This is a genomic window from Vibrio clamense (assembly GCF_050337905.1).
Lineage (GTDB): Bacteria > Pseudomonadota > Gammaproteobacteria > Enterobacterales > Vibrionaceae > Vibrio > Vibrio cortegadensis.
Genome location: NZ_JAKJTJ010000023.1, coordinates 115,343 through 172,085, shown reverse-complemented (window position 1 = coordinate 172,085; position 56,743 = coordinate 115,343). Strand labels below are relative to the sequence as shown.

Genomic DNA, 56,743 nt, shown 5'->3' with positions numbered 1-56,743 from the left:
TACCAAACTCACCTCGTAGTCCATGAACAGGGATGCTGAAGCCTTTTTTGAGCCCGTTGCAGCGAGCTTCTTCAAATATCTCGTCGCCGCTATTGGTCAGTTCTTTGATTCTATCCCACTGGATTGGCAAGAAGTTATGAATGCTGTATTTCACAATAGGATCAACGTGCATAAAACCAGATTGATCGTATTGTTCGCGCCAGGCAGGAGGATAGTTGTCAGTGAGTAAGGTTTCAGAGGTAGTCAGCGTTGGTTTTAAGGATAACCCAAATAAAAAATACTCATGATCAATGATGTTATTTAGATCAAATAACACACTTTCCAGTTTCTCATGACTTGAGATCTCTCGATTCTCTTCTATTAATCGAAGTATTTTCTTCATCAATAAATAAGACCTTGTGCCAAATATCAGAACTGATTAAATATAAATATATCAGTAATATACAGTATATGCACCTGTTCTGATAAAAAATCATTCCATATTGACACTCACTGGCTCTTACTTGGTGACATCGATGAAGCATTAAGTGGTGTACTAGACGACTTCAATAGTAACGGAGTTCTCTTTTGCAAAGGCATCAATCTCTTCAGGGGGAGGTGTGTCCGTAATGATGATATCGACATCAGCGATCGTACCCAGTTTTACCATCGCATTTCGGCCAAATTTAGTATGGTCAACCCCTAGTAATACACAGCGGCTATTTTCGATAATAGCTCGTTTGACTCTAACTTCATGATAATCAAAATCAAGCAACGAACCATCGTGGTCGATGCCACTTATTCCTAAAATACCGAAATCTAAGCGGAATTGAGAGATAAAATCCAGTGTCGCCTCACCAGTCACACCACCATCAATATTTCTGACTTCACCACCGGCGAGAATGACTTTAAAGTCGGGCTTGGTCATAAGAATTGTCGCCACATTAATATTATTGGTGACGATCCTTAACTGTTCATGGTTCACCAAAAGTGCTCTAGCGATAGCTTCCGGCGTTGTACCAATATCAATAAATAGAGTGGCGCAGTTGGGGATATGTTTAACCAAAGCGGCAGCGACTTTCTCTTTTTCTGGCTGTAAGGAGACTTGCCTAGATTGATAAGATGAGTTTTCAGAGCTTGATGCTAGTGTTGCACCACCGTGATTACGTCGTAGCTTATTGTCATCTGCGAGCTCATTAAGGTCTCTACGGATTGTCTGAGGACTTACGTTGAATCGTTCGACTAAATCATCGGTACTAACAAAACCATGAGTCTGAACGAGTTCAATAATTTCTTGATGGCGTTTAACTGCTTTCACTAACCAACTTCCTTATTGCGAATATTCATTTTAGTGTACGCTGTGAAGGCGCAATTTCAATAACTTCGAACAAATTCACAGGCTATTGTGCTCGTCTTTGACGTGGATTCACATAAACGAAAGCAAAAAAGAAAATTTACATTGATGTTAAGCTGCACTCTTGGCAATAACGGCAACTTGCTTAGATGTTTTAATTTGTGAAAGAATAACGCCAGATATCACCAAAATACCGCCCATCAGATGATAGCTCTGGATTGTCTCTCCAAGCAGCGTCGAGGCTAACGTGACCGCTATGACAGGTAAAAGATTCATGAACATCGCAGTAGAATCAGCCCCGATGATTGCAATCGATTTTACCCACATCCAAGGTGCAATGACCGATGCCAGAATGGCGGCATAAGCGATCAAACTATAAGACGCTTGTGTGGGTAGTAACTGGTCACTGGTCAGCCAGAGTGGTGTCAGCATAATCACAGCACATAGCCCCTGCATGTAGATGAAAAGCCAGTTAGAGAAAGGCATTTTCCAACGCTTTAGAAGAACGCAATACACCGCATAAATGCATGCCGCGATCACCATTAAGCCGTCACCCTGAGTGATTTCTTGGCGGGTGAAAAATAGCATATCACCCTTCCCGAGCATGAAAGTTAGCCCTAAAAGCGACAAAACCCCACCTACAATGCTTAAGCCTGATACTTTTTTACCTAATAACGGGACGCTAATGAAGACACTAAGCAGTGGAACCAAAGAGATAATAAGAGACATATTTGATGCAGTTGTGGTGAGTCCTGCGTAGTAGCCAAGTGACTGATTCAATACCATGCCGAGTAGAGCAAGAAATGCGATCTTACGGATATAAGGTTTTATGGTTTTCCATTGGCGAATGAGCGATGGTAAGCAGAAAGGCGTTAAAAGAACCATGGCAAAAAACCAGCGGAAAAAGCTCATGGCACTAGGCTCTATTGCTGATGCCGCCAGTTTATTTACGATGGAATTGCCGCCCCAGATCACTACGGTAAAGAAAGGTAAGAGATAATTCATGTGATATCCATCGAGTAATTAATCGTTGGAGCTAGTGTATTTGGTCGCTATAATTATAAATATCTCCAGAAAGACATTCAGCGTGATAGGAAGACAATTTTGAAAAAAACGCCGAGAAAGCTGCACCGATCCTTATCAACGGAAAACGCACCATCAGATGTGTTTATGAATTTTGAAGCGTTTTTGTCGAATACTGAAACAAGAACTCACAGCCACGAATGGGGGCAAGTTCAGTTGATCAGTGGCGGGATTTTGGAAATGGAAGCTGAAGGAACCCGTTTCCTTGCTCCTCCCCATTTAGCGATTTGGGTTCCCGCAAATGTGATGCATTGCAGTTATAATCGTAAGCCCCTCGACTACTGTTCATTGAATATCGCTCATCAGCTAACCGCGTCGTTTCCAAACCAGACTAGTTTGATAAAAGTCACCCCAATTGTGTCTGCCATTATTGATGACTTACGACGTCGAGATGTCAACATTGCACAATCGGAATCTGACAAGCGATTGGTTCAAGTTTTGCTTGATCAACTGGCAACGGAAGAGGTTGAACACCACTTTCTACCGTCTAGCAATCATAAATACTTAGCGCCTATTCTTGCGGCGATAGAGGAGAACCCAACCGATGATATGTCACTCGCAGATTGGGCAAGCAGAGTTCACACCACGGAAAGAACGCTTGCTCGTTATTGCCAAAGCGAATTAGGGATGAGTTATACCGAGTGGCGATTAAGGGTGCGATATCTACATTCGATGGAGCTACTGCGCAGCGGTCAGTCGGTTAAAGAGGTGGCCTTAACTCTAGGTTACAACCAAGCAAGCCCTTTTATCACAATGTTTAAGCGATATTCGGGGTTCACGCCGGAGCAATACAAAAACCGTTTGCTGTAAGGGATTACACCAACGGTCAGGTTATTAAGAGATCTGTTTAGAGAAAAAGCAATGGGTATTCTTGAGGCGTTGGCGGAGAAGAGCGTTCTTTTAGTCGTCCATGGAATTAGCGGCCTATGGGGGATCATGGCCGCTAATTTTTATTTTTCAGGCGTTTCTAGTGCTCTGATGGCGACGTTTAATGCATTGTCGAAATCTGCCCTTTTCTCTAGTTTTCCAGAGCTTGCTGGTCCGAGTGCGTTTGAATATAACGTTCTTTGCTTATCTAAAGGTAGATCTAATTGATTATATAAATTTTGTCGAATTTCGGCGTGTTGTTCTGGTTCATTATTCGAAAGGTCTATCAGGGTATCGTAAATTAGAGTGGAAATGGTGTTCATCGTAATCCCTTAATTACTGAATGGGTTGCATATTCGTTATATCTGTAAATTCTCCGGACGTCTGCGATGTCAGTCACATAACAATGGGTCTCAGATTGATGTGTGACTTATAACATTCTTAGCCCCATATTCGTCCAACGATCAAAGCAATTAAGGGTAAGATGTAAGCACATGAGAGTGGTGCTTACTGTGTTGGCTTTAAACATTACCTTCTTGTACGGATTGAACTGGAACAAATAGGCTCGCTTATCTATAATGCCACTCCAAAATTTTATACCTCAGGAAATTGTCCTTGGTTGATGTCGTTATTTTAGCCATTGCTCTCAGTATGGATGCGTTCGCTGTATCTATTGGTCTTGGAGCAAAACATATTAAAAATTCTAGAGCTTTAGCGCTTATGTCGGGAGTCTATTTTGGTGCCTTTCAAGGCGCGATGCCGCTCTTGGGTTATCTAGGTGGAAAGGGTGTTCTAGGATTTGCTGAGTCATATGCACCTTGGGTTGCTTTTCTCCTTCTTGTCGTGATTGGTGGTAAAATGATTCACGAATCGATGTCGGACGGAGCAGAGAAAAATATCCGTGATATAACCCATAAAGTGCTGTTTTTTCTCGCGATAGCAACCAGTATTGATGCCATTGCAGCAGGCTTCACTCTTTCGGTTCTTGATGTTAATCCGATGATAGCGTGTGCGATTATCGGGTTAATAACCTTCGGATTTAGTTGGGGGGGAATTTTTATCGGTTCTAAATGTGGAACTTGGCTGGAAAGTAAAATGGAATTACTTGGAGGCGTGACACTTATACTGATAGGTATAAAAATTGTTTGTACATAACCGCAGACCGCTCTTTGCCTAATATCGATTCAGTATCTAGAAACACGATTGGATCGCTTCGGCTTCGCTTACTGATAAGTGATAATAAATTATGCTTTTAGCGACGATGCAGCTAAAAGCATAATTAGTTAAATTGAATTACCCTACACTGAGTGCTCAATCAGGTAATTTAACCCACCCACAATGGCTGCGACTTGAGCTTTATTACACTCTTCATCTGTCACCTTCGGGCTATCAGGATAAACTTCTGTTGTTGAACCAAATTTGCAATTCGTCATTCCACCGCAAAGAGAAAGCTCAGTCATTGGGTAGTTGATGACTCCTTCTTGAGTGACTGGAGAGCCAATAATATTGCCGTCAGAATCTGGCGGAGCGATATGAGTCACTTTTCTTACTGAGTCTATGATTGCTTTTTGGAAGGCTTCAACAGGCTGTTCCGAATCTCCCACGGTATAAAACCCATCAGGCACCTCTTCTTCGATATACTTCACACCGTCGCGAGCAGCAAGTGCAGGCATAAATTCAGATTCATCCGTGTCTGTTGTTTCATGCAGGTCTATGTGCATGAGAAAATCAATGTTGAGAGCGTTAACAAACTGCATCACTGATGCGGATTCTTCTGCTGGGCTATTGGCATAAAACGAACGGTTAGGATCGATAGCAAGTGGGTTCCAACGGTTAATCGTTTCGTAACCCCAAGGGCTAATACATGGCGTTACGATAAAATTGAAGCGGTCTAAATAGTGGTGAACCTGAGTTTGTAGAAAGGTCAAAGCCCCCTGAACACCACTGGTTTCATATCCGTGAACGCCGCCAGTGATTAAAATGGTCGGTTTTGAGGGATCCCAATTTTTAGTTTTAATCGCAAAAAGAGGGTAGCGGTCAGGGTCGTAGCTCAGTGCTCCGTATTGTTCGATGTCAAAATCAGCGTTTAGTGCTGTGATTTTTGAAACCACTTCTTCTTGGTAAGAGCGTTTGATTGTGACTTGTTCACGCCATGCGTCTTTCTCTTTCTGCGTCCATTTGACGCCAGCGGTTCCGATTGGATAAAAGTATGAGCTTTGCATTGCCGAGCCTTGTTTTTGAGATGCTTGTTTTATGAGAGTAACAGCGGAAATGAATCGAGCAAAAGATTTTTTAAAGTGAATAGATTTCAGGGGCGAATCGGTGCGTAGAGGTGATGAATCTTGATAGATGATAGATGATAGATGATAGATGATAGATGATAGCTATTGATTGTTCCGCTCAGCTGAATGCTAAGTCAATAAAAACAGCAATGAACATTATCGCTCATTGCCGTTATGTCTGAGTTGAACTCTAGATTAATTTAGCACAACGAATATTTACTTAACCGTCCAAGCAATGGTCTCATCAGCTCGGATTGGCACAACAATATCTTGTCCAAAAGGCATGGTTGATGCAACGGTCCACTCTGCTTTAACGAGTGTGACTGTATCGGTATTACGCGCTTGCCCATAAAAATCAGGGCCATTGTGACTTGCAAATGCTTCTAAGTTTTCAAGCTTGCCTTCTTGTTCAAAAACTTCAGCATACAGTTCTAGTGCGGCATGAGCGGTATATGAACCAGCACAGCCACAAGCGGCTTCTTTTTTACCCTTACCATGAGGGGCAGAGTCGGTTCCTAGAAAGAACTTTTTGCTACCACTGGTTGCGGCTGCAATTAAAGCTTGCTGGTGGGTGTTGCGTTTTAAAATTGGCAAGCAGTAAAAGTGAGGTTTAATTCCGCCAACTAACATGTGGTTGCGGTTATACAATAAGTGGTGAGCAGTAATAGTTGCAGCAACGTTGTCGTTTGCACGGTTAACAAAATCGGCGGCATCGGCTGTTGTGATATGCTCTAACACGATTTTTAGGTTCGGAAAGTCATTCACAATTGGAGCGAGAACGGTATCTAAGAATGCCTTCTCGCGGTCAAAGATATCGACATCATGAGCCGTGACTTCGCCGTGAATGAGGAGCAGCATACCAACTTCTTGCATCGCTTCTAAAACCGGATAAATATTTTTAGCACAAGTGACGCCAGAATCTGAATTGGTTGTCGCGCCAGCAGGGTAGAGCTTTGCAGCAACAACAGCACCTGATGCTTTTGCAGCACGAATTTCATCGGTAGTGGTATTGTCTGTTAGGTAAAGCGCCATCAAAGGCTTAAATTGAGCACTTGGCTTTTCTGCCATGATACGCTCGCGGTACGCTAACGCCATTTCAGTATCAGTGACGGGTGGGATGGTATTTGGCATGATCAAAGCACGGCCATTGTAACGGCTAATGTCTCGAACGGTGTCCGCAAGAACGTCACCATCACGAAGGTGAACATGCCAGTCGTCTGGACGAGTGATCGTAAGTGTTGTCATTTATAAGCTCCCACCAATGAAAATAGTTATGTGATTGGAGCCTAAATAGAGCGAAAAGTGTGAATGCAATCGCTTCCGTTTAGGCGACAGGATGATAGAGGAAATACTATTTGATTTCATCTTCTTTCTGACTTTTCCTTCGTATTTCTGGGATGACGGTGAATTCTTTTGTAAGCAGAAGTTTGTTAGCATGGCAAAATAGAAATGTTAGATACTGAACACAAAGGATAGGGTTAGTAATGTCATCTCAAAATACAACACCTCGCAGCAAAGTCACTCAACACACAGACTCCACCCCAACACTTACTCAAATTAATGTTTACCCTGCTAAATCTGTTGGAGGGATCTCGCTTTCAAATTCATGGGTAGAGAAGCAAGGTTTAAGCTTCGATCGTCGATTTATGATTGCGCTGTCTGATGGAAGCATGGTGACCGCTAGAAAATACCCAAAGATGGTGAAAGTGAAATCTTGCTTAGTCGCGGATGGCGTTATGTTTACGTACCCCGGAATGCCTGCCCTAAAACTGGTGTATTCGGAATTCAAAATGCAAGAGTCACCAGCACAAGTATGGAAAGATACCTTTACTGCATATACCACGACGGATTGTGCTGATGATTGGTTTAGCCAAGTTCTCGGATTGCGAGTAGAGTTTCTATTTTGTGGGGAGCAGTCTAATCGAGTGCGCGAAAAACTTGGCCATAATGTCAGTTTTGCTGATGGATACCCTGTGCTTATTATTAGCCAACAATCATTAGATGAGCTGAACAGACGTAGCCCTGAATTTCACTCAATGGATCAATTTAGAACCAATTTAGTGGTGTCTGGTTCTGAGCCATTCATTGAAGATAGTTGGAAGCGTATTCGTATCGGTGAAGTAGAGTTTGAAGCAGTAAAGCCGTGTGAACGCTGCATTCTGACTACAGTCGATGTGGAAAAAGGCGAATTCAGAACAACGAAAGAGCCGCTGAATACACTATCTCGTTTTCGCGCTAATGAGCGTGGCGGTGTTTTCTTTGGGCAAAACCTAGTGGCAAAAAATGAAGGATTGATCCAAGCCGGAGATGTAATCGAAGTTTTAGAAACCAAAGAGAAAGAGTTCTATCAAGATACTTCAAGCGGGAATGTTGGTGAAAATGAAGGCGTTGACGATCTTCAATTAGTCGCGGCAGAAGAAAAAGCGCTGCAATTGAGTGTGAATGGCTATCTGTTTGAAGGGAATAACCAAGATACATTACTGAAACAAGCCGAAAACGCTGGGTTGTCGATTATGAATAGTTGCCGTGCTGGCATCTGTGGTGCGTGTATGATGACGTTAGAGTCCGGCAAGGTCGATCATTTTGATGCTCCTGCTATACAAGATGAAGAGAGGAGCATGGGGAAAATTTTAGCCTGTTGCTGCGTCCCTAAAACGGATATCGAAGTGATTGATTAAGCTTCGTGTTCATCTCTTGTGATTTAAAAAAGGCTAACAACGAGTGTTGTTAGCCTTTATGCTTTTTAGAGCTTAGAGCTTAGAGCTTAGAGCTTAGAGCTTAGAGCTTAGAGCTTAGAGCTTAGAGCTTAGAGCTTAGAGCTTAGAACTTAGAGCTAGTCATAGATCGTAGGAATTGGCTGACGCTTGTGTTGAGTCGCTTTATAAATATTCACTAGACGGTCGGTAACATCTTGTGAAACAGGCTTGCCTTCCAAAAAGTCGTCAATCTGTTCATAAGACAAATCCAGAGCATCTTCATCCGCTTTTTGTGGATCAAGTTCTTCTAAATCTGCGGTAGGCACTTTTTTAACTAACTGTTCAGGAGCACCTAAAGTTGCGGCTAACTCTCGGACTTGGCGCTTGTTTAATCCAAACAGTGGAGCCATATCGCAAGCGCCATCACCAAACTTGGTATAGAAGCCAGTAATGTTTTCAGCTGAATGGTCAGTACCAATTACTAAGCCGCCAACATAGCCAGCGATTTCATATTGCGCTGCCATCCGTGCTCGTGCTTTAACATTGCCTTTAACAAAGTCGATTTTTGCTGAGTCAGTTGGAAGAAGGTTCGTGCCTTCTAAAGCAACATGAGAAGCCGAATGTAACCCATCAACGCCTGCTTTAATGTTGACAGAAACAGAGTGACTCGGTTGAATAAAAGAGAGCGCTAGTTGTGCTTCATCTTCATCTTTTTGTTCACCGTACGGAAGGCGAACGGCAATAAATTGATAAGCCTGCGAGTTTGATTCTGTATTTAGGGCATCAATTGCCAATTGCGCAAGTCGGCCACAGGTTGTGGAGTCGACCCCACCGCTGATGCCAAGTACTAACGATTTACAACCCGATTGTTGTAGCTTGTTCTTGATGAATGCGACGCGGCGATCAATTTCAAAATGAGCATCAATTGATGGGAGAACACGCATTTCATCTCGGATGAGTTGTTCCATTAGAGTTCCTTTTCTGCAAGCAATATAAAAAATAGTGAAATTAGTAGTATCATACCGAATTCATTTGATTAAAAAACTCAATTTAATAGGCGAAAGTCAGGCATGAAGAAAATAGCAGTGTTTGGGAGTGCGTTTAATCCGCCAAGTTTAGGCCATAAGAGCGTTATTGATTCATTAACCCACTTTGATTGCACTTTATTGGTTCCTAGTATTGCCCATGCATGGGGCAAAACCATGCTGGACTATGATATACGTTGTGAACTTTTGGATGATTTTATCTCTGATCTCGCACTTCCAAATGTACTGCGTTCAACCGTTGAGCAAGAATTGTACCTACCGGGGAAAAGTGTCACCACTTTTGCGGTCTTAAATAGAATTCAAGAATTGTACCCACATGCCGATATAACCTTTGTTATAGGACCAGATAACTTTTTCAAGTTTTCAAAATTCTATAAAGCGGAACAAATAATGCATCGATGGTGTGTGATGGCGTGCCCTGAAACAGTCAATGTGCGCAGCACGGATATCCGTAATCGATTAATGGCAGGTGAGGCAATTGATGATCTAACCACGGTTTCGGTTAGTAAAAAGTTGCAACACAGCAATCTGTATTAGATAATCAACCACTAATCTAATAAGGTCCGATGACTATGCTAAAAAAGATGTTCATAGCTTCTATGCTAACTGTGGCTTATGCGCCATCGATTTATGCTGGGTGTGACTTTTTTAGTAATGAATCCGTCATGTTGGAGTCAAAATCCAGTTGGTGTGACTCAATAGCCAATGGCGTTGATATGATTAGCTCACAAGTCTCTACATTAGGAGGCTTGCTTGAAGAAGAAAAAATGCCGAATACTTACTGGGCAGAGTGGGCATTAAGGCCAGAAGATGAGCCTATCTTAACGCAAAATATATCTAGTAATTACATTGGTCTAGGCATTTGGATGCCAGATGAGTTGGCTGAAAATGAAAACCAAATGACCACAGAAGAGTGGCTGACTAATCACGGTTTACAGATCAGTATTGGTCTGGGTGAGAAAAAAAGCGGTGAGCCTAGAATGCGTTTTGATTACCGTTGGCATGAAGTTTATCAAGGCGATGTCATGATGCAGATCGAACTGCCATTTTAGACTTTCAATGATCTAATAAAGCCGCTAAGAGGAGAGCCTCTCAGCGGCTTTTTGCTATCTAAAGGAATGCTTAAACTAAAGGAATGTTTAAAGCTCACTTCCAAATACAAGCAGACATAACTGCTCAAACTCTTCTTCTTTACCGGAGAAAAGTTGCTCAATAATAAGTGCTTTCTTTTGACCAGATTGAAGACGCTTTTTGCTCTCGCGCATTGTCATGACTAAGATATTTATCTGCTCTAGATCAGAACTCTTTCCAGGCTCCCATTGATTAAACTCACGACTTAGCTGAGTTTCAATTAACGTTGGCTGAAGGGAGAGAACTTCCTCTTTAAGTACCGCTAATAGATCTTTCTCATGCTGTGGAGATAGCTTCTTTTGAGTTAGCTTATTTAATACGGCACGTGAGAGTTCTGATAAGCGAACTAAACCCGATTGAGTTGGGAACTTGTCAGTAAGCCGAATTGAAAAATCAACACGTTGAATATGAGTATTTGGAAAAAAAGTGATTGAAGTTAGGCAATCAAATGGCACCCAGATGGTTTCCCCTTGTTCAATAGCGTATTCAGTTTTTCCAAGCTTAATTAAGAGCAGGCTACTTTGGACAGTGATTAAACTATGCTTGAGCACTTTTTTTCTTGGGGTAATGACCAAGTAAGGGTAGCTAGTGTTCTGGTGTTCAATCGCGTAATTCATAGTGTAAACCTAAATTTATGGGGCGATAAGATTAACGGTTATGATCAAAAATTCCAACTATAAGTCTGATATTTGGAGATAATCTGGTCTGACCTTGTCAAAAGTATGGACTATGTAGCTGCGAGTGTCGTCAACAATGCGTAGAATGAAGAAGCTTTTTTATTTGATGTAGTGAAAAATGACTTCTAATACCGATCTTTATGCTGATATCCGTCCTTACAATGATGATGAGATCCCAGCTGCAATTAATCGTCTCATTAATGACGAAGAATTTATCAATGCTATTCTAGAACATCGATTTTCAAATCATGCGACTTGGTTTAAAACTTTAATGAGTCCTGTTTTGCGTGTTTACCTGAAAGTTAAGTGGAGTAAATACCGTTCTGTTGATGCTATCCAGCTTGAAGTAAAAAAGTATTTAAAAAATACTCTGAATACGACAACGGATGGGGTGACTTACTCTGGGCTTGATGCTTTAGATAAAGATACGGCTTATTTATTTGTGTCTAATCACCGAGATATCGCGATGGATCCCGCTTTGGTCAACTATGGTTTGTATCAAGAGGATCACAGAACAGTTCGTATTGCTATCGGTGATAATTTATTAAAAAAACCGTGCGCCGCAGACCTCATGAGGATCAATAAAAGTTTTATTGTGAAACGATCTGCAAAAGGACCTCGTGAAATGATGAAAATGCTTGGACAGCTTTCTTCATACATCAAGCACTCATTAGAAACTGGAAATTCTATTTGGATAGCGCAGAAAGAGGGGAGAGCAAAGGACGGGAATGATTTTACCGATCCTGCGATCCTGAAAATGTTTCATGTGGAAGGGCGTAAGCAAAAGACGCCTTTTTCAGAATATGTAAAATCACTGAAAATTGTGCCAGTTTCAATATCGTACGAAAATGATCCGTGTGATATCGCTAAAGCCCGTGAGCTATATGAAAAAGCGACACATGGCGTTTATGAGAAAGGTGAGTTTGAAGATATCGAAAGTATCATTCAAGGGATCATTGGACGTAAATCTCGTGTACATGTCGCATTTGGCCAAGTGATCGAAGATGATTACGAAACGCCTGAAGCATTAGCAACGGAAATTGATCGTCAGATACACCGCAATTATAAATTATTCCCGATTAACCTTCTGGCTGAAGGTAAGGAAGATAGCTCAATAACAGAGGCGACCCGTAGAGATTTTGAATCAAAATTGGAGCAACTTCCATTGGGGGCGCATCAGTATTTGATTGATAGCTACGCAAACCCGGTGAAGAATCAAGCATAAGAAAGAGAGGAGCGATAAACGCTCCTTTTTTCATATCTGAGACAGATTATTTTGCAACGGCGCCACCTAGATTGAGTTTTGATGGCCATTTTGAAATGCGATTGCCACCCAGAAATATGTTGCCTTTAACGGTCATAATATCTGGAAACTCGGTAAGACCAGATCCCCCAATATACAGGTCTCCATCTACCTCTAATCCGTTAGGTAATGCGGTCAAAGGCGTTCGGATTAGGCTTAAATCACCTTTTACTTTCAGTCGATTCGGTAATTTGGTTAGCGGTGTATCGGTTAGGTTGAGGTATCCGCCAACTTTAACGCCCTTGGGCCACGACTGAATTTGTGTTCCAATGAAATTGGCGTACCCTTTTATAGACGTACCAGCTTTAATTTGTTTTACCATGCTATTTGAAGCGTCTAAGCTACCAAGTACCTTTAAACCAGCAGGCAAGCGAGTGATACTGGTTTTTGCAATATTAAGATTACCCTTAACTAATAAATCATTTGGTAGCGAGGTGTAAGGTTTATTGCGCAGGTAAAGGTTGCCATAGTTATCTAAATGGTTCAGCAGTTGGTAGGAATCTAAGGGTGCGGAATGGATCGCTTGTGATGCGAAAAGCAGCGTGCTGGCAAGTAATATCGTTTTGTACATCAGGGGAGCCTACTTTTCGGTTGCTATCGCTATTGGCTGTAAGCAATAAATATCTATATAGAGTAGTGTAATGAAGTTTTTAAACAAAATCATACTATTTACTGGGATCAGTTTATGTACCAATGCAGTGCAGGCCAAAACTGTTTCAACTCCCAGCGCCGCTCTCATCATAACTGAAGAGTTGGGACAAAGAGTCTGCTATTTCGAAGATAAAGCCTATACCATAGGTGCTGTTATTCAGGTTTCAGATATTTTACTTGAGTGTGTTGCTGAGAAGAGTTTTGAGACCAATGGAGCGTTGAAATGGGTGAAGTTAGACGTTAAAAACGAGCAATAGTGCTCGTTTTATTCGTGGATCTCAGAATTAACGTCTTAAAGAACGAGTCTTTAATTCAAAGATAAGCTTTTCAGCACTGACTTCAAATTTAAAGCGGGCTGTTAGCTCTGTTGACTCATCAGTAGATTTCAAAATGTCATGCTGTACATTTTTGCATACACCTTGGGCTAAACTTAAGTACTTAGCAAACTCAGCGTCCAGTAGTTCTTGGCTAGTTGCGCTAATCATTACTTCAGATACATCATCGCCTTCTTTAATGATAAAACCGATTTCGCCCGCACAGCCACATGCTTCACATACTTCAGTTTCTTTTAGATCAATACTCATAACAAATCCTCTTACAAAATATGAGGCTATTCTAACGAGCAAATGGAGCGACATCTAGAGAAATGAATGATTCTTGTCTATTTAATGAATCGTATGCTATGTTATTTATTAAAGCGGTGGCTTTCTGTACATAGTCGGTTTGTGGTTAATACATGTGTGATCTTAGTCACATTACTGAATGGAGCTATGTCACCTAAAGGTTAGAATGTTAGACAGTTAGTTGCTTCATGAAGGATTTTATAAGATTATCTATGTGTAGAATAGTATTTCTAAAACGAATTAATATTATGGCTTTATATTGTGATCGATAATGTAATTTATTTATATGAAACTTATTGATTACATATTACTCTGTTACGAAGTTTGTTTTAAATGTTAATAATGTTATTGTTAACATCGCTGATAGAAATGTTTTTCTCATATTGATTCTAGGGTTTATTTGTAATACTGCTTAATGTTGTGCTGTTACTTTCTGAAAAGCAGGTAGTAAATTTAAGCTTGCAGTTTATTCTATAAAGAACATAATACGGATAATTACTTTCATGCTGGTTCAGGCAATTGAATTAGATGGATTTACAAAAAAGAAGAGCGTTAAACCATGCCAAAGCGTAGTAAAGAAGATACTGAAATCACAATTCAGAAGATTATGGATGCTGTTATCGACCAGCTATTGAGATTGGGTTATGACAAGATGTCTTACACAACTCTAAGTCAACAGACGGGCGTTTCTCGCACTGGTATTAGCCATCACTTTCCTAAGAAAACTGACTTTACCGCAGCATTAGACGGTCGCATTTTTAAAATGTTTATGGAACATATTGAGTTCGATAAAGATCTTGAAGGCTTTTCAAAAAGCTGGCTTGTTGCTTTGGAAAATGCAGAATTCTTAGCTATTTTACGCTTGCTTTTCCACCATGTAGTTGTATCAGAAAATGCTCATGAATTTGCAGCAAAYGGTATTGACCGCTTATACAAACTTGCTGAATCACAATTTGGTTCTGAAAGCTCTAAAGAGCTAGAGTGGCTATTGGGTAAATCTCTGGTTCAAATGAGCAAATAAGCCTGATTACATATTAAAAAAGCCTCATATATTGAGGCTTTTTTTCTATTTAAAGAAAGTTATATTGAAATTAACTTGTTATCAATAAAATGAGTTGTGTGGATACTGGCTAGAAATTGTGAGTGTATGACTTATTTGTGTATGCATATACAATTTAAGTAGTTGGTTATTGTTATTATAGTCATTGAATTTTAAGTGAGTTCTTGAGGTGAAACCTGTAAGCCGTGATTGGGATGAATTCTGTTATCCATTTATTTACGAAGAGAGTCCTGTTTGTGATTTCGAAATAATCGCAGATGAACTGTGCAGTCGTGTTGGTTTTGTGCTCTCTATGGAGCTTGATGATTATTCGCGTGATTTATTGAGCCGGGTTCAACCTAATATCTATCATTTGAATGGTTCTGTCCGTGGAAAACTGGCTATTTCTGTAAATGAGCTGGAAGAGTTGAAAAAAGATTATGTTCAACTGAGAGAAAAATTAGACGGAGGCTTTCAAGGCTTTGTGTTACCAGGTGGTCATCCAATCGCAAGCCAGTTGCACCTTTGCCGATGTCAGGCAAAAAAGATTGTTAGAGCTCTGGTTAAGATCGAGCATACTAGTAGTAAGAGCCCCGATCCTATTCTATTTAAATACGCTAACTTATTGGCGAATACAATGTATGCACTTGCCTCTTACACCAATCAGATTACAAAGTCGCCAGAAGTTGAGTTTGTTAGCCGTAGTTATAGCATGCCAAAAAAATAGCCTTAACAAAGGCTAAGGCTATTTTGTTGAACATTAAATCGAATGATTAGCTTGTCATTGCTGCGGATTCTAAGTTCTTAGCGCCTCGTAACATCGCTTCAATTAGTTCACCAGCATTAAACTTTTCTAACGCTTCATGTGCTCCTACTTGCTGCGCCCTATCGACACAAATTTCGCTAGAAAGGGATGTATGTAATATGCGGTAAGATTGGTTTAGAGAGGGATCATTTTGTACTTCGAAGGCTAGCTCATAGCCGTCTAAACCGGGCATCTCTATATCACTTACGAGAAGTTCAATAGGGGTATTGTTCTCAGCTTGCTCTTTCATGACTTTTAAAGCATCAAGGCCGTTATTACAAATTTTGTATGGAATATTAATACTATCTAAGGCATCGGAAAGCTGCTTGCGGGCAATGGATGAATCGTCTACCAGCAAAATATGCAACGCTTTTAGTCTTTCTCGTTCAATATCGGTGAGCATTGGAATTCGAGCTGAGTCATACTGTGGGTAGATTTTAGATAGCAATAATTCTACATCTAACAGCTGGACGATGTTGTCTTCAAATCGGGTGATTCCGGTAACAAAGACATTATGTCCAGTTACGGTTGGTGGCGGCTCAATAGATTTCCAATCACACTCTATTATTTTGTCGATAGATCGCACCATAAATGCAACCACAGTTCGCAAACAGTCGGTGACAATTAGGAAGCAATTTTCATACTCTTCTGGCTCTATTGGACGAAAACCAATCGCCGCGGACATATCAATGACAGGCACGGTTAGCTCTCTGATGGTGATAGTACCAATAACATGATGATGAGAGTATGGGATTTTTGTCGTTGGCATATAAGGGACAATTTCTCTTACCTTAAGCGTACCAATGGCAAAGCTTTGCTTTAATGATAGCTTAAACATTAGCATGCCTTGCGATTGGTTAGCCTTACTCTTTGGTCGAGCCATATATATCCACCTACATTAAAATATTCTTATGCAATCTTATCTGATCATAGCTTAACGGCAACTTAAGTCTTAATATTTATGCGTTTTTATTGCGTCTACTCAAATTGGCTAGGTAACGATGAGTGAAGATTTAGAATTGATGAGGTAAAATGGCGTATCGCAACACTTTGAGATTAATTATGGCTAGATCAGCAGCAGCGCTCCACATTTTGGTGAAGCATAAAGAACAAGCAGAAGACATTATCAAACAGTTAAAGAAAGGCGCAAAATTTCAGACGCTTGCAAAAAAATTCTCCACCTGTCCGTCAGGTAAAAAAGGAGGGGATTTAGGGGAATTTCAAAAAGGGCAGATGGTCCCTCAGTTTGATAAAGCCGTATTCACTGGTGAAATCTTAACGCCACTATTGGTAAAAACAAAATTTGGTTGGCATGTTATTAAGGTTTTGTACCGAACGTAATTTGATTGAAGTCATCTATAACGAAAACTTAAGAGCATAGAGGTAATTCTATGCTCTTTTTTTGCCGACGTGTTGTTTGATTGTTTATGTTTCCCCATTTATGACTACTGCTATGAGTGATAAAGATCACAGCTTTGGCTTTGGCTATTAACTGATCCCTAAAATACTTTACGTGGTAGTAAGAGGTTTTCATAAACATCATGAAAAGGAATGGAGTAAGGGCGTTTGTGCTGGTCATTAATTATTCTTTCAATATATCAAAGTGTTATGTCTATTTTTTTTAGAGTGTGCATAGGGGTAAGTTGAAAGCTGAAGCATGAATTATCCAGAATTTCATTCCGTTAACCTTCTACGCCCTAAGGTATCCTCCGGGGTCGCATTGCAAAAGGGGGAGGGAGATTTCATTGCTGATCATATAATCGTTGCATTGTTTGGGCTTGTATTCATTTTTAACCTTGTATGTATAGGTTGAAGCCCAAGAAGATAGGAGAGAAATTATGACGCATTCAGTAGTGCCGAAGCAGAAGAGTAGTGATGTAATTTTACATGCATTCGATTGGACTTATTCAAACATCGCCCTTCAAGCTAGTACCATCCATTCTTTGGGTTACAAATCAGTGTTGGTTTCACCGCCAATGAAATCAGCGAGAACGGCTGAAGGTACTAAATGGTGGCAACGATATCAGCCTCAAGATTACCGAATTATTGACAACCAACTTGGCAATACTCATGACTTTAAGGCGATGGTTGATGCTTTAAAAGCACAAGGCATACGAACCTATGTGGATGTGGTCTTCAATCACATGGCTAACGAATCTAAGCAGCGATTAGATCTGCAATACCCTAATGCCGCGGATATGGCTGAGTATGAAGAGAGCAATGGACGTGTAGAAGAATTAAAACTATTTGGCGATCTCTCTAAGCCGCTGTTTGATGAAGATGATTTTGTTGAAGCGTTCGGTATTGAGAATTGGAAAGATAAGTGGGAAGTGCAAAATGGTCGTATATCAGGCGGACCACAAGATCCCGGCTTACCGACTTTGCGCGTGAGCGATTATGTTGTAACTCAACAGCAGAATTACCTTAAAGCTTTAAAAGCTATGGGTGTTAAAGGCTTCCGAATTGATGCGGCTAAGCACATGTCAATTGAGCATCTTAAAAGAGTATGGACTGAGGACATAACTAAAGATATTCATATTTTTGGTGAAATAATCACAGATGGTGGTGCGACTGAAGAAGAGTACGAGATTTTCTTAAAACCTTATTTAGAAGAGACTCGTTTAGGGGCGTATGATTTCCCTCTTTTTAAAACCATTCATGATGCGTTTGCTCCGAAAGGCAGTTTGAAAGCTTTGATTGACCCATACTGCTTTGGCCAGGCGTTGTCACACCGTCGAGCGATAACGTTTACGGTTACTCATGATATTCCAAACAACGATGTCTTCCTTGATTTGGTGATGGATGAAGCAAGTGAACACTTGGCTTATGCATACATTTTAGGTCGTGATGGGGGCGTCCCACTTGTCTACACAGATTTAGATACTAGTGGTATCGTAAATTCAGAAGGAAAACCACGTTGGCAGGATGCTTGGCGCTCAGAAGCAATGATGAATATGATCGGATTTCATAACCAGGTTCATGGTGAAAAAATGTCAGTGATCGAAGCAAATGACGACATGATTGTATTTTCTAGAGGGAAGAAAGGCCTGGTGGTGATCAATAAGTCGGTTCGAAGCCAAAGTCTACTTGTTCCTTGGGGCGCTGATGTGACCGATTTAATGACTCGTAAAACATTAGAGAATATTGGAGGAAAGTTAAGCTTCGATATTCCAGCAAAATCCTGCATGATGCTAGTTAATAGTTAATAGTTAATAGTTAATAGTTAATAGTTAATAGTTAATAAAAAACGAGGCATTAAGCCTCGTTTTTGTGTATCTAACCAGCTAGCTTTACTTAAACAATGAACTTATTAAGAAGCTCGTCTTGCTGTCTTACATTGCTGATTTGTACTTGCATTGCAGCATTTGCTCCTTCTGCTGCATCTGCCACTAGAGTGGATAAATCCTTAATTTTCACGGTATTGTTGTTTATCTCTTCCGCAACTAAGCTCTGTTCTTCTGCCGCAGAGGCTATCTGGATATTCATGTCTGAAATCTGCTCGATTGCACCACGAATTCGCTCAAGAGAACCATTGGCTTGCTGTGCCTTCTCTACCGCTTCAATGGCTGTATTTTTACTTTGATTCATCGCGTTAGACACTGAACTTGCCCCTGCTTGAAGTTGTTCAATCATACTGCGAATTTCAGTGGTGGATTGTTGAGTTCGCTGAGCAAGAGTTCTCACTTCATCTGCTACAACAGCAAACCCACGGCCAGATTCTCCTGCCCGCGCGGCTTCAATGGCAGCGTTAAGTGCAAGTAAGTTTGTCTGGTCAGCAATGTCATTGATTACTTTAAGAATGGTTTCGATGTTATCTGTTGCTGATTCCAATACTTGTACTTCTGAAACGGCTTCATCAATACGAGCCGACAAGTTATCAATTGCGACCGTTGTGTCACCAACAATGGTATTGCCTTCAATGGTTGCTTCATCAGCGTCTTTCGCTGCGGCGGCGGCACCTTGAGCATTGTTTGCTACATCTGATGACGTTGTGGCCATTTCATGCATCGCTGTCGCAAGTTGTTCAAGCTCTTGAAGCTGGTTTTGCATTGCCGATACCGATTGTTCAGCACCGCTTGCTGTCATTTCCGTATTGCTCATTATCTCCTTACCGATCGTTTTAGATTGAGTAATTTGCATCTGCAGCGTTTCAGTGAAGGTGTTAAAACCTTGGGCAAGTTGAGAGAATTCTTGGTCAGTATTGGTATCTAGGCGTTTCGTTAAGTCACCTTGACCGGAAGCAACGTCTTGGATTGCATCATTCAGTACTTCTAATGGTTTCATTAATGATTTGATCAGTATTAGGAGTATTGCAATGCTGAGCACAAGCGCAATTAAAGTGTATAAAATGGAGCTATCACGTAAGTCGTAAACCGCTTGGAAAGCAATACCTTCATCTAAAATTGCTCCGACGTACCAATCTTCGCCGGGTACTTTAGAGAAATCGACAGCAAAGGTTTTACCATCAAAATCGACATATTGCGGTGACTCCTTGATGCTCACATTTGGTAAATACTCGCTCATCGGTTTACCATTCATACTGCTTTCAGGGTGAGCAATGGTGGTTCCATTTTCGGATACTAAAAATAGGTAACCGGCATCAAATAGGGTCACTTTATTTACTATTTCTGCAAGTCCAGCCAAGCTTACGTCGTAAAAAATAGACCCGATGAAGTTACCATTCTCACGTACAGGAGTCGCAATCGATACGAGGATCTCATTGGTGGCGGAGTCTGCGTAAGGGGCGGTGATGATCAGTTTATTTGCTTGTTGTGCTGCTTTGTACCATGGGCGAGATCTTGGGTCCCAACTGCTACCAGGATTCCAAGAAGGATCATTATTAATATTGGAACCATCATTTTCAAATCCTAACCCAACAAGTAGAAACGTATCTTTGACTACTGGACGGGTAATCACATCGGAAATGTGCTGAGGTGACAAATCAACTTCAAGCATGCTTGTGGAATAGGCGGCAATCGCTTTACGGTTATTAATTTCGGAAGCTACGGTATTTTTAACGCTATCAATGATTTCTATTACACTTTCGTTCACTTGTGATTGAACTTCAGATTGCATAGTGAAGTATTGTTTTGCGGTTAATAACGATACGGTAACCAATAATAAGATGGATGAAGCGGCAACAATTTTGTGGCTGAATTTCATGTCATGTCCTTCTGAAATTTCATTCTCTATCAGTGTTATAGTTAGAAAACTCAAGAGTAGCCAGAAATAGTTACAACTTTAGTTGAGTTCTTTGATATGAGTAATGATTGGTTGTTGTTTCATATATTATTGTTATAAATACAAAAAGCGAGTGAATGACTCGCTTTTTGTGTGAGTTAGCCAATAAACTAAACGATGAATTTGTTCATGATTGAATCTTGCTCTCGAACATTTTCAGTTTGAACTTGCATCGCAAGATTGGCACCATCTGCGGCTTCTGAAACTTGTGTGGATAGATCTTTGATCTTCACTGTGTTGTTATTGATCTCTTCTGCCACCAAGCTTTGCTCTTCTGCTGCTGATGCTATTTGAATATTCATATCAGAGATTTGGTGAATCGCATCTCTAATCTTATCTAAAGCCCCATTGGCTTGCTGTGAACGCTCAACAGCCTCAAATGCCGTATCTTTACTTTGGTTCATGGCATTGGAAACTGAACTAGCACCCGCTTGTAGCTGTTCGATCATACTTTTAATTTCAGTCGTCGATTGTTGAGTTTTTTGCGCTAATGTTCTGACTTCATCTGCGACAACAGCGAAGCCACGTCCGGATTCTCCTGCACGCGCAGCCTCAATCGCAGCGTTGAGTGCAAGTAGGTTGGTTTGATCGGCGATGTCATTAATGACTTTTAGAATTGTTTCAATGTTATCCGTCGCTGATTCCAGAACTTGTACTTCCGATACGGCTTCATCAATACGGCTTGATAAGGCGTCGATAGCCGTAGTTGTGTCTCTGACTACTGATGTCCCTTCCTGAGTTGCTTCACCTGCCACTTTGGCGGCTTCTGCTGCGCCTTGGGCATTATTGGCTACATCTGATGAGGTTGTCGCCATTTCATGCATTGCGGTTGCAAGTTGTTCAAGCTCTTGAAGCTGAGTATTCATCGCTTCTGCTGAGGCTTTCGAACCTGCAACTGTCATTTCGGTACCGCGCATGATCTCTTCACCTATCGCTTTAGATTGAGTGATTTGGCGCTGAAGAGTTTCGGTGAAAGTATTGAAGCCTTGTGCAAGATCTGAAAATTCTTGATCCGTGTTGGTGTCTAGTCTCTTCGTTAGATCACCTTGACCTGACGCAACATCATTAATTGCAGCGTTTAGGGCATCCAATGGGCGCATAAGGAATCGGATAAGTAAGGTCAACGCGATGATACTTAGAATTAAACCGATAATAGTGAACAGAATTGAGCTGTCGCGCATCTCTTTGATTGATGCGAAAGCGATGTCTTGGTCTATGATTGCCCCAACATACCAATTTTCACTTGGGATAGATGTAAAACTTATCATGAAGGTTTTACCATCAATCTCAACGTTTTGAGGTTGCTCAGTCAGTGTTGCCTGAGGAAGGTAACTTGATAGTTTTTCACCATTATTTTTAGCATCTGGGTGAGCAATGGTTGTGCCATCGTCTGTTACAAGGAATAGATACCCAGCGTCGAATAAATTGACTTGATTGACCAGAGTTGCAAGGTTTGTTAATTCTAGGTCATAGAACATGCCAGCAACAAGTTGACCATTTTTCTTAACAGGGGTCCCGACTGAAATGATCACGTTTTTACTTGATGCATCAACATAAGGTGCGGTGACAACAAGGTGCCCTTTTGATTTGGCGTCTTTATACCACGGTCTCTGGCGAGGATCGTAATCAGAGCCAGCGTCCCAGTTATCGTCGTTCTCTATTACAAAGCCATTCTCTTCATAGCCATAGCCGATGGCTAAAAAGCTGTTTTTTAACTTTGGTGTTTCAAGAATCGCCTGAACATAGTCGTGATCGTTTGGAGAGATCTCTAGAATTTCGGTTGTGCTCTGGGCTAGAGATTTTTTTGCTTCCATCTCTGATACAACCGTATTTTTGACCCCTGCCACCAGTTCATTGAGGCTGGAGCTAACACTTGACTCAACTTCCGCGCGAACGGTATATAACTGTTTTATTGACAGCAAGGAGACGGTAACGAGTAATAATGCCGATGAGGCCGCTACAACTTTGTGACTAAACTTCATAAAAATCCCTCTTTAAATAAGCCAGTAAGTAATCCGTTATTCTTCTTATTATGTAATTGTATCGGCAAGTATGAATGAAACTTGATTGGATATCGCTATCAATTCCACGAAATAACAGCATGTGTGAGCTACGCCTCTGAATGGAGTACTATTAATATGTGAATTTCGTTCGAATAAGATGTGATTGTTACGATAAATACCTAGTTAACTGAGATATTTATGCGTATATGCAGTTACTTAATTGAAATTTTAGATGTGTTTATAGCTCGAGAGAACTAGTCTTTATAGAACATTTTACGGATACTAGCCATTAGAGGTGTGATTTGGTTTTTTTCGGCCATAAATTTGTTTTTTATAATAAAAAGCCCCGCATTAAGCGAGGCTCTAACTAACTAACTAACTAACTAACTAACTAACTAACTATTTATTTATTTTTCTTGCCATATTTCATTTAAAAGATGAAATGGGCTACACCAGCGATAACAGGAAGGGTTATCAACGTACGCAGGATAAAGATAATGAACAGTTCAAAGATATTGACTGGGATACGGCTACCTAATAGCAGGGCACCAACTTCAGACATATAAATAAGTTGAGTTACTGACATTGCAGCAATGACAAATCGAGTCATTTCGTTGTCGATCGACGCCGCAAGAATCGCGGGAATAAACATATCAGCAAAACCAACAACGATGGTTTCAGATGCCGCAACTGCTTCTGGAATGCCTAACAGCTCTAAGAAGGGAATAAATGGTTGTCCAAGTACAGAGAAAATAGAAGTGTACTCAGCGATAACCAATGCAATCGTACCTAAACCCATCACCACAGGCAGTACGCCGAATACCATATCAGCAGCATTGCGTATGCCTTCACCGAATACAGATTTAACTGAAGTGACTTTACTTGCTTTATTCAATGCTTGCTCTAATCCCCAAGAGAAAGAGGTGTGGCCCGCAGGAATAGCGTCTGCGTCTTTATCTGGTACAGAGCCATCAATGAAAGTGTTCTTTTTCATTGATAATGGAGGCAGTCGAGGAATAATGATTGCAGCCACGAAACCCGCTAAGCAGATTGCCGCATAGAATGGTAAGAAAAGGTGCTCTAAGTTTACTTGAGCGATAACAACTAAGCTAAAAGTAATAGAAACCGCTGAGAATGTGGTACCGACAACCGCCGCTTCACGTTGAGTATAGAATTTGTTTTCGTACTGTTTACTAGTTAGAAGAATACCAACGCTGCCATCACCTAACCAAGAAGCCATACAGTCGATTGCACTTCGACCTGGAAGGTTAAACACAGGACGCATGATTTTGCTTAGTAGAGTACCGAACAGCTCTAGTAGACCAAAGTTAAGTAAAAGTGGAAGGAGCAAACCAGCAAAAATGAAGACTGAAAATAGAGTAGGTAGCAACCCTTCAAGAACCAACCCACCAGTGTTCTCTTCCCAGATCGCTTCAGGACCAAACTGGAAAAAAGTCATTAGAACCGCAACACCACCGATCACTCTAACTGCTAGCCATAATAGAGAAGGGTTAAATAGACCGTTTAAAAAGCTATGATTAACAATGAATGATGGTTTAATCAGTTTGGTCAGTACAGAGGCAATAGACATGAAAACGATGATCATCGTTATCATCGGTACTAAGGCGTCACCAAATAGGGCTTGGATTGATTTGGCTAATACTGCAACAGGAATGGTGAGATCCCCATCATAACTAATTGGCGCCATGAAAAGGAACAAACCAATTAGTGAAGGGATGAAGAACATCCAAAAATTACTCTTTTTTACTGGTGCTTCCGTATTTTGCGTATCGTTTATCATCATAATCTCAATTACTACTAGTCAACAAATGCCGAATCCTTGGCATAAATATTCACTAAACATCCGTATTTACTCAATGAAAGAGAGATTACCTAGCTTTGCATAGTATTGCAATACTATGCAGGAATATTGGCTAAATATTCAAGATTAAAGATTGATAGAGTTCGTATTTTGAGCGATTTGTTCTGTTTGTGTTACAAGTGTGTTTGTGGTGTTGTTTTTCGATGGTTTTGATGTGAGCTTGTTAACATACAGGAAGATGGAATAGCAAAATGCAATGATGAATGCAAAAGTAGCCGGAAAAGCAAGTGCATACAAATCAAAATGTTTGAATAATGCGGCTCCTAAGGTTCCTCCTGAAACAAAGCCAGCAATAATGAAAAGAAATAGTGTTGCCTTTCTGCGATCAAAAGGACGACCTTTTAATCTCTCTCCGATCATTATCCCAAGGTCAGTGATGAGACCGGTCATATGAGTGGTTCTAATAATCGCGCCACTATAGGTTGTGATCATCGCATTTTGTAGTCCGCAAGCGGCTGAAGCAAAATAGTGCCCTGTTAATGAGCCATTGACCAATACATACAGAGCGGTAAATAGTAGTGCTCCTTCGGTACATAGAGCAATGCCATAACGACGCCCACGTTTTAAAGCGGTACTTTCAATGTAGAAACCACTAATGGCAGCACCAAGCATAAAGCTCAGTACGATAAACAGTAGATGTAGAGTTAGGTCGTTAGCGTTGTAAAGGCTTGAGCCCAAAAGTGTCACAGTACCTGAAAGGTGGGAGATGGATTGATGCTGGAATCCCATTAAGCCAATTGCATTGACGGTACCTGCAAGAGCCGCAAGTAAGAATGCACCATATTCAATCCAGCGAGGAAGTTTTGAAATCACGATGTTGCCCTCTGTATACCAAGGGCTGGATTATAACGAGGCTAAGTAAAGAGACACAAATAAATTGTGCTATTCCATTTGATCTTACTCAAAAGTAAGCGAAGAAAACGATTGGTTTATTCTTGAGCGTTTCAAAAAGATGCATATTACTCAAGATGTTCCATTTGGCAGTCAAATTTTACCCAGCCATGTTTTCTCTCTTCATATACTGAGAAGCTGGGTTCAGGGAAATCTTGTTCTTTAAATAGACCTAATGGAATGACACTTGATTCCGGTAACGCGCTCAAGGTGAGTTGCATTGTCGTGCCGCAATGAGGACAAAATTGATAAGTCACTTTATGGTTACTATTGGCTATTCGCGTGTATTGTGAAGTTTCACCAAGAATTGAAACTTGCTCAGCGGGAAAACGCGCTTGCACACCAAATACGCTGCCTGTTCGCTTTTGACATTCAAAACAATGGCAAATAGAAGTACGAATGGGCTCTCCTGTGCAAATGAGGGTAACATTCCCGCATTCGCACTCTGCGGTTCGTATTTTTTGGCTCATAAACATCCCCTTTCTAACGGACAAATATAAATGTAAGGTTACTTAATGAATCTCAAGGTATTATTCATAGTTTAGCGCATATTATTACCCGTCATTTAGGATCCAAAATGAAGAAACGTATTTTACCCATTCCTCTTATTTTACTTATTCCCATCCTCTTGTTGATCATCGTGGTCATTGGTGGTGTCTATCGCTTTAGTTTAAGCGATGAAGAGATCTTGGCGAAATATCCTTCGAGTGCAGTGAGTTTTGATCCTGTTGTTAAGGCTGTTTTTGATCTTAAGTCAGTCAACCCTTGGACGATAGAGGTTCCAGAAACGAGTGCGTTTTCGTTTATTGATGAGCTGGACAGCGAACAATATATTGCCTACGGCCACTATGATTCGGGTCTGGAAAGAGGAACCGTTCGAGTTGATATTGGTAAAGTGTTACCCGTTCCTCAAGTAGACTATGCCGCCTATTTAGCCCCTATGAGCGTGTCCAATCAAGGCTCTGGCGTATTCTATTATCTGGCGTTATTTAAGTTTGATACGCAAAGGAGCCGCGTTGTTTTAGCCGATAGCCTTTATGTAGGGGATCGTATTTCTATCACGAGTTTAACGGCTATCGAAGAGGGTTCTATTGAGCTTCAGTATCTCGATAGAACTGATGATAGCGCGATGGCAGATACTCCAACCGTGGAGAAAAAACAGCGAGTCGTAATTTCGGGGCAACTGAAGATTATCGCGAGCGAATGATCGGTTTGTGTTCGAATAATATGCAACTCAATATTGTTAATGTGAGCCAAATTACATATCATCGTCATTAGAAGTATAGAATTGTGAACTAAAACATAAACGTTGATAAATTTTAAACAAATGGAGCTTGCTATGATTAACAAACGTTTTTTCAAGACTAAAGATGAAGTTGAAGTGACTTTTGAACTTGCTGCCGCTGATGCTCAGTCCGTAGCGATTGTTGCCGATTTCCTTGATTGGGAAGCGACACCAATGAAAAAAGTAGTAAAAACAAAAACGTTCAAATTTAAAACGCGACTGCCGAAAGATAGCCAATTTGAGTTTCGTTATTTGGTAAATGAAAATCAGTGGGTAAATGATGGGCAAGCGGATAGCTATATTCCTAACGAATATGGTGAAGATAATTGCCTGGTATCAACAACACAAGTGTAGATAATTTCTTTTTCTAAGTTCTTGTCGTACTGGGTTTTTAAGCTTTTAAAGGGCACATTGTTGCCCTTTTTAAGTGTAAAGATGACAATGCCATGATGATTTCTGGCTCAGAAAAGCATATTCTCTTTCCTTTATTAGTTTAAGATATTGGTTAGATTGTGCCTTTAAAAATACTTACTTCCCGATTCTCTGAATGGTCACTTTACAAAAAATCGTTGGTTTTTTGTCTCCCTTTAGGTGCTGTTCTTGGGCTTTCCGCCTCTTTCCCTGATCATCAACTGCAACGGACGATCGAGCTGAACTTACCTGAATCTTCATTAGTTAGCTCTTTTTTTACCGAAACTAACACCGCAGCACTTCCGCCTGATTTCGAATATGAAATTCAACCTGGCGATAATCTCAGTAGCATCTTCACTCAGCTTGATTTTACTTATCAAGAGATGATGAAAGTGATGGAGACAGATCTCAACTTCTTGGCATTAGATACCCTTAAGCCAGGGAACCAACTGCGTTTTTGGCGAGATGAGTCAACGGGCGCACTAGACAAAATGGAGTTGGTTTTTAATATCGCAGAGAAAGTGGCTTACCAGAGGTTAGACGATGGTAGTTTTGAATATCAAGACATATCCATTCCTGGAGAGTGGAAAGTGATACCGCTAGTCGGAGAGGTTAACGGGAGCTTTTCAGCTTCAGCGAATCAACTGGGGCTGAGCAGTATAGAGATAGATCATGTTGTCGGGCTTTTAAAAGATAAGATCAATTTTTCACGAGACTTACGCGCTGGTGATAAATTTGAAGTTGTGCAGCGTCGTCAATTTGTTGGAGATATCGCAAGTGGCAATCGTGAGATCCAAGCGATCAAAATCTTTAATCGTGGCCGCGTCTTGAGTGCTTATTTACACAAAGATGGTCAATATTACGATAAAAATGGTGATAGTTTACAAAGAGCATTTCAGCGCTATCCGACAAGTCGAAAGTGGCGTTTAAGTTCAAACTTCAATCCCAAACGCCTGCATCCTGTTACTGGTCGCGTTAGCCCTCACAACGGAACGGACTTTGCTACACCTGTTGGGACACCAATATATTCTACTGGTGATGGTCAAGTTATCATGACTCGCAAGCACCCTTATGCTGGTAACTATATTGTTGTTAAACATGGCAGCACATACAAAACGAGATATTTGCACTTAAGCAAAATTTTAGTGCGTAAAGGGCAGAAAGTGTCTCGTGGTCAAAAAATAGGCCTTTCTGGAAAAACCGGACGAGTAACGGGTGCGCATTTGCATTATGAATTGATTGAGCGCGGTCGAGCTGTCGATGCAATGAAAGCGAACATTCCAATGGCAAGTTCTGTGGCAAAGAAAGATATAGCCGAATTTAAAGCGACAACGGATGAGCTTGATAATTTACTGGCAGCTCAAGAAGCAGAGCAGATAAGATCATCAACGCTAGCGAATCACTTATCACAACAGGAAAACGGATCTTAATGCTTTTGATTTAAAGCTGAGTGAATCGGTTGTTTTAAGTCAGCATGAGTATGTATAAAATTGAAGCCGTTAGTATGTAATCAAAGAGATTGCACACTATCGGCTTTTTTATGCTCGACGTATCTGATTTAAGTTTTTCCACTGCTCAATAATCGTCAGTGGACGCTCTGGGCGGGAGAAATAGTACCCTTGAATTTGGTGGCACCCCATCGAATAGAGTTTATTCAGTGCTTCTAAATGCTCAACCCCTTCAGCGACAAGATCAACGTCTAGGTGCCGAGCAAGTTGAATGATGAGTGACACGACATGTTCAGAGGATTTATTGGTCATCATGTTACGGATGAAACTTGCATCAATCTTAATGCAGTCGATAGGGTAGCTATGAATGTAATTGAGACTGGAATAGCCTGTACCAAAATCATCGAGTGCAACCGTAAACCCAGAATGACGAATATCATTGAGAATCGGCTCAATTCCCCCACTTTGTGTGAGTAAGACGGTTTCAGTGAGCTCGATAGTGAATTCTGGCGGTGTGAAGTGGTATTTGCGGATGGTGTGAAGCAAATTTGAGAGATACTGGCTGGAATCAGAAAGCTCGTTTGCAGAGCAATTGATCCCGAACTTTACTTTGTATCCTAGGCCTTGCTCTAAAATTTGCTTCGCCTGACAAGCTAACTCAATGATCCTTTGGCCCAATGGCACAATGAGTCCTGATTGTTCCGCCGCTTCAATAAATTCTACCGGCGAGATGGAACCGTATTCGGCACTATCCCAACGACATAACACTTCGAAGTAATTCCATTCTGTCCGGTTGTTGTTAACAATTGGCTGGACCACTACGTAGATCTCGCTGTTTTCCTCAATTGGCTTTTCTAGTTCGTTTCTCATTGCTTCGATGATCTGTGTTTTACGGTGATACTGAGCGCTCAGGTGGGTGTCGTAGCACTGGATATGTGTATCTCGATATTGCTTGCAATCTTTGAGCGCGAGACTTGCATTTAGTATGAGTTGATCGGCACTTACTTGGTTATTTGATGTTCTGGCAATACCGATACTCACACTAAAGTTGATTTGGTGAGCAGAGTCTGTATAGCCTTGACTGATAGAGCTAATCAATTCTTGACTCATTTCGATAGGTGAATCTGAAAAGGTGATGAAAGCAAATTCGTCACCAGCAATACGAAATACTAGGTTGGGGTCAGGCACGGAACGTAATAAATTCTTTGCGGTGAATTTTATGATTTGGTCTCCGATATAGTTCCCGTACAAATCATTGATTGCTTTGAAATTATCTATATCAACAAAGGCTAATGAAAAGGGTTGGTCTAGTTGTTGAGTCATCAACTCAAGTTTATCTGCTAAGCAACTTCGATTTAAAAGTCCAGTTAGGTTGTCATGCGAGACTTCGTGGCTGAGTTGATTGAATAATTGGTTTGAGCGCTCTGAGAGCCAGCGTTCCCTGAGAGTATGAACAATAATATTGGCGTAAACGTGATGACAATAAAGAAGTTGAGCGGTGTCATCTAATGGTTCCTCAAAGGTTGAAAGTAAAATCCCCATGATCTCACCGTTATGTGCTTTTAAAGGTACACCCAAATATGACTCGATACCGCACTCTCGTAGAAAGGCATCTTCTGGGAATAGGTCATACACTTTTTCAGTATACAGGCAGTGGTCATTTGTTGCCTGTCGCACGGTTTCGCAAGGCGTATTTTCTAAGGAGTAGTTGAAGTTATTGATGACTTCGCCACCACAGGCGTAAGCAAGGGTATGGGCAATATTCTCGCTTTTGTTGATTTCCACAATACATGAACAATATGAATTGAAATTTTGGTGCAGTTGCAGTGAGACCTGCTCTAAAAGCTCAACATTATCTAGCATCAATGTTGAGGTGATCTGTTCTATATCGATAGTGTGATTAGCTAATGATCTTTTCATAATGATCACTTACCTTTACCTGAGCCAACTGATAATTATTATTCTTATATGCATGTATATTACTATTGACGATGTTTGCGCAAATTTCAAACTTTTGGACTAACTTTTATTGTGGTTTCCTCCACTAGGTTAGGGGGACAGAGGTTTGGCCTACACTCTTTGTTTTATGTCGTGGAATGAACACTATGCTTTTTATCATCTGAGTTGATGAGAGTAATAGAAAGCAATAGCGAAAGGCATTTAACCAATGTTTTTAAGCGGTGACGTGTTAGAAGCTCACTGATACAATGCGCTCAATTGAGAATCCTATAATCAGGAAAGTGAAATGCAACAGAATGAATTTGAAGTTTTAGTTAAAAACGTATGTGCGCAAGACGATTTACCAAAGGCGCTTGAGGTATTAATTGCTTGTGAAGATGAAGAAATTGCTGAAGCTGCAAAATCGCTAGTGGGTCAATTTGCGCTAGCCGACGTTGAAGGTGAGAAGCGAGTTTATCACGTAACGTTACAAGAAAATGATGCAGGTGAAGAAGAAGAGTTTGTTGAACACGTAATGAATGCGGGAGACGACGTTGTCAAATTTGCGGCTTGGTTCTTTGAATCAATGTTTGAATTGAAGCAAAAAGACACGTATCAAGCCGCAGGTAAAACCTATAAGCAACCTAAGCGCAGCTAATAAGAGAATAAACCTCGAACAGTAAAAGAAAATAGATGAGTCAAATACGACTGATTTTTATTAAATACTCATCATGAAAGTTAATTACAATAAAACGTGATGCAAGTCTTGTTTTTGGTTCTGTTTAATGTAAAATCGCCACATAAAGAAAGTTAATTACAAAACTATATTGATGTGGAGAGATAACATGGGTAACGAATTAGGCGGTGCTTATCTTGGTCAAATGATCGCTCAAGACATGATGCACCAAGCGCTTTATGGCAAGACTAAAGCAAAGAAAACATCTTTCATCAAAAAAATGATGAAGAAGATGTCTAAGTAATTAAGCTTTAGCATATATTTTAAGCCCCAGGCAGTCATGTCTGGGGCTTTTTCATTTTAAGTAATGAAAGAAAATTAGCAGTTTGTAATTGATGTCTGTCGAGACTAATTTTCCGATGATTAGCTTGCCGATTGCTTTGCCAAATCGACGACGTTATCTGGTATGGAATCGAGACCATTCTCACCAATCCAAGCTTCAAGGTTGTCTGCGCCACCGATATATTTACCATTCATCCAGATTTGTGGAACCGTTACCGGTGTTTTTTCGCCAATGATGGCTTTTACTTCTGGAATCATGCGGTAAAGTGCGGCGCTCTCTTTGACAACATCATGGTATTGATACTGGATGCCTGCATCGTCCAACATCTGTTTTGCTTTAACACAGTATGGACATGTCGCTTTGCCATAGACAATGCTTCCTTTAAGCGAGTCTCGTGTGGTCCACTCTTTGATTACCGACTGAACCAAAACACCTCGATTCAGAGCTTCCCCTTGACTGATCACTTTACCTTCAACGACAAGAATTGGAGCATGCCAAGCGCCCAATTTTAAGGGCTCCCACCAGTAAGAAAGCCAATCTTTCACTTCCAACTCTACTGGAACATCCGCTAATTCATTCTCAAAGGTATCTTTTAAAATATCTTTGGTCAAAGTGCATTCGCCACAAGGGATATTGACTTTAAATGGCCCCCAGCTTCCACCCCAGCGGTATAGCGTGATTTTTATTGGGTTTGACATCGGCACTTCCTTTCATGATTCCGTTTAATAATAAGAACTAATGAACGAGCTTTTTATTTCAAATTAAATTTTTATTTTTTGTTTAGAAGGCTTTTTTGTTTCCCAATGAGTGATAAAAGCAACAGACGCGATAATGATGAACGCTCCAAGCCACAGTCTTCCAGGTGGAACCCAGCCAAATACCATCCAGCCAGCTAATACATTAAGAGGAAGCTTTGCATGGTCAAAAGGTTGTACAAACGAAGCATCAGCAACTGCATAAGCCTTAACAATTGCCCATTGAGCCAAAGCTGTCATCGCACCAGCAGCAAGTAATACAAGCCAGATTGTCCCACCTGTTGGCATATTAAAATCAGGAAGAGCGAGCAGAATATTGAATGGTGTGATTAAAACAAGAAGATAGACCACCATGGTTGACGGTGAGTCATCGGAAGATAATCGCTTCACCATTAATGAATAGCATGCCCAGAAAAAAGCCGCGCCAACAGGGAGTAATGTCGCCCAGTTAAAGGTATCCCCCCATGGTTCCAAAATAATCATAGCACCGATAAAGCCTGTCAGCGTGGCTCCCCAGCGTGCCGTTCCTACTTTCTCTTTTAGAAATAGACCAGAGCCGATCGTTGCAAACAAAGGGGATGTCATTAGCAATGCGATACCTTGCCAAATGGGTACAGGGTACGCGAGCGCCCACAACCACAGTTGAATCCCAATAACGGAAAGGAAAACACGTAAAAGGTGCATACCAAGGCGGTTGGTTCTGAGAGATTGACGGATCCCTAATGTTCTTAAGTAAGGCAAGATCACGACTAAAGCTATCGCATATTGTACAAGTGCGACAGTTGTGGAAGGGAGACCAAACTTAATACTGGCGACTTGTGCAAGGCTATTCACAATGGCGAAAGCTAAGCCTGCTGTGAGCATCCAACTTGCCCCTTGGATTGGGTGATGATTTGATTGGGTCATTTAAAAGAGAATTTGTTAAAAGATGTTAGTAAATCATACGTTTTATCGCGGGCTAAGCCAATCATATCCTTTTGATGATGTTGTTAAAAAAATCTGAAGGAAAGAGATATCCCCCAATAAACACGAGGAAAGTGAAAAATAGGTAGCGATTGATGATTGCTGTGATTACTCTGGTGTTAAATATATGGTGGCAAGCTTTGGACAACATGATCTCAGTAAGTATAGAAACCAGCAATCTGTGGGAGAAATGAATAAATGACAACTCAATTTCTTGATGACGTGATACAAGGTCATCGAGTCGTCCAATCATTAGATGTTGGTGATTTACCTTGTGGTGAACACCAACTTTGGTTTCAGGCTTCAACTTGTGGCATTGCTCAGCAACAGTTGCTTCCTGTGAGAGTGTTTAAAGGGACGCAGTCTGGACCTCTATTAATGATCACTGCTGGTATCCATGGCGATGAACTCAATGGCGTTTTGGCCGCTCAGCAAGTGGCACGAAAATTGGTTGGAAAATCTGTTTTTGGGTGTGTGACGATTGTCCCTACGGTCAATTTAACGGGAATGCTGAATCATAGTCGAGATTTTATTACTTCGGCACCAGATGCTTCTTCCGTTAACTTGAATCGTTTTTTTCCGGGTAACCACGACGGTTCAACAGCAGAACGTTTCTTGGCTAATTTATGGGAAAAGCTATTGAAACCCAATGCTACGTTCGCGATTGATCTCCATACTCAAACCAGTGGAGCGATTTACCCATTGTATGCGTTCGCTGATTTTCGATTGCCTACGGCGGTGGAAATGGCGAGATTGATGGATCCTGACTGCATATTAGATGATCCTGGAGACCCGGGCATCTTGGAAACTGTGTGGAACCGTAATGGGATCCCAAGTATCACGGTTGAAGTGGGGATGGGGAAAGTGACCCAACTTGATATGATTCAGCGTGCGGTCGATGGCGTAATCAATGTTTTGAGTCACTATCAAATGATTACCGGCACGGTGAAACCACCAAGCAGAGAATGCGTGGAAGGGAGTAAAATTGTAACAGTCAGAGCGGAAAGCGGAGGGTTTATTATTCCGCAGGTTGCTCTTCTGGATGAGGTAAAACCAGATCAACTATTGGCTATTCAGTATGATGCGTTTGGGCAAGAATCGATGCGATACCTTTCACCATCACACGGTGTCGTGTTGAGTCATAATACTGATGCGATGCGCGAACCGGGTGGGCTAGTGGTGCGGTTGTTATCGTAACTATCTATATTCTGGAGAGCTTGCTTTTGGTGAACATGCTTCTGGTAAATATGCTTCTCGTGAACTTGAGCCGGGATTGGCTTTAGCTCATAAAAACTCGAAACCACAGTCCCATCGGTGACAAAACACCGGTGGTAATATTTTTAATTTCGCCATCTCGAATAATCACAACGGTGGGAGTGACTCGTACTCCCCAATTCTGACTCTGTGTGCCAGTGACATCATTTAAAACAGAGAATTGATACTCATTTTCTTGCATGTATTGGCGGATCTGAGCGTCATCTCCAGACGAGAGAGCAACGCTGACGACAGGGTTATCTTGCGAAAAACGTTCGATCGTTGGGCTCACAAGGCTGCATGCGCCACACCAAGTCGCCCAAAAATAAACCACAACGGGTTGATTTTTACTGAGTTCGTTAACATCTAAGATTTCACCATTTAGCCCTGTTCCAACAATGTGCGGAGCCGATCCTGATGGCATGTTGGCACTGTAGTAGTAATCTAATGCGAACGAAAATAGGCTGACAATCAACAGAATAGAGATCAGCTCTTTTGCCCATTTTTTGATTTTCTTGGGTTTCTTATCTGGTTCTGAATCGTGTTTGCTTTTATCTATTTTCATTTTTTCAACTCCATTAAATTCACTTCCATCTATATTGACCTGTATTCTAGCGTTTTTCTTTCATATCGATGTTATTGCCTCGGCATATTTGCGTAGTGTGCTCTCATTCGAGCAGGGCTCTGCACATTCAAAGTTAGGAATTTAAGGGCGGTTTAGTTCAGAATAGTTGAGCTAGAGATCTGATTTTTGATAGAAAAGTCAGCGTGATTCTTATCTCCACCTGGAATGATAGGTTAGACTCTGCGCTCATATTTAAACCAAGGAAAGGGACATGAACGCGGTTCGAGTCGGAGAAAGGGAAATTATACCCACTAAAATAGTGTGCATTGGGCGAAACTATGTCGATCACATTAAAGAGTTAAATAATCCGATACCAGAACAGATGGTCGTGTTCAATAAGCCTAATAACTGCGTAACGTCGACGCTCTCTTCGTTCCATCAAGAGCCATTACATTACGAGGCTGAAATCTGCTTTCTTGTTGAACAGGGGCGATTATCAGCGGTAGGAATTGGTCTTGATCTGACCAAGCGTAATTTGCAGTCTTATCTCAAAAACAAAGGTTTACCTTGGGAAAGGGCCAAAGCATTTGATGGCTCGGCGGTGATGAGTCGTTTTATTAGCCTTGATCACATTGATGTGAAAACATTGCAGATCGAACTCTATATTAATTGTGTTCGCGTACAGTGCGGGCAAGTCGAACAGATGCTCTATCCACCACTCGCTATTTTAGCTGAGCTTGAAACCTACACGACACTTTACGATGGCGACATCATCATGAGCGGTACCCCCAAAGGCGTTGGAGAAGTTCATGCTGGAGACGTTTTTCTTGGGCGTTTAAAGAGTGGAGACAAAACGCTGATAGAAATTGAATGGCAAGCAAAGTAAAGCTTTTAGTTGCTTAGTTGCCATTTCATTTAAGTCTACTTGTAATAGATAACGGAACCAGTGCTAAACGAAAGCTAGTTTAGTATGAATACGTTAAGCACTAAGAACAGCAGCATGCTCACTATTGTTGTGAGGAGAACATTTTTCGTCTTCCATGCAATAAAAACCGCAATCACAGCGCCCCATAAATAAGGGTTCTGAACGGAAAGGGACAAGGTGCTGTCGGGCATAAATACAATTGGCCCCCAAATCGCAGTCAGAACCGCAGGGCTTGAATAACTGAGCAACTTTTGCGCTTGCGCGTTGAGTCTTAATGGTAATTTGGGCTCTAAAAATAGATACCGGCTAAGAAAGACTAAAGCGGTCATTGCGAAAATAGAGAGGATTACCATGACTGTTCCCCCCAATATTTTTCCGTTAGATAACCGAGCAGCATTCCACCCACACTTGCGAACATGAGACTGCCTTCAATTTGCCAATAAGTGAGGCCAACGGATAGCACGAGTGCACCTAGTACAGAGACTAATATGGGGATGTTCTTGATGGTCGGGATCACGATTGCGATGAACGTTGCGGCAACCGCAAACTCTAACCCGAGTTCATTCAGTGCCGGAATGTAGCTTCCTGCGACAATACCAGCAAAAGTGGCAAGGTTCCAAAACAGATAGAAACTCAACCCTGCGCCAAGGGCATACCAACGGTTAAACTGTTTATCTGTCTGGTGTCCGCATACCGCAAATAGCTCGTCGGTTAATAGAAAACCTAGTGATAACCGCCACCGCAAGGGAAGAGGACTGATTTTACTTCGCATCGACACGCTATAAAGAAAGTGGCGTGAAGTAATGAAGAAGGTGGTCAACAGCATCGTCGTTAACCCCGCGCCAGCCTTAATCATGCCCATTGCGACCAATTGTGCCGAGCCAGCAAATAGAATGGCTGACAGCGCTTGCCCTTCTAAAGGGTGTAATCCAATATCAATCGCAAATGATCCTGCTAATAACCCCCACGGTAAGACGGCAATGCTTAATGGGATCATGGCAACCATGCCCTGTAAAAAAAGTCGAGTGTTAGAATCTGTCATGGTGTCGGTCATTGTCTTTGTATGCATCATTTTTCTTCAATGAGTATTCGGTCTATTTATTTAGCCACTGTTGAAATGATGGTGATTGTATAAAATTGCTCAATAGAGCTTTAGATATTGCCCCGGGGTTATTCCCATGGCTTTTTTAAAGTGTCGATGCAAATGGCTTTGATCGTGAAACCCTGTCTCTTGCGCCGTATCAGATAACGAGAGCCCTTGCTTCATTAGCTTTCTAGCCATGCGTAATCGAGACTGAATTTGATACGCGTGTGGAGGCAAACCAAACGTTTTTTGGAATGATCGGACTAAGTGGTATGGGCTAAGGCCACTTAGTTGTGAGAGATCACTAAGAGATACATCCGCTTGCGGAAAATCATCGAGAAACTCTTTGATCAGCAAAAGTGGCTTTTGTGCCTTACCTTCATGGTTTATTGAATGCCTAGACTTACCATGCTTCCCCATCAATTTAACGAGGGAAGCATAAATTAAGGTTTCTCTTAATAAGCGATTATCTGAGTGTTCGAGGGTGTTGAATACGAGTCTAAACTGGTTGGCAAGTTCTGGATCATAGACGACAGGTTCGGGAAAATATGGAGCACCAGCATGGGCTTGATTCAGCTCTCGGCTAATCTCTTCTAACTGCTGAGGAAGAGGATACATGGCTTTATATGCCCATCCACCTTCTGTTGCTGAGTGGCCACTATGCACCTCATCTGCATTAATTAAGATGATGCTATCTTGTGGTGCAATATGATTGCCTCCAGTTCGATAAAAACTCTGAGCTCCTCTCTCAATGACACCTACTGTGTAACCCTCATGGCTGTGACGAGAGAAGTTTTGTTTCTCGTATTGAGCATCCAAAATTTCCAGCCCACCGAGCTCTTCCGCTACTTGGTAGTGAGCAATCTCTTTTTTGGTTTTCGCCTGAGCCACATGAGTTCCATTTGAGACTTGAATGAGTTTTATCAGTGTAACGCAATTAACAGGAAGAATTTTGTACAAAATTGCGCATGCTATGTTCTTGAACTGTTAAAAATATCGCTGCCTGATGTGCTTCTATTTTAATCTATCGCCATTTACTTGATTTGCAGTCTATCAGTCATGGTAATGGTCCTTATGTTGGTATAAAATTCGCCGCTGAATTTATAAGGCAAAATATAATAATGATAGATATTTCAATTCTTCCGGTTTATTTAACCGCTGTCGTTGCGTTGCTACTGCTGCCTGGGCCAGACATGCTTTTGATTGCAAGCTCAAGTATCAGTTACGGCCGTAAAGTGGGCGTTTTTGCAAGTTTGGGAAATGCGACATCGGGGATTATTTTAACCTTACTCGCATCGTTAGGGGTTTCAGCACTTATCGCAATGAGCCCAATTGCATTGAAAGGTTTAACCCTTCTTGGCGGTGCGTACTTGCTGAAAATGGGATGGGATAACGTTCGTGCTCAAGCTGATGTTGCTCCTGAACTAGATCAAACATCAAAAATGGCGACGACTTACTATCAGCGTGCTCTTGTCAGTAACTTGCTAAACCCAAAAGCGTTACTGTTCTTTGTTATGTTCTTGCCTCAATTTGTATCAACGAACATTGCCGCTTCTTCTGGTGAACAAATGCTGGCATTAGGTTTACTGCTTAATGTTTTGGGCTTGTTGTTCAACTTTATTATTGTCGCGTTAGTGGGAACTCTGGGAAAAACGTTGGTAAATAATGTTCAATTCCGCACTTATCAGAATAAATTCATGGGCGCGATTTTTGTCTTCCTCGGCATCTGGTTATTGAGCTCATTCGTGACATCGTTGTAAGTCGTTAGATTCGACATTATTTTCAAGCTTTGAGTGATTATTGGAAAAGAAATGTGAAAGCCAGCATTGGATTGCTGGCTTTTTTGTACCTATTTAAATGCTAAGGCTTGATTGGTGTAGGGCGATCAACTGCGCCATTGCATTATTGGCTTTCTCTTGTACAAACTGATAGTCATCGCCTTCTTTAAACTGCTCGATGACTTCGTAATAGCACTTCAATTTTGGCTCTGTTCCTGATGGGCGCACAATGATCCGCGCGTCATTGTCTAAGTGGTAAATGAGTACATCACTCGCGGGTAGGTTGATCTCTTCTGTCTTTCCATCTGCCGTAAATCTCAATGATGCTTTAAGATCTTCAGTGATCAGTACTTTAAAGCCCGCGATCTCTTTTGGTGGAGTCTCGCGTAATTTATCTCCCATTGATGGAGAGTTTGGCTCAAGAGCAATGCTGCGCTGAGCATTCACATAGACACCATGTTGACGATAGATACTTTCAAGTTGATCCCATATCGTTTTCCCTTGGCTGTATAGCTCAGCTGCGAGTTGCGCGAAAGCGACCAAGGCAGAAAGACCATCTTTGTCCCATACCTTGCTGCCAACTGTGTAGCCTAGCGCCTCCTCATAAGCAAAAAGGAACTGTTTCTCTTCACTCTGTCTTTGCATGGCGACATTGGTGAGCCATTTGAAACCCGTTAGAGTTTGGAAATATTCAGCGCCTTTGTCCTGAGCTATTTTTTGCAGCAGTCTTGACGATACAATGGTATTCCCTACCAGTTGCTTGGTGGCGTCAGTATGGCGGAGCAGATACTCACCAAATAGAATCCCAACCTGATCGCCTGTTAACATTTTATAATCTCCCTCAGGCGTTCGAACCGCGAGGGCGAAACGATCGGCGTCAGGATCATTAGCACAGGCGAGTTCAGCATCCACTGAATCCGCTAGGGCAATTACCATGTCCATGGCTCCTGCTTCTTCAGGGTTAGGGAAGTTCACGGTTGGGAATGTGCCATCGGGTTCCCGTTGTTCTGACACGCTGAGGACCTTTTTAAACCCTGCATCATGCAGTAGAGTTTCCGCCATTTCAGCGCCTACGCCATGCATTGCCGTATACGCAACAGAAATCGAGAGCGGGTCAGTATGATTAGAGAGCAACTCGTTAGAATTCATGGTTTCGCGATAGCTTTGGTAGTAATTATCCTCTAGCCAAACGAGTAAGCCTTTTGCATGGGCGTCACTTAGTGACATTTGCGGAATAGGTTTTGTCGCAGCAATGTCGATCTCTGCGGCGATCCCTGAATCATGAGGAGGAATGATTTGAGCCCCGTTTTCCCAGTAAACTTTAAACCCGTTGTATTCAGGAGGATTGTGGCTTGCTGTAACGACCACAGCCGCGGCGGCATTAAAGTGTTCAATGCCATAAGCGACAATCGGTGTGGCGGCCACTTTACTGGTTAGGTAGACCTTAATTCCGAGAGAGGTTAATACGCTGGCGGTATCGTGAGCAAACTGCTTGGAATCGGTTCGCCCATCATAGCCAATGACAACCCCGCGCTTGCAAGTGTCATTGGTGTGATCAATAAGGTAATGGCCAAGACCTGTCGCCGTTTCTTGGATCACTAAGCGATTCATCCTGTTGGGGCCAGCCCCGACCATTCCCCTTAATCCTGCGGTTCCAAACTGAAGTCTAGAGTGGAAGCGATTCTCTAGTTCGTCGTGTTCGTGCGTATCGATGAGGTATTGAAGTTCTTCGCGAGTTTTAGGATCTGGATCTCTTTCTAACCAGTGAGTGATTGCTTGCATCATAGTCTGAACCCTGTACTTGTTCTTAATCATCATTAATAAGCTTAATGTAAACGATATTCATTATCAATTGGTTGAGCGCAATCGCTAAACCTAGATTTGTTATCGATTCTCATTTACTGGATGAGTTTTATATTCTGTCCCTTGAACAATTATAGATCTCTAACTAGCCTTTATTAACATAAATATAACAAATTGATTTTTAGTCATGTTACTAGGAAACAGATTGCACGGATGATCGGCATCGACCAACTATGGCGAGAGATGACCCAGGAGGGGCCTTTGAAAGAACTATTGATGATAGCAAAGCGACTAGTCCTTATCTTTATTGGGTCTCACTCCGCGCTCGCATTTTCAGGTGATTCTTCATTGAATATGACGAAAGGGGTCACTGACATTAGTGGCAAAGTCTATGACTTACATATGCTGATTTTTTATATCTGTTGTGCGATCGCTTTGATTGTTTTTGGTGTGATGTTCTATTCAATATTTCATCACCGAAAGTCAAAAGGTGCGGTTGCTGCGCATTTTCATGAAAGCACTAAGGTCGAAATTCTCTGGACCGTTATTCCCATCATCATTCTTATCGCAATGGCGATCCCTGCAACCAAAACATTGATCGCGATGGAAGATACGTCGCAGTCAGATTTGACGATTAAGATCACGGGATCACAGTGGAAGTGGCATTACAGCTATTTTGGACAAGATGTCGAATTTTTTAGTTTGTTGGCGACCAGTTCAAAGCAGATTGAAGGCGTAGAGGAGAAAGGAGCGCACTACTTACTCGAAGTCGATAACCCACTTGTTGTGCCTATTAACCGTAAAATCCGATTTTTACTGACTTCTGATGATGTTATTCACTCATGGTGGGTCCCTGACTTTGCCGTCAAAAAGGATACGATCCCGGGCTTTATCAACGAAGCATGGACAAAAATAGATAAGCCAGGCGTGTACCGAGGCCAGTGTGCCGAACTGTGTGGACGAGCTCATGGGTTTATGCCGATTGTGGTGCATGCAATGGAAGAGGATAACTATGAAGCATGGTTGGCAGAGAAAAAAGAGGCATTAGTTAAGGCAAAACAGGCGGCCTTAAGTGCTTTAGACCAATCCCTTTCAATGGAGAAGTTAATGGCGACAGGCGAAGCGGTCTACTTGGCCCGATGTTCCGTCTGCCACCAAGTTTCGGGCGCGGGTATTCCTGGCGCTTTTCCAGCGATTAAAGGCAGCGCTGTTGCAACGGGAGATCGATCTGCCCATATCGATGTGATTGTGAACGGTCGAAGTGGTACCGCTATGCAGGCGTTTGTAAATCAGTTAACGGAAGAAGAGATCGCAGCCGTCGTGACTTACCAACGTAATGCATGGGGAAATGATACCGGTGATTTGGTTCAAGCTTCGGATGTGAATTCGTTTAAACAGCAGACAGCGAAGGGTGATTTATGAAAACGTCAATAGAGTCGAAACAGAAACAATCTGCCGCTGTTGATGATGAGTTGAACCATTCTGCGAGTGGAAACACGAGTGATGATCATTCCGAGCATCACGCTCCAAGTGGTATAGCGCGATGGGTTTACTCTACTAATCATAAAGACATCGGCACTCTCTATTTATGGTTCAGCTTCATTATGTTTTTGACAGGTGGAGCCATGGCGATGGTGATCCGAGCGGAGCTATTCCAACCGGGTTTGCAGCTGATTGAGCCGGATTTTTTCAACCAAATGACCACGGTTCACGGGCTTATCATGGTGTTCGGTGCCGTAATGCCAGCCTTTACTGGGTTAGCGAATTGGATGATTCCGATGATGATTGGTGCGCCGGATATGGCGTTACCAAGAATGAATAATTTGAGTTTTTGGATCTTACCTTTTGCCTTTCTGATCTTGATTGCTTCCCTATTTACAGAAGGTGGTGGACCTAATTTCGGTTGGACATTTTATGCGCCGCTGTCGACAACTTACGGCCCTGACAGTACCGCTTTATTTGTATTTTCCGTTCATATCATGGGAATAAGCTCAATCATGGGGGCAATTAATGTCATCGTCACCATATTCAATATGCGAGCGCCGGGGATGACACTGATGAAAATGCCAATGTTCGTTTGGACTTGGCTGATTACTGCGTTTCTTTTGATTGCGGTGATGCCTGTTTTAGCCGGGGCGGTCACCATGGTTCTCACCGATAAATATTTTGGAACCAGCTTCTTTGATGCTGCTGGTGGTGGGGATCCGGTGATGTTTCAGCATATATTCTGGTTCTTTGGTCACCCCGAAGTTTACATCATGATTTTGCCATCTTTTGGGATTATTTCAGCGATAGTACCAGCCTTTAGCGGTAAGCGTTTGTTTGGGTATCACTCGATGGTGTATGCCACTTGCAGTATTGCACTGCTCTCTTTCTTAGTTTGGGCGCATCATATGTTTACCACTGGAATGCCCGTTTTTGCCGAACTCTTTTTCATGTATTGCACCATGTTAATTGCAGTGCCCACCGGAGTAAAAGTGTTCAATTGGGTGGCGACAATGTGGCGAGGTGCTCTGACGTTTGAAACTCCGATGTTGTTTGCTATTGCGTTTATTGTGCTCTTTACCATTGGTGGATTTTCAGGACTGATGCTGGCCATTGTGCCTGCGGATTTCCAATATCATGACACCTATTTTGTGGTGGCTCATTTCCATTATGTGCTGGTGACGGGGGCGGTATTCTCCATCATGGCAGCCGCATATTACTGGCTGCCTAAATGGACAGGGAATATGTATGACCAAAGATTAAGTTTGTGGCATTTTTGGTGTTCAGTGATCTCTGTGAACGTACTGTTCTTCCCAATGCATTTTCTTGGTTTGGCTGGAATGCCAAGGCGGATCCCTGACTATGCGATTCAGTTTGCCGATATTAATCAGGTCGTCTCAATCGGTGGTTTTGCATTTGGTTTATCTCAATTGATCTTCTTATGGTTAGTGATCAAATGCACTCGGGGCGGTGAAAAAGCGAGCGCAAAACCTTGGGGTAGGGCTGAAGGGTTAGAGTGGACGGTGCCGAGTCCCGCGCCTCATCATACCTTTACCACACCTCCGAAAATTGATGATTAAGGTGATGTGATGGAGAAGAAGAGTGACATTTCAAACCTTAAGCAGTCTAACCGAAAGTTGGTTGTGATTCTGTGTGCAAGCGTGATTGGAATGTTTGGCTTTGGTTTCGCACTTGTCCCTTTGTACGACGTGATGTGTGACGTTTTCGGTATCAACGGAAAGACCAATACCGTTTCAGCTATTCAACCTCAAGGGATGCAACCTGACGTTTCTCGAACCATACGAGTCGAACTGATGGCGCATATCTCACCAGACATGCCATGGACGTTTGTTCCGCAAAGTCGAGTGATTGATGTTCACCCGGGGCAAGTCATTCAAACTGCATATTTGGCATCAAATCAATCACATTCTCCTTTAGTTGGACAGGCTGTACCGTCTGTATCTCCGGGCCTTGGGGCCAGTTATTTTAATAAAATAGAGTGTTTTTGCTTTAATCAACAACCGTTAGAAGCGAATGCGCAAGCTGAGATGCCATTGATATTTTACATTGAACCGGATATTCCCGATTCAATCCACACATTGACCTTGTCATACACCCTTTTCAACATCACCACGAAAGAAAATTTAGATTTAGAAAGTAACAATGTCGATGCAAATAAAGAGAGCACAGATACGCGTGATGCCAGCGAGTTGGCAAAGCTATCATTACCTGCCCAAATTGAGCTGAGTAATATCGGCAGCCGCGCTGCTCAAGGAGTCTCACCATGAGTTCAAAACATCAAACTTATTACGTTCCTGCCCAGAGTCACTGGCCGATTGTTGGTGCGATTGCTCTGTTCTTGGTCGCTGTCGGGGCTGGTCTAACGGTGCAAAGCCTTGATACTGATTCAAGTGGTATTGGCGGAAAAATAGTGCTGTTCATTGGCTTTGGGGTGTTGCTCTATATGCTCGCTGGGTGGTTCAGTAATGTCATTTCCGAATCATTATCAGGTCTCTATTCTGAGCAAATATCTCGCTCATTTCGTCAGGGGATGAGTTGGTTTATTTTTTCTGAAGTCATGTTCTTTGGTGCATTTTTTGGCGCTCTTTTTTACGCTCGGATGCTATCCATACCTTGGCTCGGTGGCGCTGATAATAACGCGATGACACATGAAGTATTGTGGCCTTCATTTGAAGCTATTTGGCCTTTGACTCAAACGCCAAGTGGTGAACAAACGGAGGCGATGTCTTGGCAAGGGATCCCACTTAAAAACACCATATTGCTATTACTCTCTTCGGTTACCTTGCACTTGGCGCATATCAGTTTAGAGAAGAATAAGCGTATGGCTCTGATTGTATGGTTAGAGCTGACGATCGTGCTAGCTGCTTTTTTCCTCTATTTTCAAGTGGTTGAATACGTACATGCTTACCAAGAGATGGGCTTAACGCTTCAGTCTGGAATTTATGGTAATACCTTTTTTATGCTCACGGGTTTTCATGGTCTCCATGTTTTTCTGGGAACGACTTTCTTGATCGTATTGCTGGCGAGGGTCGCCTTTGATCACTTTACCCCTCACGATCATTTTGCCTTTCAAGCCGGAAGTTGGTACTGGCACTTTGTTGATGTGGTTTGGTTAGGTTTGTTTGTTTTTGTTTATGTCTTGTAACCTAATAAGGGCGGGGGTTGGGCTCGATCCACCCGGACAGAAATGCAATTAAAAGGAGCACGACCACCAAGGCGGAAAAGAAAACTCGACGGCCTAAAAAATGGCTAACTGGTTTCTTTTGAGAGCTCGATTCAAGTGGTGTTTTTGAAATATGAAGTAGGGCACGCATAAGATTAAATATGATGAAGAATAACAGTAGCACTAAAGCAATTTTAAACAGCAGTGGGAGCAACATAGCTTCTCCTAATAAACGTCTAGCTGAATCTTATTATTTTTGGTTGGCACTGCTAATAACTGTGGTCGTATTTACTGTATTGGTCAAATTGGGTTTATGGCAGCAATCTCGTGGGGAAGAAAAACAACAGCTTGAAAGAGCAATTGCTGATCGCGCTAACCGAGATTACGTGCCTTTGGAATCTATTCTCGTTTCGGATGATGGCACCACTTTTTTAGGCACAAGACGCGATTTAGGTACAAGAAATGAGTTAAGTACAGCAAATGAATTAGCTGCAAGAAACGATTTAGACATACATAAGCGTTCAGATGCGAAAAATATAGTTGGTACAAAAGTGGTGGTAACGGTGATCCCCAATAGTGATCAAGTTTTCCTACTTGATAATCAAACGTATCAAAACAGAGTGGGGTACTTGGGGTATCAACTTGCTCAGATCCAATCAAAGGATGCCTCGTTAAATGGAAAGTGGATTGCTATTGAATTAGGTTTTATCGCCGGCACATCATCGCGAGATAAACTTCCTTCGGTTCGGGTGTTGCCAGATACGATAAAAACGCTTGAGGGTAGGCTGTATTCCCCATCAATCAATCCATTAAGTGATCAGCTTTATCTTGAAGATACATTTCCTTATCGCATTCAAAATTGGAGTTTTTCACAATTGAGTGCATATACTGAATTAGACCTAATTAAATTGATTATCCAACCAATTCAACCGTTAGATGCGAAATCGTGGGCTTATCCTCAACCATGGAAACCACTCCCCATGACATCGCAGAAACATTTTGGTTATGCGGTTCAGTGGTTTGTTATGGCGGCTGTGTTTTTAAGTTTATGTATTTGGTTATGGATAAAAATGCTTAACCCAAGGAGGGGTAAATGAGTACGAAGCTAAGAGGTCGATTAATGCTGATTGGGCTAGTGTTTGTATTTACCTTACCCGCCATTATGGCAAAAACGGTGCTGGATAATCATTGGTATCAGTCAGGAGTAACAAATCAAGGGGTGTTGATTGAGCCTGCTACCTCTTTGGTTTCTCTGGGAATCGATAATCCGTTTGAGTCCCAAGCTTGGCATTTGGGATATGTCGTGCCTGCACGTTGTGATCTATTTTGCCAACGTCAAATCCATCTTCTGACTCAAAGCCATACCGCTCTTGGAAAGTATAAAGAGCGAGTAGTTCCTGTGTTTTATGTGCGCTCTGATGAGGACTTCGATCGAGTTTCTGCACTATCGGATTTCCAAGTGGTTAAAGTGGGACAAGCACTAGACGCTACAGCGAAAGCCTTTGATTATATGATTGTTGATCCACTTGGTCAGTTGGTGATGCGATACCCGAAAGCGGAGTCTGAAGAGGCGCTTGCTTCTCAAAGTAAAGGACTGCTTGCGGATTTAAGGAAACTATTGAAGCTTTCTCGAGTTGGGTAGTGACAACCTAAAGTTGAGACGTAGCAAGATTCAATGGTGAGTGTTCAAGGAGTAAGAACATGAAGTTGATTGTGTTAGTGAAATTTAGCCTGATACTGACTGCGGTTGTGATCATGTTGGGGGCATATACGCGGTTATCGGATGCCGGATTAGGTTGCCCTGATTGGCCCGGTTGTTATGGACAAATAGGTGCACCATCAAGTGAATCTCAGCTGCTTGATGCTAAAAATTTGTACCCTAATGAAGTTGTCGACTCTCACAAAGCTTGGCTTGAAATGATCCATCGCTATTTCGCTGGCACATTAGGGCTGGTTATTTTTGCCATCGCATTTCTATCTATTCGTAGCAAAGAGATTCCACCTAGTTTGCCAATGATGCTGTGTGGTGTTGTCATATTTCAGGCGCTGCTGGGAATGTGGACGGTGACGATGAAACTCATGCCAATTGTGGTGATGGGGCATCTGTTAGGGGGCTTCGCTCTTTTCAGTCTTCTTACTCTTCTTTATTGTCGACTGCGAAAAAGAGAGCGCTTGATCGATCACTATAATGTGAACCCAGCACTGCGCCCAATCGCAATCGTCGCGCTTATTGTGGTTATTCTTCAAATCATGCTCGGAGGCTGGACCTCATCTAATTACGCCGCTCTTATGTGTAGCTCTCTGCCTATTTGTGAAGGAAATTGGCCAGAATTATTGAATTTTGAGCGCGCGTTCCAGCTCTATCAACCTGGTTTTGAAAGCTACGAATATGGTGTTCTCGACTATTCAGCAAGGATGACGATTCATATCACTCACCGTATCGGCGCGATGATCACTGCACTCGTTGTGTTTACTTTGGCTTTTAAACTGGCCAGTCAGTCTGATTCTGTTTTGAACCTAGCAGGCCGCCGACTCGGTTTGGTTTTGGCATTACAACTCGCATTAGGGATAAGTAATGTCGTGCTTCATTTACCTTTACCCATTGCTGTCGCACATAACATCGTGGCTGCATTGTTATTAGTCGGTGTCGTAAGTATCAACTATTTGCTTTGGAAGCCGCATTCGGTGGTGGATTTGTCAGGGAGTATTTCAAATGAATAAATCAGTGATGTTAGCCACAGGTAATATGGCCGAAAAATCGAGTTGGAAGCTCTACTTGACCCTAACCAAACCGAAAGTCGTCGCTCTTATGTTGTTAACTGCACTGGTGGGGATGTGCCTTGCTGTTCCGGGGAGTTTGCCGCTTAAAGAGACGATTTTAGGGTTGTTAGGGATCGGGCTAATGGCGGGCTCTGCGGCGGCTTTTAATCACCTGATTGATCGCCGTATTGATGCCATTATGGCGCGAACACATAAGCGCCCATTACCATCAGGGGATCTCGGCGTCGGGAAGGTGTTCTTTTTTGCATTGGGAATTGGCTGCCTTGGCTTCGCGATCCTATTTGCTGGCGTGAATGTACTGACGGCTTGGCTCACCTTTGCAAGTTTGCTTGGATATGCAGTGGTGTACACCATGTATCTAAAGCGAGCCACACCACAAAATATTGTCATTGCGGGGATCGCCGGAGCAATGCCTCCCTTGCTAGGTTGGACGGCGGTTACGAATGAACTGCACTCTCACGCTTGGTTGTTGGTCATGATTATATTCATTTGGACACCTCCGCACTTTTGGGCGTTGGCGATTCACAGAAAAGAGGATTACGCCAAAGCTGATATACCTATGCTTCCTGTGACTCATGGGGTTGAATACACCAAAACATCAATATTGTTGTATACCATTTTGCTGGCGCTAGTATGTGTTCTTCCTGTGCTTGTTGGGATGAGTGGCTTTATTTACTTTGCGAGTTCGTCTCTCTTGAGTGGCGCATTTATCTACCATGCATGGCAGTTGAAATTTAGAGCGAATGATAAGTCTGCCATCGACACATTCAAATTTTCTATTTACCACTTGATGCTGTTGTTTGTCGCCTTGCTTCTAGACCACTATTTGTCGTAATGGTGTCGATTTGCGACATGGAACATCTTGGATAGGAATAAACTGGTGTTTGAGCCTGAGTGTTTGAAATAGGGAGCTATAGTTAAAAGGGTACTAACAATAAGAGTACATAAATGCGTAGATTTCTGGCTGTTTTGTCTGTTGTTTTCCTTTTAACTTTTTCACAGCGTAGCTATGCTCACTTAATTGAAGTGACAATATACGCTGATAATGCTTACCCTCCATATAGCTATGTTGAAGACGGAATGGCAAGGGGGGTGTATGTTGATGTTCTAAATATTGTATTTAAACGAATGGAACATTATCACGTGACCATTAAACCAGTCCCGTTTAAGCGTGGTTTGCGTCTGATTGAAGCTGGACGTGGTTTTGCTATATTTCCCCCATATTATTATGCCAATCGCCGACCTTATATTTCTCCTTACTCTATGCCTATTTTGGACGAAGATGTGGTGGTGTACTGCCATTCTGATGTCATGAAAGATCGCTCACGGCCAAATTGGCCCGGTGATTTTTATGGCTTAACTATTGGTATAAATGAAGCCTTTTCGATTGGTGGTGCGGCATTTTGGCAAGCAAAAGAGAGAGGCAAACTGCGAGTTGAAACCGCGAGCAATAATCGCGAAAACATACTTAAGTTACGTGCGAAAAGAATAGATTGTTACATTAATGATAGATTGTCTATTCAGTGGGAAATCGCAAAACTCAGAGAGGAGGGAGTAAAAATCTCAAAAGACGCTTTTACTCTGGCGGTAGAGGTGAGCTCTGAGCGTGGGTATATCGGATATACGAATCAGCAACTTGAATCGTATCCATTTAAAGATGATTTTGTTGCAGAGTTTGATCGTGTACTTATGGATATGCAGAACCGTGGGGAGGTTGACTCAATCCTTGGCAGTTATACCCCGAAGCTTTGATTATCCAAAGCGATGACTTTCTAAACAGCGACGGCTCTATAACTTCGCCGAATTTATTTACTGCCAATAAAAAGAGCATGCCAGTTAGCATGCTCTTTCTTATATTTCTGATTTACTCTTAATGAACCTCGATATAGGCGATTATTCGACGGCCTTTAAGTCGAAATATTACTTAGTTTCCGTATGCTCAAAGCTTGGGATTGTCACTTCAACACGACGGTTTTCACTACGTCCTTCAGCCGTTGCATTTGAAGCAATAGGATTATTTTCTCCTTTACCGCTCGCGGTTACTTGTTGAGGGTCAACACCTTCAGAAATTAAGTAGTCAGCAACAGATTCAGCACGTTTTTCTGACAGTTTCTGGTTGTAAGAGGCTGCACCTGAAGAGTCAGTATATCCTACGATCTCCGCTTTCGCTTGCGGGTAGGTGAGAAGCAAATTCAGAAGAGGTTTAAATGAATCTGCGGCTGCTGGAGTGAGCGTCGAGCTATTGTTAGAAAATAATTCAGCGTTAAAGCTCTCGCTGATCATCTGAGTGGTCGTAACGGGCTGCGGTGCGGGTTCCATCTCTTTCACTGGCTCAGGTTCAACAGCTTTAGGCTCTGCAACTACTGGTTCTTGATATACTGCTGGAGCAGATTGACCAAATCGATAGGTAAGACCGAGACTTAAGAAATTTGCATCCAGATCTTTCACATAATAGTCGGTCATATTTTGGAAGCGTTGATATTCAATGCGAACAGCAAAGTTATCCGTGTAGCTATATTCAGCTCCCACACCTCCGGTTAAAACGGTGTCATTATCGTCACCAAAATCCATGTAAGCGCCACCGATCTTGGCGAACAGATCAAACTTTTCATTGAGTGGTAATGAGAACTTAGGAGCAAGTGAAAGTGCCGTAAGTTTTTGTTCGGAGAAGTAATTAGCTCCTCCTTTGTTGATGTTGGTTTTGAATTCACCTAAATAGTCATAACCAAGCTCTAAAGCAACATAATCAGAGAAATCGTATCCGAGGTACAGACCAACACCGTAAGTATCGTCATCACAAGGAGAGCTTTGGTCACAGCCGTCATCGATCCAAGTGGTACCAACTTTAGCGCCAACGTAGGTTTGCTGAGCGATTGCGTTCGAAGCCATGCCACCAGATAGTAGTGCGGCCGAAACAAGTAAAGCGAGCTTTTTCATAGTCATTCCTTTTTATTTAATATCTTTAGTAGGTCATGAAGCTAATGATGGGCTGATAGCATTAACTCCATTCTATGAGTTCAAGCACCACTGCTGAGACTCATGTTACTTGCCATGTGTATCTTTCCTTAAGTAATTATCATTGATGAAATTGGTCCCAGACAGATTTTTTACAACTGATTAAAGAATAGTCTTACAATTGAGAAACATAAAGTGAGTTTTGAGAGTTTATTCACGTCTAGAAAGTATAGGACAGCATTGTTGTAAATTTTTTATTACACCAGCTGTAAAGTGTAAATGTGAAAATTAATTGCCTTTTATCTTAAATAGTGATTGAAGTTCTACTTTTTAGTCGATAAGTTACAAGGAAGCAGAAATTAGTGTGCTGTATAAATAGTAATCAGCAATGGATAAGCACAGCACAGGGATAAGAATAAGGAAGATGTAAGCAATGTATCAAACTGATGATGTAAGAATTAATAAAGTAAAAGAATTATTACCGCCAGTTGCGGTTTTAGAGAAGTTTCCAGCGACTGAAATTGCTTCTTCTACCACATTTCAGAGTCGTAAAGCGATCCACGATATTTTGGAAGATAAGGATGATCGCCTACTTGTTATTGTTGGGCCATGCTCGATTCATGATCCAGAAGCAGCCGTTGAATACGGCAAACGTTTAAAAGTTCTGCGTGATGAGCTTGGTGATCGTCTAGAAATTGTCATGCGAGTTTACTTTGAAAAACCGCGTACAACGGTTGGTTGGAAAGGTCTTATTAATGACCCGTACCTGAACGATACTTACAAGTTGAATGACGGTTTGCGTATCGGTCGTAAGTTACTTCTTGATCTTACCGATATGGGAATGCCAACGGCGAGTGAATTTTTAGATATGATCACGCCTCAGTATGTTGCTGATTTAATTAGTTGGGGTGCAATTGGAGCGCGTACAACAGAATCTCAAGTTCACCGTGAGCTGTCTTCTGGCCTTTCATGCCCAGTTGGTTTCAAAAATGGCACCGATGGCAATATCAAAATTGCAACGGATGCGATTCGCTCAGCAAGCGCGCCGCACCATTTCTTGTCTGTAACTAAGTATGGCCACTCTGCGATTATTGAAACAAGTGGTAACCCTGACTGTCATATCATTTTGCGTGGTGGTAAAGAGCCAAACTACAGTGCTGAACATGTTGGTGCGATTAAAGAAGAGCTAGAAGCATCAGGCTTGTCGAAAAAAATCATGATTGATTTCAGCCATGCGAATAGTTCTAAGCAATTTAAACGCCAAATGGTTGTTTCAGATGACATCAGTGCTCAACTTGCTGCGGGTGAACAATCTATTTTTGGTGTAATGATTGAATCTCATTTAGTCGAAGGTCGCCAAGATCTTGTTGATGGCAATGTTGCGACGTACGGTCAATCTATCACTGATGCTTGTATCGGTTGGGAAGACACCGAAACCGTTCTGCGCCAATTAGCGGATGCTGTGACTGCAAGGCGTCAAGCGTAAAATAGGAAGACTTTCCGTTATAGACGGTTAGAAAAATGCCCAGAATTAACTGGGCATTTTTTTTATAAGTCGGCTTCTACTCTCGGTAGGCGACTATCTTGAAAGGTACCTTCCATCTTAAGTGTTTGTGTTGGGAACGCGACATCACCGCCATGCTGGTGGATTATATTCAGAACTTGCAGTAACACATCTTGTTTGACTTGTTGGTAACGTACCCAGTTCACTGTCTTAGTAAATGTATAGATAATAAAGTCTAATGATGATGGGCCAAAGGCATTGAAATTGACAAACAATGTCTGCTTGGTATCAATATCAGGATGGTTCTCTAGCATGGTTTGAATATCAGTAATAATAACTTCAAGTTTGCTGGCATCATCATATCGAATGCCGATAGTCTCTTTAATGCGTCGATTGAGCATTCGAGAAGGGTTTTCCACCACAATATTACTGAAGACAGAATTTGGCACATAAAGCGGCCTTTTATCGAAGGTGCGGATTATGGTCATTCGCCAACCAATTCTCTCTACTGTGCCTTCAATCGTACGATCGGGGGAGCGGATCCAATCGCCAACTTTAAACGGACGATCGAAATAAATCATCATTCCGCCGAAGAAGTTAGACAGTAAATCTTTGGCAGCCAAACCGACAATCAAGCCACCGACGCCACCAAAAGTAAGCAGGCCAGATAAACTTAAGCCAAAGGTTTGCATTACCGTCAGTAGACCAATGGTAATAAAGAATAGACGCGCTACTTTAGCAATGGCTTGAACCGTCGTTTCGTCACGCTTCTTTTGTGACAAAATATACTCTTCTACATTACTGATAAGACGCAGCGTGACCCATACAAAAACAACAATGAGCAAAATAAGCTTAAGATTGCTTAACCAATTGATCTTATTACCGAACTGCTGTGCAAGAATTAACCCTGTAGAAACGGTGGCTGGCCAGCACCAAATCAAAGTGCTGATGGGTGTCTTGAGAGCATGCAGTAAAAGGTCGTCCCAATGAAAGGCGGTTTTCTCTACAAGGGTTGCTAACCGACTGTACACAATACGCCAAGTGATCCAGAGGAAAAAACTGGCGGCAGTGATGAGTAAAACACTGTTACTCCAATCTTGATGATAAGCGGAGAGCTGAGTCTGTATCTGTGCTAAAAGTTCATTCATTACGACGACTTAAGTCAATATAGTTAATTTTAATTAGCTGAATTATAGGTGCTTATGTCGTAAATGAACATCCATCATGCAGTAGGTTAGTGGGCTAAATGAGAGGTAAACCTTATCGGTGTGCCTATTTCAACATGAATGTCATCATAGTCAGGACAAAAGTTGAAAGAAAAAAGCCACGACCAATAAGAGGAGGTGGCTTGTACTTGCTAGCAGAATGGATGGATCCTGTAGACTGCCTTGCTATTAATTAGTGTTATCTATTAGCTATCAAACAAACTGACATATTCGGCATACCCTTCTTCAACTAGCTGCTCTTTTGGGATAAATCGCATTGCTGCAGAGTTCATACAGTAACGTAAGCCCGTTGGCGCTGGGCCATCTTTAAACACATGCCCTAAATGAGAGTCAGCAAAACGGCTACGCACTTCTGTTCGGGTAGAAAACAGTTTATGGTCAGGTTTAGTGACAATGTAAGCTTCGTTAATCGGTTTAGTAAAACTCGGCCATCCTGTACCTGATTTGTATTTGTCTGTTGATGAGAATAGAGGTTCGCCTGTGACAATATCTACATAAATACCTTGAGCTTTGTTGTTCCAATACTCATTGCTGAATGAACGTTCAGTTGCATCATTCTGTGTCACATCGTATTGAAGGTTCGTAAGTTTTTCTTTGATCTCTGCATCTGATGGCTTTGTATATGCCTTTACGTTTGAGTCGATATTTTTACTATCAATCAGCTGTCTGAGCGTTTTTGGGTTCTCTTTTCTATCATCACCGAATACACCATCTAGGTACTGATCTCGGCCAGATGCGTAACGGTAGTAGTTATAACGAACTTTACTCTTCTTATAGTAATCTTGGTGGTACTCTTCTGCAGGCCAAAATTTTTCGAATTTAATCAGCTCAGTGGCGAGTGGTTTGTCGTATATCTTAGCTTCATCGATTTCGGCAATAAATCTTTTGGCGGTATTGAACTGCTGTTGGTTAGTATAGAAAATAGCTGGACGATAATGTGCCCCACGATCTACGAATGATCCCTTAGCATCCGTTGGGTCAATATGGCGGAAAAAATAATCCAATACTTGCTCATAATCGACTGATTTAGGGTCATATGTCACTTCGATGACTTCAATGTGACCTGACTTTCCTGACGATACTTGCTTATACGTTGGGTTTTCTAGAGAGCCTCCAGAGTAACCAGAAACAACATCAACCACGCCATCAAGTTTTTCTAAATCTGACTCAGTACACCAGAAACAACCACCCGCTAAAGTGATGACTTCAAATTGGCCATTTTTTGCGATTTTGTCCATGGTATCAGCAGAACCGGATTGGCTAATAAATAGTGAAAACAGCGGCAGTGCAACCGCTATAGAAACCAATATCTTAGATAACTTTTTCATAAACACCTCTTTATGTGGGATCAACATAGTTAATGAACGTGTTGTCGTGTGGATATGTTGTTTAATGTTGATATAAAGACAGGATTGCCCCAAAAAAAATTTCAAAAATAGAGATAATAATTTCCGAAGCACCTTAAGGAAAGTGACTTCGGGGCGGGGAGCTGAAGGTATTGAAAGCTATAATACGTGTGTTACAGAGGTCTCTTCGAGCAATTTTTATTGCGCAAAAATAGCCACAGTAGTACCTTGTGAGCATCGAAATTGATTAAATCATAGGTAGTAAAATGCAAGCTGAAGTTAAGTGGGTTGAAGACTTTAAATTCCTTGGTCAATCGCAATCTGGCCATGCCGTGGCAATGGATGGTAATGGTGGAGAAACAGCACCAAGTCCAATGGAAATGGTACTGATGGCGGCTGGTGGCTGTAGCTCGGTTGATGTGGTAGATGGCTTAAAAGAAGCAAAGCAAAAAGTGTCGGCTTGTAATGCAAAACTGACTACAGAACGTCGTGATACTGCTCCACGTATTTTTACAGCGGTTAACATTCACTTTGAAGTGTCAGGTGAAGATCTTGACGGTGATATTGTCGCGAAAGTTGCTGCAAACTCGCTTGAGAAATACTGCTCTGTCTGCCTGATGTTAGGTGAGGGCGTTAAGATGACCCACTCTTGGGAAATCGTATAAATATTGCATGAGAGTAACTTGGTAATGATTGCTAAGTTACTTGCCATGGCTTAATGAGTTAAGCGAAAGGAATTGTCGTGCAATATGTGAAAATTAAAGAGGCAATAGCAGAACAGATCGACTCTGGAATGCTGGCGGCTCGTCAAAAGTTGCCATCAGAGCGTAAGCTTGCGGAATCTTTTAATACCACTCGTGTCACCCTACGTGAAGCCCTTTCTTTACTGGAATCAGAAGGCAAAATTTTTCGAGAAGATCGCCGTGGTTGGTTTATCTCGCCTGCGCCGCTTCGTTACGACCCAGTTCAAACATCAAACTTCACCAGCATAGCTCAAGCTCAAGGGCGAAAACCGAAAACCGAACTGTTAGCAGCCAAAAGTATACTTGCAACGAAAAGAGCGACAGCATTACTCAACCTTGCACCATTCTCAGATATTTATCGAGTTGATAGAGTCAGATACTTAGAAGATAGGCCTGTTGTGTATGTGACGCACTTTATTCGCCCTGAGTTATTTCCTAATCTTTTAGATTTTGATCTGTCGTCATCATTAACGGATATTTATCGGGAGCATTTTGGTGTGGTATACCAAAAAACGAAGCTCCGCGTGAGTACATCGTCTTTGTTGGGGGAGTCTGCTCAAACGTTACGTGCGACTTCAGGAACACCTACAATGGTGGTTGAAAAGGTTAATTATAACCAGAACGGTGAATTGATCGATTGCAGTATTGAGCATTGGCGACACGATGCAATCAGCATTGAATCCATCGTAGAGCTTGAAGCTAGTGAAGGGTAAAACTTCCTGACTTGTATCAAACGGT

The 56,743-nt window shown here is 41.9% G+C and carries 58 protein-coding genes and 1 pseudogene (1 of these 59 only partly in view); 31 read left to right on the top strand and 28 right to left on the bottom strand.

Going from position 1 to position 56,743, the window contains the following annotated elements:
- The 3 genes from L4C39_RS11785 to L4C39_RS11775 all read right to left on the bottom strand — a co-directional run.
- Positions 1 to 382 carry the 5' portion of an autoinducer binding domain-containing protein gene (locus tag L4C39_RS11785; RefSeq protein ID WP_017051661.1) on the bottom strand. Its footprint begins 341 nt before the window's first position, so only the first 382 of its 723 coding nucleotides appear in the window; it begins with the start codon at positions 380 to 382; its stop codon lies off the left edge, out of view.
- A gap of 153 nt (positions 383 to 535) precedes the next feature.
- Positions 536 to 1,297: a DeoR/GlpR family transcriptional regulator gene (locus L4C39_RS11780; RefSeq protein WP_017051662.1), complete on the bottom strand. Its 762-nt coding sequence runs from the start codon at positions 1,295 to 1,297 to the stop codon at positions 536 to 538.
- A 147-nt stretch (positions 1,298 to 1,444) separates the two neighbouring features.
- Positions 1,445 to 2,338, bottom strand: coding sequence for a DMT family transporter (locus L4C39_RS11775; protein ID WP_136995094.1), 894 nt, complete (start codon positions 2,336 to 2,338; stop codon positions 1,445 to 1,447).
- 99 nt (positions 2,339 to 2,437) lie between these two features.
- On the opposite strand from L4C39_RS11775, the gene L4C39_RS11770 reads away from it, so the two are divergent.
- On the top strand, positions 2,438 to 3,226 hold the full coding sequence (locus tag L4C39_RS11770; protein ID WP_017051664.1) for an AraC family transcriptional regulator: 789 nt from the start codon (positions 2,438 to 2,440) through the stop codon (positions 3,224 to 3,226).
- Between the two features lie 140 nt (positions 3,227 to 3,366).
- Here L4C39_RS11770 and L4C39_RS11765 read toward each other — a convergent pair whose 3' ends face one another.
- Positions 3,367 to 3,597, bottom strand: coding sequence for a PAS factor family protein (locus L4C39_RS11765; RefSeq protein ID WP_029203261.1), 231 nt, complete (start codon positions 3,595 to 3,597; stop codon positions 3,367 to 3,369).
- 301 nt (positions 3,598 to 3,898) lie between these two features.
- Between L4C39_RS11765 and L4C39_RS11760 the strand changes: the two genes are divergently transcribed.
- On the top strand, positions 3,899 to 4,438 hold the full coding sequence (locus L4C39_RS11760; protein ID WP_429746042.1) for a manganese efflux pump MntP: 540 nt from the start codon (positions 3,899 to 3,901) through the stop codon (positions 4,436 to 4,438).
- A 143-nt stretch (positions 4,439 to 4,581) separates the two neighbouring features.
- On the opposite strand, the gene L4C39_RS11755 is transcribed toward L4C39_RS11760, so the two are convergent.
- Positions 4,582 to 5,505 carry a M14 family metallopeptidase gene (locus L4C39_RS11755; protein ID WP_429746040.1) on the bottom strand — a complete coding sequence of 308 codons (924 nt, stop codon included), beginning with the start codon at positions 5,503 to 5,505 and terminating at the stop codon, positions 4,582 to 4,584.
- Positions 5,506 to 5,781: 276 nt separating this feature from the next.
- Positions 5,782 to 6,810, bottom strand: a complete 1,029-nt coding sequence (gene pyrC / locus L4C39_RS11750; protein WP_113798422.1) for a dihydroorotase — start codon at positions 6,808 to 6,810, stop codon at positions 5,782 to 5,784.
- 239 nt (positions 6,811 to 7,049) lie between these two features.
- Between pyrC and L4C39_RS11745 the strand changes: the two genes are divergently transcribed.
- On the top strand, positions 7,050 to 8,243 hold the full coding sequence (locus tag L4C39_RS11745) for a YcbX family protein (RefSeq protein ID WP_136995098.1): 1,194 nt from the start codon (positions 7,050 to 7,052) through the stop codon (positions 8,241 to 8,243).
- A 155-nt stretch (positions 8,244 to 8,398) separates the two neighbouring features.
- On the opposite strand, the gene nadE is transcribed toward L4C39_RS11745, so the two are convergent.
- Positions 8,399 to 9,229 carry an NAD(+) synthase gene (gene nadE, locus L4C39_RS11740; protein WP_113798419.1) on the bottom strand — a complete coding sequence of 277 codons (831 nt, stop codon included), beginning with the start codon at positions 9,227 to 9,229 and terminating at the stop codon, positions 8,399 to 8,401.
- Between the two features lie 102 nt (positions 9,230 to 9,331).
- On the opposite strand from nadE, the gene L4C39_RS11735 reads away from it, so the two are divergent.
- Positions 9,332 to 9,844, top strand: coding sequence for a nicotinate-nicotinamide nucleotide adenylyltransferase (locus tag L4C39_RS11735; protein WP_171755511.1), 513 nt, complete (start codon positions 9,332 to 9,334; stop codon positions 9,842 to 9,844).
- A 35-nt stretch (positions 9,845 to 9,879) separates the two neighbouring features.
- On the top strand, positions 9,880 to 10,359 hold the full coding sequence (locus L4C39_RS11730) for a hypothetical protein (protein ID WP_429746037.1): 480 nt from the start codon (positions 9,880 to 9,882) through the stop codon (positions 10,357 to 10,359).
- An 87-nt stretch (positions 10,360 to 10,446) separates the two neighbouring features.
- Here the strand turns inward: L4C39_RS11730 and L4C39_RS11725 are convergent, their stop codons facing one another.
- Positions 10,447 to 11,055, bottom strand: a complete 609-nt coding sequence (locus tag L4C39_RS11725) for an AraC family transcriptional regulator (RefSeq protein WP_429746035.1) — start codon at positions 11,053 to 11,055, stop codon at positions 10,447 to 10,449.
- A gap of 178 nt (positions 11,056 to 11,233) precedes the next feature.
- Between L4C39_RS11725 and L4C39_RS11720 the strand changes: the two genes are divergently transcribed.
- Positions 11,234 to 12,340, top strand: coding sequence for a 1-acyl-sn-glycerol-3-phosphate acyltransferase (locus L4C39_RS11720; RefSeq protein WP_171755509.1), 1,107 nt, complete (start codon positions 11,234 to 11,236; stop codon positions 12,338 to 12,340).
- A 46-nt stretch (positions 12,341 to 12,386) separates the two neighbouring features.
- On the opposite strand, the gene L4C39_RS11715 is transcribed toward L4C39_RS11720, so the two are convergent.
- Positions 12,387 to 12,989, bottom strand: a complete 603-nt coding sequence (locus L4C39_RS11715; RefSeq protein WP_017052985.1) for a hypothetical protein — start codon at positions 12,987 to 12,989, stop codon at positions 12,387 to 12,389.
- Between the two features lie 70 nt (positions 12,990 to 13,059).
- Here L4C39_RS11715 and L4C39_RS11710 point away from each other — a divergent pair, with 70 nt between their 5' ends.
- Positions 13,060 to 13,326: a DUF1496 domain-containing protein gene (locus L4C39_RS11710; RefSeq protein ID WP_113798411.1), complete on the top strand. Its 267-nt coding sequence runs from the start codon at positions 13,060 to 13,062 to the stop codon at positions 13,324 to 13,326.
- Positions 13,327 to 13,353: 27 nt separating this feature from the next.
- Here L4C39_RS11710 and L4C39_RS11705 read toward each other — a convergent pair whose 3' ends face one another.
- Complete coding sequence (locus L4C39_RS11705; protein WP_017052983.1) at positions 13,354 to 13,653, bottom strand: DUF406 family protein; 300 nt, start codon at positions 13,651 to 13,653, stop codon at positions 13,354 to 13,356.
- 598 nt (positions 13,654 to 14,251) lie between these two features.
- On the opposite strand from L4C39_RS11705, the gene L4C39_RS11700 reads away from it, so the two are divergent.
- Together L4C39_RS11700 and L4C39_RS11695 are read left to right on the top strand one after the other, a co-directional pair.
- A complete protein-coding gene (locus tag L4C39_RS11700; RefSeq protein WP_017052982.1) occupies positions 14,252 to 14,713 on the top strand; it encodes a TetR/AcrR family transcriptional regulator in 462 nt (153 codons plus the stop codon).
- A 208-nt stretch (positions 14,714 to 14,921) separates the two neighbouring features.
- Positions 14,922 to 15,458 (top strand): ATP:cob(I)alamin adenosyltransferase, encoded by a 537-nt coding sequence (locus L4C39_RS11695; protein ID WP_261889933.1) that lies wholly within the window; start codon positions 14,922 to 14,924, stop codon positions 15,456 to 15,458.
- Between the two features lie 46 nt (positions 15,459 to 15,504).
- Here the strand turns inward: L4C39_RS11695 and L4C39_RS11690 are convergent, their stop codons facing one another.
- Positions 15,505 to 16,419 carry a chemotaxis protein gene (locus L4C39_RS11690; RefSeq protein ID WP_017052980.1) on the bottom strand — a complete coding sequence of 305 codons (915 nt, stop codon included), beginning with the start codon at positions 16,417 to 16,419 and terminating at the stop codon, positions 15,505 to 15,507.
- Between the two features lie 179 nt (positions 16,420 to 16,598).
- On the opposite strand from L4C39_RS11690, the gene ppiC reads away from it, so the two are divergent.
- The gene (gene ppiC, locus L4C39_RS11685; protein WP_017052979.1) at positions 16,599 to 16,877 is read left to right on the top strand and encodes a peptidylprolyl isomerase PpiC; all 279 of its coding nucleotides are present in this window, start codon (positions 16,599 to 16,601) and stop codon (positions 16,875 to 16,877) included.
- A gap of 497 nt (positions 16,878 to 17,374) precedes the next feature.
- Positions 17,375 to 18,742 carry an alpha-amylase family protein gene (locus tag L4C39_RS11680; RefSeq protein ID WP_113798407.1) on the top strand — a complete coding sequence of 456 codons (1,368 nt, stop codon included), beginning with the start codon at positions 17,375 to 17,377 and terminating at the stop codon, positions 18,740 to 18,742.
- Between the two features lie 88 nt (positions 18,743 to 18,830).
- Here the strand turns inward: L4C39_RS11680 and L4C39_RS11675 are convergent, their stop codons facing one another.
- The 5 genes from L4C39_RS11675 to L4C39_RS11655 all read right to left on the bottom strand — a co-directional run bounded on the left by L4C39_RS11675 (position 18,831) and on the right by L4C39_RS11655 (position 26,023).
- Positions 18,831 to 20,699: a methyl-accepting chemotaxis protein gene (locus L4C39_RS11675; RefSeq protein ID WP_429746031.1), complete on the bottom strand. Its 1,869-nt coding sequence runs from the start codon at positions 20,697 to 20,699 to the stop codon at positions 18,831 to 18,833.
- Between the two features lie 188 nt (positions 20,700 to 20,887).
- A complete protein-coding gene (locus L4C39_RS11670) occupies positions 20,888 to 22,759 on the bottom strand; it encodes a methyl-accepting chemotaxis protein (RefSeq protein WP_371711693.1) in 1,872 nt (623 codons plus the stop codon).
- Between the two features lie 451 nt (positions 22,760 to 23,210).
- Positions 23,211 to 24,581, bottom strand: coding sequence for a YjiH family protein (locus L4C39_RS11665; RefSeq protein ID WP_017052975.1), 1,371 nt, complete (start codon positions 24,579 to 24,581; stop codon positions 23,211 to 23,213).
- A 147-nt stretch (positions 24,582 to 24,728) separates the two neighbouring features.
- The gene (locus tag L4C39_RS11660) at positions 24,729 to 25,475 is read right to left on the bottom strand and encodes a YoaK family protein (RefSeq protein ID WP_017052974.1); all 747 of its coding nucleotides are present in this window, start codon (positions 25,473 to 25,475) and stop codon (positions 24,729 to 24,731) included.
- Between the two features lie 146 nt (positions 25,476 to 25,621).
- Complete coding sequence (locus L4C39_RS11655; RefSeq protein ID WP_017052973.1) at positions 25,622 to 26,023, bottom strand: GFA family protein; 402 nt, start codon at positions 26,021 to 26,023, stop codon at positions 25,622 to 25,624.
- A gap of 107 nt (positions 26,024 to 26,130) precedes the next feature.
- Between L4C39_RS11655 and L4C39_RS11650 the strand changes: the two genes are divergently transcribed.
- From L4C39_RS11650 to shyA, 3 genes are all read left to right on the top strand, one after another.
- Complete coding sequence (locus L4C39_RS11650; protein ID WP_017052972.1) at positions 26,131 to 26,760, top strand: hypothetical protein; 630 nt, start codon at positions 26,131 to 26,133, stop codon at positions 26,758 to 26,760.
- 132 nt (positions 26,761 to 26,892) lie between these two features.
- The gene (locus L4C39_RS11645; protein ID WP_017052971.1) at positions 26,893 to 27,192 is read left to right on the top strand and encodes an isoamylase early set domain-containing protein; all 300 of its coding nucleotides are present in this window, start codon (positions 26,893 to 26,895) and stop codon (positions 27,190 to 27,192) included.
- A gap of 158 nt (positions 27,193 to 27,350) precedes the next feature.
- Positions 27,351 to 28,679 (top strand): peptidoglycan DD-endopeptidase ShyA, encoded by a 1,329-nt coding sequence (gene shyA / locus L4C39_RS11640; protein WP_017052970.1) that lies wholly within the window; start codon positions 27,351 to 27,353, stop codon positions 28,677 to 28,679.
- A gap of 108 nt (positions 28,680 to 28,787) precedes the next feature.
- On the opposite strand, the gene L4C39_RS11635 is transcribed toward shyA, so the two are convergent.
- The gene (locus L4C39_RS11635; protein ID WP_261889929.1) at positions 28,788 to 30,617 is read right to left on the bottom strand and encodes a putative bifunctional diguanylate cyclase/phosphodiesterase; all 1,830 of its coding nucleotides are present in this window, start codon (positions 30,615 to 30,617) and stop codon (positions 28,788 to 28,790) included.
- 325 nt (positions 30,618 to 30,942) lie between these two features.
- Between L4C39_RS11635 and L4C39_RS11630 the strand changes: the two genes are divergently transcribed.
- Complete coding sequence (locus tag L4C39_RS11630; protein ID WP_017052968.1) at positions 30,943 to 31,293, top strand: hypothetical protein; 351 nt, start codon at positions 30,943 to 30,945, stop codon at positions 31,291 to 31,293.
- A gap of 187 nt (positions 31,294 to 31,480) precedes the next feature.
- Entirely contained in the window at positions 31,481 to 31,615 is a 135-nt protein-coding gene (locus L4C39_RS11625; protein ID WP_017052967.1) for a hypothetical protein, read from the top strand.
- Between the two features lie 119 nt (positions 31,616 to 31,734).
- On the opposite strand, the gene L4C39_RS11620 is transcribed toward L4C39_RS11625, so the two are convergent.
- Both L4C39_RS11620 and L4C39_RS11615 read right to left on the bottom strand, forming a co-directional pair.
- The gene (locus L4C39_RS11620) at positions 31,735 to 32,352 is read right to left on the bottom strand and encodes a glutaredoxin domain-containing protein (protein WP_017052966.1); all 618 of its coding nucleotides are present in this window, start codon (positions 32,350 to 32,352) and stop codon (positions 31,735 to 31,737) included.
- 63 nt (positions 32,353 to 32,415) lie between these two features.
- The gene (locus tag L4C39_RS11615) at positions 32,416 to 33,315 is read right to left on the bottom strand and encodes a DMT family transporter (protein ID WP_029203412.1); all 900 of its coding nucleotides are present in this window, start codon (positions 33,313 to 33,315) and stop codon (positions 32,416 to 32,418) included.
- 255 nt (positions 33,316 to 33,570) lie between these two features.
- On the opposite strand from L4C39_RS11615, the gene L4C39_RS11610 reads away from it, so the two are divergent.
- Positions 33,571 to 34,569, top strand: a complete 999-nt coding sequence (locus L4C39_RS11610; RefSeq protein WP_113798394.1) for a succinylglutamate desuccinylase/aspartoacylase family protein — start codon at positions 33,571 to 33,573, stop codon at positions 34,567 to 34,569.
- An 82-nt stretch (positions 34,570 to 34,651) separates the two neighbouring features.
- Here the strand turns inward: L4C39_RS11610 and L4C39_RS11605 are convergent, their stop codons facing one another.
- Positions 34,652 to 35,191 (bottom strand): protein disulfide oxidoreductase, encoded by a 540-nt coding sequence (locus tag L4C39_RS11605; protein WP_171755500.1) that lies wholly within the window; start codon positions 35,189 to 35,191, stop codon positions 34,652 to 34,654.
- Between the two features lie 271 nt (positions 35,192 to 35,462).
- Between L4C39_RS11605 and L4C39_RS11600 the strand changes: the two genes are divergently transcribed.
- Positions 35,463 to 36,077, top strand: coding sequence for a fumarylacetoacetate hydrolase family protein (locus L4C39_RS11600; protein ID WP_017052962.1), 615 nt, complete (start codon positions 35,463 to 35,465; stop codon positions 36,075 to 36,077).
- A 74-nt stretch (positions 36,078 to 36,151) separates the two neighbouring features.
- Here the strand turns inward: L4C39_RS11600 and L4C39_RS11595 are convergent, their stop codons facing one another.
- The 3 genes from L4C39_RS11595 to L4C39_RS11585 all read right to left on the bottom strand — a co-directional run bounded on the left by L4C39_RS11595 (position 36,152) and on the right by L4C39_RS11585 (position 38,091).
- The gene (locus L4C39_RS11595) at positions 36,152 to 36,469 is read right to left on the bottom strand and encodes an AzlD domain-containing protein (RefSeq protein ID WP_136995111.1); all 318 of its coding nucleotides are present in this window, start codon (positions 36,467 to 36,469) and stop codon (positions 36,152 to 36,154) included.
- Entirely contained in the window at positions 36,463 to 37,188 is a 726-nt protein-coding gene (locus L4C39_RS11590; RefSeq protein WP_429746024.1) for an AzlC family ABC transporter permease, read from the bottom strand. The genes L4C39_RS11595 and L4C39_RS11590 overlap by 7 nt, the downstream gene beginning before the upstream one ends.
- A 69-nt stretch (positions 37,189 to 37,257) precedes the next feature.
- Entirely contained in the window at positions 37,258 to 38,091 is an 834-nt protein-coding gene (locus L4C39_RS11585) for an AraC family transcriptional regulator (protein ID WP_429746022.1), read from the bottom strand.
- A gap of 230 nt (positions 38,092 to 38,321) precedes the next feature.
- Between L4C39_RS11585 and L4C39_RS11580 the strand changes: the two genes are divergently transcribed.
- Complete coding sequence (locus tag L4C39_RS11580; RefSeq protein WP_017052958.1) at positions 38,322 to 38,960, top strand: LysE family translocator; 639 nt, start codon at positions 38,322 to 38,324, stop codon at positions 38,958 to 38,960.
- Between the two features lie 93 nt (positions 38,961 to 39,053).
- On the opposite strand, the gene L4C39_RS11575 is transcribed toward L4C39_RS11580, so the two are convergent.
- On the bottom strand, positions 39,054 to 40,763 hold the full coding sequence (locus L4C39_RS11575; protein ID WP_429746020.1) for a phospho-sugar mutase: 1,710 nt from the start codon (positions 40,761 to 40,763) through the stop codon (positions 39,054 to 39,056).
- A 360-nt stretch (positions 40,764 to 41,123) separates the two neighbouring features.
- Here L4C39_RS11575 and coxB point away from each other — a divergent pair.
- From coxB to L4C39_RS11555, 4 genes and pseudogenes are all read left to right on the top strand, one after another.
- A pseudogene (coxB, locus tag L4C39_RS11570) lies at positions 41,124 to 42,203 on the top strand (cytochrome c oxidase subunit II); the annotation flags it as partial.
- Positions 42,200 to 43,846, top strand: coding sequence for a cytochrome c oxidase subunit I (gene ctaD, locus L4C39_RS11565; protein ID WP_429746018.1), 1,647 nt, complete (start codon positions 42,200 to 42,202; stop codon positions 43,844 to 43,846). The pseudogene coxB and the gene ctaD, both read left to right, overlap by 4 nt.
- A gap of 9 nt (positions 43,847 to 43,855) precedes the next feature.
- Positions 43,856 to 44,554, top strand: a complete 699-nt coding sequence (locus L4C39_RS11560; protein WP_429746016.1) for a cytochrome c oxidase assembly protein — start codon at positions 43,856 to 43,858, stop codon at positions 44,552 to 44,554.
- Complete coding sequence (locus L4C39_RS11555; RefSeq protein ID WP_017052953.1) at positions 44,551 to 45,432, top strand: cytochrome c oxidase subunit 3; 882 nt, start codon at positions 44,551 to 44,553, stop codon at positions 45,430 to 45,432. Before L4C39_RS11560 ends, L4C39_RS11555 begins: the two co-directional genes overlap by 4 nt.
- Before the next feature lies 1 nt (position 45,433).
- On the opposite strand, the gene L4C39_RS11550 is transcribed toward L4C39_RS11555, so the two are convergent.
- A complete protein-coding gene (locus tag L4C39_RS11550; protein ID WP_429746014.1) occupies positions 45,434 to 45,667 on the bottom strand; it encodes a DUF2909 domain-containing protein in 234 nt (77 codons plus the stop codon).
- On the opposite strand from L4C39_RS11550, the gene L4C39_RS11545 reads away from it, so the two are divergent.
- The 5 genes from L4C39_RS11545 (at position 45,612) to L4C39_RS11525 (ending at position 49,983) form a co-directional block, all read left to right on the top strand.
- Positions 45,612 to 46,547 (top strand): SURF1 family protein, encoded by a 936-nt coding sequence (locus L4C39_RS11545; protein WP_371711707.1) that lies wholly within the window; start codon positions 45,612 to 45,614, stop codon positions 46,545 to 46,547. The two genes, L4C39_RS11550 and L4C39_RS11545, sit on opposite strands and share 56 nt — an antisense overlap.
- Positions 46,544 to 47,092, top strand: coding sequence for a hypothetical protein (locus L4C39_RS11540; protein WP_171755492.1), 549 nt, complete (start codon positions 46,544 to 46,546; stop codon positions 47,090 to 47,092). The genes L4C39_RS11545 and L4C39_RS11540 overlap by 4 nt, the downstream gene beginning before the upstream one ends.
- A gap of 59 nt (positions 47,093 to 47,151) precedes the next feature.
- Positions 47,152 to 48,171, top strand: a complete 1,020-nt coding sequence (locus tag L4C39_RS11535; RefSeq protein ID WP_429746012.1) for a COX15/CtaA family protein — start codon at positions 47,152 to 47,154, stop codon at positions 48,169 to 48,171.
- A complete protein-coding gene (gene cyoE / locus L4C39_RS11530) occupies positions 48,164 to 49,066 on the top strand; it encodes a heme o synthase (protein WP_429746010.1) in 903 nt (300 codons plus the stop codon). Before L4C39_RS11535 ends, cyoE begins: the two co-directional genes overlap by 8 nt.
- A 113-nt stretch (positions 49,067 to 49,179) precedes the next feature.
- Positions 49,180 to 49,983: a substrate-binding periplasmic protein gene (locus L4C39_RS11525; RefSeq protein ID WP_261889925.1), complete on the top strand. Its 804-nt coding sequence runs from the start codon at positions 49,180 to 49,182 to the stop codon at positions 49,981 to 49,983.
- A gap of 168 nt (positions 49,984 to 50,151) precedes the next feature.
- Here L4C39_RS11525 and L4C39_RS11520 read toward each other — a convergent pair whose 3' ends face one another.
- A complete protein-coding gene (locus L4C39_RS11520; RefSeq protein WP_136995118.1) occupies positions 50,152 to 51,168 on the bottom strand; it encodes an outer membrane beta-barrel protein in 1,017 nt (338 codons plus the stop codon).
- 451 nt (positions 51,169 to 51,619) lie between these two features.
- Between L4C39_RS11520 and aroG the strand changes: the two genes are divergently transcribed.
- Positions 51,620 to 52,672: a 3-deoxy-7-phosphoheptulonate synthase AroG gene (gene aroG / locus L4C39_RS11515; RefSeq protein ID WP_429746007.1), complete on the top strand. Its 1,053-nt coding sequence runs from the start codon at positions 51,620 to 51,622 to the stop codon at positions 52,670 to 52,672.
- 62 nt (positions 52,673 to 52,734) lie between these two features.
- On the opposite strand, the gene L4C39_RS11510 is transcribed toward aroG, so the two are convergent.
- Entirely contained in the window at positions 52,735 to 53,838 is a 1,104-nt protein-coding gene (locus tag L4C39_RS11510; RefSeq protein WP_429746005.1) for a mechanosensitive ion channel family protein, read from the bottom strand.
- Positions 53,839 to 54,101: 263 nt separating this feature from the next.
- Positions 54,102 to 55,244, bottom strand: a complete 1,143-nt coding sequence (gene msrB, locus L4C39_RS11505) for a peptide-methionine (R)-S-oxide reductase MsrB (RefSeq protein ID WP_429746003.1) — start codon at positions 55,242 to 55,244, stop codon at positions 54,102 to 54,104.
- A 284-nt stretch (positions 55,245 to 55,528) separates the two neighbouring features.
- On the opposite strand from msrB, the gene L4C39_RS11500 reads away from it, so the two are divergent.
- Together L4C39_RS11500 and phnR are read left to right on the top strand one after the other, a co-directional pair.
- Positions 55,529 to 55,927 carry an OsmC family protein gene (locus tag L4C39_RS11500; RefSeq protein WP_113798355.1) on the top strand — a complete coding sequence of 133 codons (399 nt, stop codon included), beginning with the start codon at positions 55,529 to 55,531 and terminating at the stop codon, positions 55,925 to 55,927.
- Positions 55,928 to 56,004: 77 nt separating this feature from the next.
- Entirely contained in the window at positions 56,005 to 56,718 is a 714-nt protein-coding gene (phnR, locus tag L4C39_RS11495; protein ID WP_371729734.1) for a phosphonate utilization transcriptional regulator PhnR, read from the top strand.
- The last annotated feature ends 25 nt before the right edge of the window (positions 56,719 to 56,743 follow it).

What these genes read in the sequence shown, in the direction of transcription:
- L4C39_RS11535 (WP_429746012.1), top strand. Translation starts at nt 47,152, where the DNA reads ATGAAGTTGATTGTGTTAGTGAAATTTAGCCTGATACTGACTGCGGTT.
- L4C39_RS11730 (WP_429746037.1), top strand. Translation starts at nt 9,880, where the DNA reads ATGCTAAAAAAGATGTTCATAGCTTCTATGCTAACTGTGGCTTATGCG.
- L4C39_RS11680 (WP_113798407.1), top strand. Translation starts at nt 17,375, where the DNA reads ATGACGCATTCAGTAGTGCCGAAGCAGAAGAGTAGTGATGTAATTTTA.
- aroG (WP_429746007.1), top strand. Translation starts at nt 51,620, where the DNA reads ATGTATCAAACTGATGATGTAAGAATTAATAAAGTAAAAGAATTATTA.
- L4C39_RS11775 (WP_136995094.1), bottom strand. Translation starts at nt 2,338, where the DNA reads ATGAATTATCTCTTACCTTTCTTTACCGTAGTGATCTGGGGCGGCAAT.
- L4C39_RS11650 (WP_017052972.1), top strand. Translation starts at nt 26,131, where the DNA reads ATGAAGAAACGTATTTTACCCATTCCTCTTATTTTACTTATTCCCATC.
- L4C39_RS11540 (WP_171755492.1), top strand. Translation starts at nt 46,544, where the DNA reads ATGAGTACGAAGCTAAGAGGTCGATTAATGCTGATTGGGCTAGTGTTT.
- L4C39_RS11755 (WP_429746040.1), bottom strand. Translation starts at nt 5,505, where the DNA reads ATGCAAAGCTCATACTTTTATCCAATCGGAACCGCTGGCGTCAAATGG.
- L4C39_RS11610 (WP_113798394.1), top strand. Translation starts at nt 33,571, where the DNA reads ATGACAACTCAATTTCTTGATGACGTGATACAAGGTCATCGAGTCGTC.
- L4C39_RS11545 (WP_371711707.1), top strand. Translation starts at nt 45,612, where the DNA reads ATGATGAAGAATAACAGTAGCACTAAAGCAATTTTAAACAGCAGTGGG.
- cyoE (WP_429746010.1), top strand. Translation starts at nt 48,164, where the DNA reads ATGAATAAATCAGTGATGTTAGCCACAGGTAATATGGCCGAAAAATCG.
- L4C39_RS11590 (WP_429746024.1), bottom strand. Translation starts at nt 37,188, where the DNA reads ATGATGCATACAAAGACAATGACCGACACCATGACAGATTCTAACACT.
- pyrC (WP_113798422.1), bottom strand. Translation starts at nt 6,810, where the DNA reads ATGACAACACTTACGATCACTCGTCCAGACGACTGGCATGTTCACCTT.
- L4C39_RS11580 (WP_017052958.1), top strand. Translation starts at nt 38,322, where the DNA reads ATGATAGATATTTCAATTCTTCCGGTTTATTTAACCGCTGTCGTTGCG.
- L4C39_RS11600 (WP_017052962.1), top strand. Translation starts at nt 35,463, where the DNA reads ATGAACGCGGTTCGAGTCGGAGAAAGGGAAATTATACCCACTAAAATA.
- L4C39_RS11635 (WP_261889929.1), bottom strand. Translation starts at nt 30,617, where the DNA reads ATGAAAAGATCATTAGCTAATCACACTATCGATATAGAACAGATCACC.
- L4C39_RS11630 (WP_017052968.1), top strand. Translation starts at nt 30,943, where the DNA reads ATGCAACAGAATGAATTTGAAGTTTTAGTTAAAAACGTATGTGCGCAA.
- L4C39_RS11625 (WP_017052967.1), top strand. Translation starts at nt 31,481, where the DNA reads ATGGGTAACGAATTAGGCGGTGCTTATCTTGGTCAAATGATCGCTCAA.
- L4C39_RS11560 (WP_429746016.1), top strand. Translation starts at nt 43,856, where the DNA reads ATGGAGAAGAAGAGTGACATTTCAAACCTTAAGCAGTCTAACCGAAAG.
- L4C39_RS11550 (WP_429746014.1), bottom strand. Translation starts at nt 45,667, where the DNA reads ATGTTGCTCCCACTGCTGTTTAAAATTGCTTTAGTGCTACTGTTATTC.
- L4C39_RS11705 (WP_017052983.1), bottom strand. Translation starts at nt 13,653, where the DNA reads ATGAGTATTGATCTAAAAGAAACTGAAGTATGTGAAGCATGTGGCTGT.
- L4C39_RS11620 (WP_017052966.1), bottom strand. Translation starts at nt 32,352, where the DNA reads ATGTCAAACCCAATAAAAATCACGCTATACCGCTGGGGTGGAAGCTGG.
- L4C39_RS11510 (WP_429746005.1), bottom strand. Translation starts at nt 53,838, where the DNA reads ATGAATGAACTTTTAGCACAGATACAGACTCAGCTCTCCGCTTATCAT.
- L4C39_RS11670 (WP_371711693.1), bottom strand. Translation starts at nt 22,759, where the DNA reads ATGAAGTTTAGTCACAAAGTTGTAGCGGCCTCATCGGCATTATTACTC.
- L4C39_RS11675 (WP_429746031.1), bottom strand. Translation starts at nt 20,699, where the DNA reads ATGAAATTCAGCCACAAAATTGTTGCCGCTTCATCCATCTTATTATTG.
- L4C39_RS11665 (WP_017052975.1), bottom strand. Translation starts at nt 24,581, where the DNA reads ATGATAAACGATACGCAAAATACGGAAGCACCAGTAAAAAAGAGTAAT.
- ppiC (WP_017052979.1), top strand. Translation starts at nt 16,599, where the DNA reads ATGGCTAGATCAGCAGCAGCGCTCCACATTTTGGTGAAGCATAAAGAA.
- L4C39_RS11715 (WP_017052985.1), bottom strand. Translation starts at nt 12,989, where the DNA reads ATGTACAAAACGATATTACTTGCCAGCACGCTGCTTTTCGCATCACAA.
- L4C39_RS11555 (WP_017052953.1), top strand. Translation starts at nt 44,551, where the DNA reads ATGAGTTCAAAACATCAAACTTATTACGTTCCTGCCCAGAGTCACTGG.
- L4C39_RS11575 (WP_429746020.1), bottom strand. Translation starts at nt 40,763, where the DNA reads ATGATGCAAGCAATCACTCACTGGTTAGAAAGAGATCCAGATCCTAAA.
- ctaD (WP_429746018.1), top strand. Translation starts at nt 42,200, where the DNA reads ATGAAAACGTCAATAGAGTCGAAACAGAAACAATCTGCCGCTGTTGAT.
- L4C39_RS11615 (WP_029203412.1), bottom strand. Translation starts at nt 33,315, where the DNA reads ATGACCCAATCAAATCATCACCCAATCCAAGGGGCAAGTTGGATGCTC.
- L4C39_RS11655 (WP_017052973.1), bottom strand. Translation starts at nt 26,023, where the DNA reads ATGAGCCAAAAAATACGAACCGCAGAGTGCGAATGCGGGAATGTTACC.
- L4C39_RS11645 (WP_017052971.1), top strand. Translation starts at nt 26,893, where the DNA reads ATGATTAACAAACGTTTTTTCAAGACTAAAGATGAAGTTGAAGTGACT.
- L4C39_RS11605 (WP_171755500.1), bottom strand. Translation starts at nt 35,191, where the DNA reads ATGAAAATAGATAAAAGCAAACACGATTCAGAACCAGATAAGAAACCC.
- L4C39_RS11690 (WP_017052980.1), bottom strand. Translation starts at nt 16,419, where the DNA reads ATGGCTCGACCAAAGAGTAAGGCTAACCAATCGCAAGGCATGCTAATG.
- L4C39_RS11735 (WP_171755511.1), top strand. Translation starts at nt 9,332, where the DNA reads ATGAAGAAAATAGCAGTGTTTGGGAGTGCGTTTAATCCGCCAAGTTTA.
- L4C39_RS11710 (WP_113798411.1), top strand. Translation starts at nt 13,060, where the DNA reads ATGAAGTTTTTAAACAAAATCATACTATTTACTGGGATCAGTTTATGT.
- L4C39_RS11595 (WP_136995111.1), bottom strand. Translation starts at nt 36,469, where the DNA reads ATGGTAATCCTCTCTATTTTCGCAATGACCGCTTTAGTCTTTCTTAGC.
- L4C39_RS11725 (WP_429746035.1), bottom strand. Translation starts at nt 11,055, where the DNA reads ATGAATTACGCGATTGAACACCAGAACACTAGCTACCCTTACTTGGTC.
- nadE (WP_113798419.1), bottom strand. Translation starts at nt 9,229, where the DNA reads ATGGAACAACTCATCCGAGATGAAATGCGTGTTCTCCCATCAATTGAT.
- L4C39_RS11745 (WP_136995098.1), top strand. Translation starts at nt 7,050, where the DNA reads ATGTCATCTCAAAATACAACACCTCGCAGCAAAGTCACTCAACACACA.
- L4C39_RS11720 (WP_171755509.1), top strand. Translation starts at nt 11,234, where the DNA reads ATGACTTCTAATACCGATCTTTATGCTGATATCCGTCCTTACAATGAT.
- L4C39_RS11520 (WP_136995118.1), bottom strand. Translation starts at nt 51,168, where the DNA reads ATGAAAAAGCTCGCTTTACTTGTTTCGGCCGCACTACTATCTGGTGGC.
- L4C39_RS11500 (WP_113798355.1), top strand. Translation starts at nt 55,529, where the DNA reads ATGCAAGCTGAAGTTAAGTGGGTTGAAGACTTTAAATTCCTTGGTCAA.
- L4C39_RS11525 (WP_261889925.1), top strand. Translation starts at nt 49,180, where the DNA reads ATGCGTAGATTTCTGGCTGTTTTGTCTGTTGTTTTCCTTTTAACTTTT.
- msrB (WP_429746003.1), bottom strand. Translation starts at nt 55,244, where the DNA reads ATGAAAAAGTTATCTAAGATATTGGTTTCTATAGCGGTTGCACTGCCG.